The organism is Branchiibius sp. NY16-3462-2, from assembly GCF_001594145.1.
Taxonomy (GTDB): Bacteria; Actinomycetota; Actinomycetes; order Actinomycetales; family Dermatophilaceae; genus Branchiibius.
On sequence record NZ_LVCF01000025.1, the window covers coordinates 169,956 to 226,091 of the forward strand.

Annotated in this window: 57 protein-coding genes and 1 pseudogene (2 of these 58 running past the window's edge); 33 read left to right on the forward strand and 25 right to left on the reverse strand. The window is 67.4% G+C overall.

What is annotated here, in order from left to right; genetic code table 11:
- The 10 genes from cydD to AZH51_RS06875 form a co-directional block, all read left to right on the forward strand.
- Positions 1-536, forward strand: partial view of a thiol reductant ABC exporter subunit CydD gene (gene cydD / locus AZH51_RS06830; protein ID WP_291522606.1) — the end only. Its footprint begins 2,749 nt before the window's first position; the window shows 536 of its 3,285 coding nt (coding positions 2,750-3,285); the start codon falls outside the window, past its left edge; it ends in the stop codon at positions 534-536.
- Positions 533-925: a BlaI/MecI/CopY family transcriptional regulator gene (locus tag AZH51_RS06835; RefSeq protein WP_291522609.1), complete on the forward strand. Its 393-nt coding sequence runs from the start codon at positions 533-535 to the stop codon at positions 923-925. The genes cydD and AZH51_RS06835 overlap by 4 nt, the downstream gene beginning before the upstream one ends.
- A gap of 23 nt (positions 926-948) precedes the next feature.
- Positions 949-2,034, forward strand: coding sequence for a hypothetical protein (locus AZH51_RS06840; RefSeq protein ID WP_291522611.1), 1,086 nt, complete (start codon positions 949-951; stop codon positions 2,032-2,034).
- A gap of 136 nt (positions 2,035-2,170) precedes the next feature.
- Positions 2,171-3,289: an ROK family transcriptional regulator gene (locus AZH51_RS06845; protein ID WP_291522614.1), complete on the forward strand. Its 1,119-nt coding sequence runs from the start codon at positions 2,171-2,173 to the stop codon at positions 3,287-3,289.
- 90 nt (positions 3,290-3,379) lie between these two features.
- Complete coding sequence (locus tag AZH51_RS06850) at positions 3,380-4,669, forward strand: extracellular solute-binding protein (protein ID WP_291522616.1); 1,290 nt, start codon at positions 3,380-3,382, stop codon at positions 4,667-4,669.
- A 119-nt stretch (positions 4,670-4,788) separates the two neighbouring features.
- Positions 4,789-5,745 carry a carbohydrate ABC transporter permease gene (locus AZH51_RS06855; RefSeq protein WP_291522617.1) on the forward strand — a complete coding sequence of 319 codons (957 nt, stop codon included), beginning with the start codon at positions 4,789-4,791 and terminating at the stop codon, positions 5,743-5,745.
- The gene (locus tag AZH51_RS06860; protein WP_291522619.1) at positions 5,742-6,578 is read left to right on the forward strand and encodes a carbohydrate ABC transporter permease; all 837 of its coding nucleotides are present in this window, start codon (positions 5,742-5,744) and stop codon (positions 6,576-6,578) included. Before AZH51_RS06855 ends, AZH51_RS06860 begins: the two co-directional genes overlap by 4 nt.
- The gene (locus AZH51_RS06865; protein WP_291522621.1) at positions 6,575-8,023 is read left to right on the forward strand and encodes a glycoside hydrolase family 3 N-terminal domain-containing protein; all 1,449 of its coding nucleotides are present in this window, start codon (positions 6,575-6,577) and stop codon (positions 8,021-8,023) included. Before AZH51_RS06860 ends, AZH51_RS06865 begins: the two co-directional genes overlap by 4 nt.
- A complete protein-coding gene (locus AZH51_RS06870) occupies positions 8,024-8,809 on the forward strand; it encodes a hypothetical protein (protein ID WP_291522624.1) in 786 nt (261 codons plus the stop codon).
- A gap of 26 nt (positions 8,810-8,835) precedes the next feature.
- Positions 8,836-9,618, forward strand: coding sequence for a hypothetical protein (locus tag AZH51_RS06875; protein ID WP_291522626.1), 783 nt, complete (start codon positions 8,836-8,838; stop codon positions 9,616-9,618).
- Positions 9,619-9,622: 4 nt separating this feature from the next.
- Here the strand turns inward: AZH51_RS06875 and AZH51_RS06880 are convergent, their stop codons facing one another.
- From AZH51_RS06880 to AZH51_RS06895, 4 genes are read right to left on the reverse strand one after another with little or no spacing between them, the layout of a single operon-like run.
- Positions 9,623-10,537, reverse strand: coding sequence for a M56 family metallopeptidase (locus tag AZH51_RS06880; protein ID WP_291522628.1), 915 nt, complete (start codon positions 10,535-10,537; stop codon positions 9,623-9,625).
- A 50-nt stretch (positions 10,538-10,587) separates the two neighbouring features.
- Positions 10,588-12,918 carry an MMPL family transporter gene (locus tag AZH51_RS06885; RefSeq protein WP_291522630.1) on the reverse strand — a complete coding sequence of 777 codons (2,331 nt, stop codon included), beginning with the start codon at positions 12,916-12,918 and terminating at the stop codon, positions 10,588-10,590.
- A 24-nt stretch (positions 12,919-12,942) separates the two neighbouring features.
- Positions 12,943-13,254: a hypothetical protein gene (locus AZH51_RS06890; RefSeq protein WP_291522631.1), complete on the reverse strand. Its 312-nt coding sequence runs from the start codon at positions 13,252-13,254 to the stop codon at positions 12,943-12,945.
- A complete protein-coding gene (locus AZH51_RS06895) occupies positions 13,242-13,520 on the reverse strand; it encodes a TetR/AcrR family transcriptional regulator (protein ID WP_291522633.1) in 279 nt (92 codons plus the stop codon). Before AZH51_RS06895 ends, AZH51_RS06890 begins: the two co-directional genes overlap by 13 nt.
- A gap of 181 nt (positions 13,521-13,701) precedes the next feature.
- Here AZH51_RS06895 and AZH51_RS06900 point away from each other — a divergent pair, with 181 nt between their 5' ends.
- From AZH51_RS06900 to AZH51_RS06915, 4 genes are read left to right on the forward strand one after another with little or no spacing between them, the layout of a single operon-like run.
- Positions 13,702-14,472 carry a DUF4282 domain-containing protein gene (locus AZH51_RS06900; RefSeq protein WP_291522635.1) on the forward strand — a complete coding sequence of 257 codons (771 nt, stop codon included), beginning with the start codon at positions 13,702-13,704 and terminating at the stop codon, positions 14,470-14,472.
- A 19-nt stretch (positions 14,473-14,491) separates the two neighbouring features.
- Complete coding sequence (gene galT, locus AZH51_RS06905) at positions 14,492-15,589, forward strand: galactose-1-phosphate uridylyltransferase (protein WP_291522636.1); 1,098 nt, start codon at positions 14,492-14,494, stop codon at positions 15,587-15,589.
- Positions 15,586-16,758: a galactokinase gene (gene galK / locus AZH51_RS06910; protein ID WP_291522637.1), complete on the forward strand. Its 1,173-nt coding sequence runs from the start codon at positions 15,586-15,588 to the stop codon at positions 16,756-16,758. Before galT ends, galK begins: the two co-directional genes overlap by 4 nt.
- A 4-nt stretch (positions 16,759-16,762) precedes the next feature.
- Positions 16,763-17,515: a class I SAM-dependent methyltransferase gene (locus AZH51_RS06915; RefSeq protein WP_291522639.1), complete on the forward strand. Its 753-nt coding sequence runs from the start codon at positions 16,763-16,765 to the stop codon at positions 17,513-17,515.
- Between the two features lie 50 nt (positions 17,516-17,565).
- On the opposite strand, the pseudogene AZH51_RS06920 reads toward AZH51_RS06915, so the two are convergent.
- Positions 17,566-17,646: pseudogene (locus AZH51_RS06920) on the reverse strand (alcohol dehydrogenase); the annotation flags it as partial.
- A 79-nt stretch (positions 17,647-17,725) separates the two neighbouring features.
- Here AZH51_RS06920 and AZH51_RS06925 point away from each other — a divergent pair.
- Genes AZH51_RS06925 through AZH51_RS06940 form a run of 4 tightly spaced genes read left to right on the forward strand, consistent with a single transcriptional unit; the run spans position 17,726 to position 20,500 of the window.
- Positions 17,726-18,499, forward strand: a complete 774-nt coding sequence (locus AZH51_RS06925; RefSeq protein WP_291522641.1) for a VOC family protein — start codon at positions 17,726-17,728, stop codon at positions 18,497-18,499.
- 43 nt (positions 18,500-18,542) lie between these two features.
- A complete protein-coding gene (gene purB / locus AZH51_RS06930) occupies positions 18,543-19,958 on the forward strand; it encodes an adenylosuccinate lyase (protein WP_291522643.1) in 1,416 nt (471 codons plus the stop codon).
- A 29-nt stretch (positions 19,959-19,987) separates the two neighbouring features.
- Entirely contained in the window at positions 19,988-20,269 is a 282-nt protein-coding gene (locus AZH51_RS06935; RefSeq protein WP_291522645.1) for a metal-sensitive transcriptional regulator, read from the forward strand.
- Positions 20,270-20,281: 12 nt separating this feature from the next.
- Positions 20,282-20,500 carry a heavy-metal-associated domain-containing protein gene (locus AZH51_RS06940; protein ID WP_291522647.1) on the forward strand — a complete coding sequence of 73 codons (219 nt, stop codon included), beginning with the start codon at positions 20,282-20,284 and terminating at the stop codon, positions 20,498-20,500.
- Position 20,501: 1 nt separating this feature from the next.
- Here AZH51_RS06940 and AZH51_RS06945 read toward each other — a convergent pair whose 3' ends face one another.
- The 7 genes from AZH51_RS06945 to AZH51_RS06975 form a co-directional block, all read right to left on the reverse strand.
- Entirely contained in the window at positions 20,502-21,155 is a 654-nt protein-coding gene (locus AZH51_RS06945; RefSeq protein WP_291522649.1) for a VOC family protein, read from the reverse strand.
- A 43-nt stretch (positions 21,156-21,198) separates the two neighbouring features.
- On the reverse strand, positions 21,199-22,002 hold the full coding sequence (locus AZH51_RS06950; RefSeq protein WP_291523015.1) for an RNA methyltransferase: 804 nt from the start codon (positions 22,000-22,002) through the stop codon (positions 21,199-21,201).
- 2 nt (positions 22,003-22,004) lie between these two features.
- The gene (locus AZH51_RS06955) at positions 22,005-22,787 is read right to left on the reverse strand and encodes an HAD family hydrolase (RefSeq protein ID WP_291523017.1); all 783 of its coding nucleotides are present in this window, start codon (positions 22,785-22,787) and stop codon (positions 22,005-22,007) included.
- A gap of 51 nt (positions 22,788-22,838) precedes the next feature.
- On the reverse strand, positions 22,839-23,891 hold the full coding sequence (locus AZH51_RS06960) for a hypothetical protein (RefSeq protein WP_291522651.1): 1,053 nt from the start codon (positions 23,889-23,891) through the stop codon (positions 22,839-22,841).
- Between the two features lie 91 nt (positions 23,892-23,982).
- Positions 23,983-25,164 carry an ABC transporter permease gene (locus AZH51_RS06965; protein ID WP_291522653.1) on the reverse strand — a complete coding sequence of 394 codons (1,182 nt, stop codon included), beginning with the start codon at positions 25,162-25,164 and terminating at the stop codon, positions 23,983-23,985.
- On the reverse strand, positions 25,161-26,075 hold the full coding sequence (locus AZH51_RS06970; protein ID WP_291522655.1) for an ABC transporter ATP-binding protein: 915 nt from the start codon (positions 26,073-26,075) through the stop codon (positions 25,161-25,163). Before AZH51_RS06970 ends, AZH51_RS06965 begins: the two co-directional genes overlap by 4 nt.
- Before the next feature lie 65 nt (positions 26,076-26,140).
- Positions 26,141-26,800 (reverse strand): response regulator transcription factor, encoded by a 660-nt coding sequence (locus AZH51_RS06975; RefSeq protein WP_291522657.1) that lies wholly within the window; start codon positions 26,798-26,800, stop codon positions 26,141-26,143.
- A 60-nt stretch (positions 26,801-26,860) separates the two neighbouring features.
- On the opposite strand from AZH51_RS06975, the gene AZH51_RS06980 reads away from it, so the two are divergent.
- The 3 genes from AZH51_RS06980 (at position 26,861) to AZH51_RS06990 (ending at position 30,049) form a co-directional block, all read left to right on the forward strand.
- Positions 26,861-28,603 carry a pyruvate dehydrogenase gene (locus AZH51_RS06980; RefSeq protein WP_291522658.1) on the forward strand — a complete coding sequence of 581 codons (1,743 nt, stop codon included), beginning with the start codon at positions 26,861-26,863 and terminating at the stop codon, positions 28,601-28,603.
- Positions 28,604-28,835: 232 nt separating this feature from the next.
- Entirely contained in the window at positions 28,836-29,435 is a 600-nt protein-coding gene (locus tag AZH51_RS06985) for a hypothetical protein (protein WP_291522660.1), read from the forward strand.
- A complete protein-coding gene (locus AZH51_RS06990) occupies positions 29,432-30,049 on the forward strand; it encodes a hypothetical protein (protein WP_291522663.1) in 618 nt (205 codons plus the stop codon). The genes AZH51_RS06985 and AZH51_RS06990 overlap by 4 nt, the downstream gene beginning before the upstream one ends.
- 8 nt (positions 30,050-30,057) lie before the next feature.
- Here the strand turns inward: AZH51_RS06990 and AZH51_RS06995 are convergent, their stop codons facing one another.
- Together AZH51_RS06995 and serS are read right to left on the reverse strand one after the other, a co-directional pair.
- Positions 30,058-31,335, reverse strand: coding sequence for a histidine kinase (locus AZH51_RS06995; protein WP_291522665.1), 1,278 nt, complete (start codon positions 31,333-31,335; stop codon positions 30,058-30,060).
- 5 nt (positions 31,336-31,340) lie between these two features.
- The gene (gene serS / locus AZH51_RS07000) at positions 31,341-32,651 is read right to left on the reverse strand and encodes a serine--tRNA ligase (protein ID WP_291522666.1); all 1,311 of its coding nucleotides are present in this window, start codon (positions 32,649-32,651) and stop codon (positions 31,341-31,343) included.
- A gap of 39 nt (positions 32,652-32,690) precedes the next feature.
- On the opposite strand from serS, the gene AZH51_RS07005 reads away from it, so the two are divergent.
- Complete coding sequence (locus AZH51_RS07005; RefSeq protein ID WP_291522667.1) at positions 32,691-33,602, forward strand: diacylglycerol kinase family protein; 912 nt, start codon at positions 32,691-32,693, stop codon at positions 33,600-33,602.
- 44 nt (positions 33,603-33,646) lie between these two features.
- On the opposite strand, the gene AZH51_RS07010 is transcribed toward AZH51_RS07005, so the two are convergent.
- Positions 33,647-33,955 carry a hypothetical protein gene (locus AZH51_RS07010; RefSeq protein WP_291522668.1) on the reverse strand — a complete coding sequence of 103 codons (309 nt, stop codon included), beginning with the start codon at positions 33,953-33,955 and terminating at the stop codon, positions 33,647-33,649.
- A 19-nt stretch (positions 33,956-33,974) separates the two neighbouring features.
- Here AZH51_RS07010 and AZH51_RS07015 point away from each other — a divergent pair, with 19 nt between their 5' ends.
- Positions 33,975-34,421, forward strand: coding sequence for a class F sortase (locus tag AZH51_RS07015; protein WP_291522669.1), 447 nt, complete (start codon positions 33,975-33,977; stop codon positions 34,419-34,421).
- Here AZH51_RS07015 and pheA read toward each other — a convergent pair.
- Both pheA and AZH51_RS07025 read right to left on the reverse strand, forming a co-directional pair.
- Complete coding sequence (gene pheA / locus AZH51_RS07020; protein ID WP_291522671.1) at positions 34,418-35,335, reverse strand: prephenate dehydratase; 918 nt, start codon at positions 35,333-35,335, stop codon at positions 34,418-34,420. The genes AZH51_RS07015 and pheA overlap by 4 nt on opposite strands.
- Positions 35,335-35,814 (reverse strand): DUF4446 family protein, encoded by a 480-nt coding sequence (locus AZH51_RS07025; RefSeq protein ID WP_291522673.1) that lies wholly within the window; start codon positions 35,812-35,814, stop codon positions 35,335-35,337. Before AZH51_RS07025 ends, pheA begins: the two co-directional genes overlap by 1 nt.
- 37 nt (positions 35,815-35,851) lie before the next feature.
- Here AZH51_RS07025 and AZH51_RS07030 point away from each other — a divergent pair, with 37 nt between their 5' ends.
- Both AZH51_RS07030 and AZH51_RS07035 read left to right on the forward strand, forming a co-directional pair.
- Complete coding sequence (locus tag AZH51_RS07030) at positions 35,852-36,493, forward strand: TMEM165/GDT1 family protein (protein WP_291522675.1); 642 nt, start codon at positions 35,852-35,854, stop codon at positions 36,491-36,493.
- Positions 36,494-36,511: 18 nt separating this feature from the next.
- Positions 36,512-38,620: a hypothetical protein gene (locus tag AZH51_RS07035; RefSeq protein WP_291522676.1), complete on the forward strand. Its 2,109-nt coding sequence runs from the start codon at positions 36,512-36,514 to the stop codon at positions 38,618-38,620.
- On the opposite strand, the gene AZH51_RS07040 is transcribed toward AZH51_RS07035, so the two are convergent.
- Both AZH51_RS07040 and AZH51_RS07045 read right to left on the reverse strand, forming a co-directional pair.
- Entirely contained in the window at positions 38,511-39,737 is a 1,227-nt protein-coding gene (locus tag AZH51_RS07040; protein WP_291522677.1) for a glycosyltransferase 87 family protein, read from the reverse strand. The genes AZH51_RS07035 and AZH51_RS07040 overlap by 110 nt on opposite strands.
- 14 nt (positions 39,738-39,751) lie before the next feature.
- Positions 39,752-40,375: a hypothetical protein gene (locus AZH51_RS07045; RefSeq protein ID WP_291522678.1), complete on the reverse strand. Its 624-nt coding sequence runs from the start codon at positions 40,373-40,375 to the stop codon at positions 39,752-39,754.
- A 74-nt stretch (positions 40,376-40,449) separates the two neighbouring features.
- On the opposite strand from AZH51_RS07045, the gene AZH51_RS07050 reads away from it, so the two are divergent.
- From AZH51_RS07050 to AZH51_RS07075, 6 genes are all read left to right on the forward strand, one after another.
- Entirely contained in the window at positions 40,450-42,468 is a 2,019-nt protein-coding gene (locus AZH51_RS07050) for a hypothetical protein (RefSeq protein WP_291522679.1), read from the forward strand.
- 99 nt (positions 42,469-42,567) lie between these two features.
- Positions 42,568-43,080 carry a hypothetical protein gene (locus AZH51_RS07055; protein WP_291522680.1) on the forward strand — a complete coding sequence of 171 codons (513 nt, stop codon included), beginning with the start codon at positions 42,568-42,570 and terminating at the stop codon, positions 43,078-43,080.
- A 26-nt stretch (positions 43,081-43,106) separates the two neighbouring features.
- Entirely contained in the window at positions 43,107-43,892 is a 786-nt protein-coding gene (locus AZH51_RS07060; protein ID WP_291522681.1) for a GNAT family N-acetyltransferase, read from the forward strand.
- A 113-nt stretch (positions 43,893-44,005) separates the two neighbouring features.
- Positions 44,006-45,694: an aspartate-alanine antiporter gene (gene aspT / locus AZH51_RS07065; protein ID WP_291522682.1), complete on the forward strand. Its 1,689-nt coding sequence runs from the start codon at positions 44,006-44,008 to the stop codon at positions 45,692-45,694.
- A gap of 21 nt (positions 45,695-45,715) precedes the next feature.
- Entirely contained in the window at positions 45,716-47,419 is a 1,704-nt protein-coding gene (gene aspT, locus AZH51_RS07070) for an aspartate-alanine antiporter (RefSeq protein WP_291522684.1), read from the forward strand.
- A 50-nt stretch (positions 47,420-47,469) separates the two neighbouring features.
- A complete protein-coding gene (locus tag AZH51_RS07075; protein WP_291522686.1) occupies positions 47,470-49,140 on the forward strand; it encodes a bifunctional aspartate transaminase/aspartate 4-decarboxylase in 1,671 nt (556 codons plus the stop codon).
- On the opposite strand, the gene AZH51_RS07080 is transcribed toward AZH51_RS07075, so the two are convergent.
- The 5 genes from AZH51_RS07080 to AZH51_RS07100 are packed head-to-tail and all read right to left on the reverse strand — an operon-like array spanning position 49,076 to position 53,377.
- On the reverse strand, positions 49,076-50,569 hold the full coding sequence (locus AZH51_RS07080; protein WP_291522687.1) for a hypothetical protein: 1,494 nt from the start codon (positions 50,567-50,569) through the stop codon (positions 49,076-49,078). The two genes, AZH51_RS07075 and AZH51_RS07080, sit on opposite strands and share 65 nt — an antisense overlap.
- A complete protein-coding gene (locus tag AZH51_RS07085) occupies positions 50,566-51,240 on the reverse strand; it encodes a glycosyltransferase family 2 protein (RefSeq protein WP_291522688.1) in 675 nt (224 codons plus the stop codon). Before AZH51_RS07085 ends, AZH51_RS07080 begins: the two co-directional genes overlap by 4 nt.
- Complete coding sequence (locus tag AZH51_RS07090; RefSeq protein ID WP_291522689.1) at positions 51,237-52,106, reverse strand: DUF5926 family protein; 870 nt, start codon at positions 52,104-52,106, stop codon at positions 51,237-51,239. The genes AZH51_RS07085 and AZH51_RS07090 overlap by 4 nt, the downstream gene beginning before the upstream one ends.
- A gap of 21 nt (positions 52,107-52,127) precedes the next feature.
- Positions 52,128-52,565 (reverse strand): ATP-binding protein, encoded by a 438-nt coding sequence (locus AZH51_RS07095; RefSeq protein WP_291522691.1) that lies wholly within the window; start codon positions 52,563-52,565, stop codon positions 52,128-52,130.
- Positions 52,562-53,377 (reverse strand): glycerophosphodiester phosphodiesterase family protein, encoded by an 816-nt coding sequence (locus AZH51_RS07100; RefSeq protein WP_291522693.1) that lies wholly within the window; start codon positions 53,375-53,377, stop codon positions 52,562-52,564. Before AZH51_RS07100 ends, AZH51_RS07095 begins: the two co-directional genes overlap by 4 nt.
- Before the next feature lie 46 nt (positions 53,378-53,423).
- Between AZH51_RS07100 and AZH51_RS07105 the strand changes: the two genes are divergently transcribed.
- Both AZH51_RS07105 and AZH51_RS07110 read left to right on the forward strand, forming a co-directional pair.
- Positions 53,424-53,891: a MerR family transcriptional regulator gene (locus AZH51_RS07105; protein WP_291522695.1), complete on the forward strand. Its 468-nt coding sequence runs from the start codon at positions 53,424-53,426 to the stop codon at positions 53,889-53,891.
- Entirely contained in the window at positions 53,888-54,874 is a 987-nt protein-coding gene (locus AZH51_RS07110; protein WP_291522697.1) for an aldo/keto reductase, read from the forward strand. The genes AZH51_RS07105 and AZH51_RS07110 overlap by 4 nt, the downstream gene beginning before the upstream one ends.
- Here the strand turns inward: AZH51_RS07110 and AZH51_RS07115 are convergent.
- Positions 54,854-56,136: the 3' portion of a UDP-N-acetylmuramoyl-L-alanyl-D-glutamate--2,6-diaminopimelate ligase gene (locus AZH51_RS07115; RefSeq protein WP_291522699.1), read on the reverse strand. Its footprint extends 145 nt past the window's final position; only the last 1,283 of its 1,428 coding nucleotides appear in the window; its start codon lies off the right edge, out of view; its stop codon occupies positions 54,854-54,856. The two genes, AZH51_RS07110 and AZH51_RS07115, sit on opposite strands and share 21 nt — an antisense overlap.

Below are 56,136 nucleotides of genomic sequence, written 5' to 3' on the forward strand. Positions count from 1 at the left end.
AGTCGACCGCGTTGGCCGTGCTCGCGCGGCAACTGGAACCCACGGCCGGTCGCTACACCATCGACGGGGTGGAGGTGGGCACCTGGGCCCCGGACGACGTACGTCGATTGGTCGCCCTCGTGGACGACGAGCCGCACGTCTTCGCCGGCTCGGTGCGCGCCAACCTGTTGTTGGCCCGGCCGCACGCGACCGACCACGAAGTCACCAGCGCCCTCATCGACGCGGGTCTGGGTCATTGGCTGGGCGGTCTGCCGCACGGCCTGGACACCATGCTCGGCACCGGACAGCGAGGCGTTTCCGGCGGTGAACGGACCCGGTTGGCGATCGCACGAGCGGTGCTGTCCGGGCGGCCCGTGGTGCTGCTGGACGAGCCCGTTGCGCACCTGGACGTGCCCACCGCACGGTCCGTGCTCAGTGACGTCCAGGTGGCTTTGCGAGAATCCTCTCTCGTGATCGTCTCCCACCAGCAGATCGGCCTCGAGGGCTGCGACCGGGTCGTCGCCCTCCGGGATACCGCAGAGGCGACCCACTCATGAGCCGTCGATCCACCCTCGGTGATCTCGAACGCCAACTCATGGATGTCCTGTGGGAGGCCGAGCCGGGCGCTCGTCTGTCGTCGCGTCAGGTCCAGGAACTCATGGATCCTACGCAGGAGCGGGCCTACACGACGATCAAGACGGTGCTGGATCGGCTGGTCGAGAAGGGTGTCGTGCAACGGCACCGCGACGGGCGGATCTGGCGCTACCGGGCCAGGGCCAGCCGGCAGTCCCTCACCGCCGAATCGCTGCGCTCCGTCCTCGGTGACATCGAGAGCAGTGACCGCAGTACGACGCTGCTGCGTTTCCTCGAAGGCGTCGAGCAGGCCGACCGGGCCGAGTTGCGACGGCTGCTGGATCAGGTGGAAGCAACTGACCGTCCGGCGTGACTGTGCGGGGCTATGGTTCGGCTATGAATCTGCGCCGTTGCACGGGTGCCGTCGCTGTCGCCTTCGCCCTGGTCGGATCCCTTGCGGGATGCGGCAGCCAACACCTCACCGGCGCAGGCACCGCCGCTGCCACCGCGACCTCCACTTCGGTCGTGCCGCCAACCGCGCAGCGCAGCGCCACCGAGTTGGTCAAGGCGATGCGGGCCTCGACCGCAACGGCGACGTCGTTCCAAGCGACCGGGACGATCAAACTCGACTTCAGCAGTGTCCAGGCCGAATCGACCGACGCCGCAGCGGATCCCACGAGTTCGGACGACCCCTACGCCAGCTATCTGCCCTCGGATGCGTCGCCTGCAACTACCCAACCCCCCGACGTCATGAAAGTCGACGTCGCGGGGCAGACGAACGGCACCGGGTTGCGGCTGACCACGTCGCACGACGGCGGCACCAGCACCATGATGGTCGTCGCCGACACCGTGTACTTCCGGGGTGACAAGACGTTTTTCGACGACAACGGCACCGTCAGTTACGACGACAATTCCGGACAGACCAGTAGTTCGCCCTCACGCCTGGCCGAGTACGCCGATCAGTGGATCTCCACCCCGGTCGCTCTGGCCACGAACCCACATTTCAAGGGGACGCTGAAGCAACTGCTGGACGAGACCATCTCCACCAAGGCGTGGCCTGACGCCAAGGTCGCTGCTGCAACGGTCACCCCGATCGTCGACGAGGGCGTCCCGGCCTACCGGATCACCGCAAGCAAGAACTCGTTAGTCATCGCCGCGGATGATGCCGCGACGCTGCGTTCGGTCGTGACCGGAAATCCCTACGAGGTCCAGACGCTGCGCTTCTCGAACTGGAACTCCGTGCCCGCGCTGACCGCACCGGCCGACGCCATCCCCAGTTCGAAACTCCCCGGATGGGCACAGTCGTCGATGAGCGACTACCTCTCGGAGGGCTCCGGCTCCGAAACCAACTCGGGATCGGGCTCCTCGGATGGGTCGACCTCCTCCGGCTACTACACCTCCGCGGATGCCAGTGGATCTACCGGCGAAGCCTCGGCGACTGCGGACCTACCCAGCGCCGCGTGGGCAACGTCCACCGGCTGACCCGCAACAGCGGAACACTCGACCCACGCATGACCTGCGTCGATGTCCGTCTGTGATCTGCGTTACCCAACTGTGACCCACCAATTTCACGGAAACCTCTTGCCAGGAGTTTGTTAGTAGCGTTTCCTAACTATCTATGAGCACCCAGGGCGCCTCTCCCCGCCGCGAAGTCCGCGGCCGTCGCGACGCTGCCAAAGTGCTGCCCGGCGACGCCCGTGCCCATAACCGGTCGCTGGTCCTGCAGGGTCTCTTCGACGAGGGGCCGATGAGCCGAGCGGACCTGGCCCGGCATACCGGCCTGACCCGGGTCACCATCTCCGAGCTGGTTGCCAGCCTGATCGACGACGGCCTGGTCGCCGAGGTCGGCACCCGCACCGAGTCCCGCCAGGGCAAACCGGCCACGCTGGTCGACCTCGCCCCGGACGGGCCGGTGGTCATCGCGATCGACCTGTCCGGCGACCACCTGGTCACCGGCGCGCTGGTCGACCTGGGCGGTGCCATCCTCGCGCGGCAGAGCAAGCCGATCGTCGATCTGCAGTACGCCGTGGCGGATGTGATCGAGGTAGCCACCGCTCTCGTGGGGCTCAGCACCCGCCCCGTGCTCGGCATCGGGATCGGCACCCCCGGCATCGTGGATGCCGCTGGCGCGGTCGTCGTCGCGCCCAACCTCGGCTGGGAGAACGTCGAGCTGGCCAAGCGGGTCAGCTCGTGGACGGGTCTGCCGACGTACGTCCAGAACGACGCCAACGCGGCCACACTCGCGGAGGGCACGTTCGGCGAGGGCGACAACAACGGACTGTTCCTCGTGACCATCGGTGCCGGTGTCGGTGGCGGGGTCCTGATCGACGGCCGACCCCTGGTCGGCCCGCTGCAGTCCTCCGGCGAGATCGGCCACGTCGTGGTCGAACCCGATGGCCCGGAGTGCGCCTGCGGCAACCATGGCTGCCTCGAGACCTACCTGTCCGCGAACGCGTTGCGGCAGGCGGACGAGGAGGGCCGGCGGCGGGCCGGTCAGTTGCTGGGCACCGTGATCACTCCAGTGGTCACGACGCTCGGAATCGCGGACGTCGTCTTCTATGGAGACGCCGACGTGTTGGACGGGCCGGTCATCGAGGCGACGCGACAGGCGTTGGCCTTCCAGACCCTGCCCTTCGTGGCCCAACGGATCCAGGTCCGTCAGGTCGCTCGCAGCGCCGAGCACGTGCTGACCGGTGCTGCCGCCCATGTCCGTTACCAAGAGCTCGGTGTCGTATGACATCGCTGACCGTCAGAGAACCCGCCTGAGAGCACCTCTCCTACCACGCAGTTCACGACTAACCGCACCCTCCACCACCTAAGGGGAATCATGAAGATCAAGTCCACGGTGAGCTTCACCCTCGCCTCCGTCCTCACCGCAGGTGCGCTCGCAGCGTGCAGCAGCGGCAGCACCACCACCGGCGGCGGCAACACCTCCGGTGCCACCAGTGGTGGCGGCGCCAAGACCATCAACCTCTGGCTGGCCGGCAAGGAGGACACGCCCAAGGAGCTGACCGACTGGCTGGCCAAGACGTGGACGACCAAGTACCCGGGCAGCACGTTGAAGATCACCCACATCGACTGGCCGGAACTGACCACGCGCCTGAACACCGCGTTGCAGAGCGACACTCCGCCGGACGTCGTCGAGGTCGGCAACACCCAGGCCGCGGCGTACACCAGCGTCGGCGCTTTCAGCGACCTGACCAGCAAGATGAGCGAACTGGGCAGCGACATCGGACCCAAGAGCTTCATCGAGTCGGGCGAGTGGGACGGCAAGAACTATGCCGTGCCGTACTACTGGGGTTCGCGCTACATCTTCTACAGCAAGAAGGCGTTCAAGGATGCCGGTATCGCGGTGCCGACGACGCTCGCCGACTTCGACAAGGCTGCGGTGACCCTGAAGCAGAAGCAGGCCGGCAACACCAAGTACTCCGGCTTCTGGCTGCCGGGTCAGGACTGGCGCAACGGCATCAGCTGGGTCTTCGCCAACGGTGGCAACATCGCCACCCAGGAGAACGGCAAGTGGGTCGGGCAGTTGGCTTCCCCCAACAGCGTCAAGGGCCTCACCGAATGGCAGACCCTGGCGCAGAAGGCGACCACCGCGCCGAAGGATGGCAAGGACGCCGAACCGTGGACGGCCTTCAACAACGGGCAGAGCGCGATGTTCATGGCACCGAGCTGGGCACGTTGGAGCGTGGACAAGGCCAAGACCGCTGACCTGGGCGCGTTCGCCCTGCCCGGTGTCGACGGTGGTGCGGCCCCGGTCTTCGCCGGTGGCTCGGACCTGGGCATCGCGGCCAAGTCCAAGAACCAGGACCAGGCGTTCGACGTGTTGAAGCTGATCTACAGCGACGACTACCAGAAGCTGCTGGCCAAGAACGGGCTCGGTCCGGCGCGGTCCAACTTCACCGACCTGATGGGGAGCGATGAGTTCGCCAAGGCGGCCATCTCGGCGGCCAGCAACTCCAAGCTGACCCCGACCTCCCCCAACTGGGCGGGTGTCGAGACCTCCAACGTCATGGAAGCCTTCTTCGGCAAGATCGCCAGCGGCGCTGACGTGACCACCACTGCCAAGGAGACGGATGCCACTCTGGAGAAGGCGCTGAACGCCAGCTCCTGAGCCACCTGGGCCCGACAAGGCCCTCACCTGCTACGCCGGGAGTCTGGGTACCCCGCCTACCCGGGCTCCCGGCGTACACCAATCACTTTGTCCGACAACCGAACCGACCAGGCCAGGACATGACAATTCTCATCAACGAACCCGTCACCGTCACGGGTGCACCGGCCAAGAAGGTACGGCGCCAGCGGGTCAGTCGGTCGCTGGGCCCCTGGCTGTTGCTCCTTCCCGCCATCGCTGTCCTGGTCATCGGACTGGGAATCCCGTTGGTGCGTCAGTGCATCATGGCTTTCCAGCACTACGGACGAGCGCAACAGTTCGGCCAGCCGGCGACCTTCAACGGGTTGGAGAACTTCCGGGCGGTCTTCACCGACCCCGACGTGTGGGCCGTGGTCATCCGGTCCCTTGCCTTCTGCGCCGTCAACGTCATCGTCACCATGCTGATCGCCACCGCGATCGCATTGTTGATGACCCGCATCTCGACGGCCCCTCGGATCATTTTGCAGGTCTGCCTGCTGCTGGCCTGGGCAATGCCTGTCATCGCCGCAATGACCGTGTGGCAGTGGCTGTTCGACACCTCCTACGGCGTCATCAACTGGACGCTGGTGCACTTGGGTCTCAGCGGATTCGACCAACACAACTGGCTGATCAACCCGTTGTCCTTCTTCTTCGTCGCGACCGTCATCGTGGTCTGGATGAGTGTGCCCTTCGTGGTCTTCACCCTTTACGCGGCGCTCACCCAGGTCTCGGACGAGATGCTCGAAGCATCTGCTCTGGACGGCGCCAGCGGCCTGCAGCGGTTGCGCTATATCATCTACCCCACGATCCGCCCGGTCATCTCGATCGTCGTCCTGCTCCAGATCGTCTGGGACCTGAGGGTTTTCGCGCAGATCAACTATCTGCAGGGCGTCGGCGGCACGGTCAGTGAGACCAACCTGCTCGGCACCTTCATCTATCAACTCGGCGTGGGCAACAGTAACTACGGTGTCGCCTCTGCTCTGGCCCTGCTGGTGCTGTTGATGACGCTGATCATCAGCTCGGGCTATATCCGCTCACTGCTCAAGGAGGCGAAGGCATGACCGCCGTGACCGCACGCAAGGGGCGCACCCGGGGCTGGAACGCGGTCGCGATCCTGCTCGCCGTCGTCTGGGTCTTCCCGGTGTACTGGATCGTCAACAGCTCCCTGCAGCCGACCGAGAAGCTGCGCGGCACCACGCCCGCCTTCTTCCCGAGCTTCGATTTCTCCGCCTACGGACGCGTCTTCGGGCCGGACTTCCTTGCCTCGCTTCGCCTTTCGCTGACCGTGACGCTGATGGCGATCATCGCTTCAGTCATCTGCGCGTTCATCGCCGCCGTTGCCATCTCCCGGTTCCGCTTCCGCGGCCGGATCTCCTTCATCCTGGTCGTGCTGGCCGTGCAGATGATCCCGCCGGAAGCGCTGTTCATCTCCCAGTACAAGATGCTGGCCGACTGGAACCTCTACAACACCGCGTTCGGTCTGGCCCTGCTCTACACCGCGATGATCCTGCCCTTCACCATCTGGATGCTGCGCGGCTTCGTCGACGGTGTCCCGTTGGAACTCGAGGAAGCCGCGATGGTCGACGGCTGCAGCCGCATCGGCGCGTTCTTCCGGGTCACCTTCCCACTGCTCGCACCGGGCCTGGTCGCCTGCAGCGTCTACGGATTCCTGCAGGCGTGGAACGAATACACCCTCGCCGTCGTGGTGATGGACCCGAACAACCGCACGCTGCCGCTGTGGCTGCGCGGGCTGTCCAGTGTGTCCAACCAGGCGGTCGACTGGCCGGCAGTCATGGCTGGCGCCACGCTGGTCGCGGTGCCGGTGATCGTGTTCTTCATGATCGTTCAGAACAAGATGGCGTCGGGTCTGGTGTCGGGCGCGGTCAAGGGATGAGCGATCAGATCACCCGGGCGGCGTACGGCGTCCTACTAGCCGCGTTCGACGGCACCTCGATCCCGGATTGGTTGCCGGCCGCCTACGACGCAGGCCTCGGCGGAATCTGCCTCTACGGCAACAACATCGCTGAAGGATCATCACTGGCGGCGCTGGGCCGTGAGGTGCGCGCCCTGGCGCCGGACGCCGTACTCACACTGGATGAGGAAGGCGGCGACGTCACCCGGCTGCACACCCTCGACGGCAGTCCCTACCCGGGTAACGCCGCCCTCGGCCGGGTCGACGACATCGACGCCACGCGGGTCGTCGCCGCAGCGATCGGGGCCGAACTGCGTGACGCGGGAGTGTGGTTCAACCTCGCCCCGGTCGCGGACGTGAACAGCAACTGGCGCAACCCGGTCATCGGCACCCGCAGCTTCGGTGCCGATGCGAACCTGGTCGGACGGCACACCGTGGCCTACCTCATGGGCCTGGCCGACTCAGGCGTCGCCGGCTGCCTCAAGCACTTCCCGGGCCACGGCGACACCGCGACCGACTCCCACGTGTCGCTCCCCACGGTCACCGCCGATGAGGCCACCCTGCGCGAGCGGGAACTGCTGCCGTTCCGGATGGCCATCGCGTACCAGGCACCGGCGATCATGACCTCGCATGTCGTCCTGCAGGCCCTTGATCCGAGCCGTCCTGCAACCCTGAGCCGCCCGGTACTCACCGGCCTGCTGCGCGAGGAACTGGGCTATGACGGGGTCATCGTCACCGACGCGCTCGACATGGCCGGTGCCAGCCAGGGGCGCGGCATTCCCGCCGCGGCGGTCGAGTCCCTTATCGCCGGAGCCGATCTGCTGTGCCTCGGCCCGCAACACGGACCGACACCGACCGTGCTGTACGACTGCGCCCGGGCCATTGCCGCCGCCGTCGATGACGGGATCCTTCCTGCAGCCCGGTTGCTCGACGCTGCCGAACGCGTGGGCGCCCTCCGACAGCGCTGGACCACCGCTGCCGAACCCAACCCGTCCGCGATCGACACCGGTCGCGCTCGAGCGCGGGCCGTCGCCGACCGTATCGTCGCTGGCTCCCCACGACTCGACCCTGGCCCGGTCACCGTCCTGCGGATCACCAGTGGCACGAATCCCGCTGTCGGCGAGACGGTGTGGGGTCAGCTGCCCCTCGGGTCGTGCACTGACGTAGCCGTCGCCGAACTGGAGCAGACACCCCCGCCGACCGGACCGGCCGTGATCGTCGGCCGCCGCGCCAGCAGCGACCCGCAGGTGTGGGCGTGGCTGGCGCATTGCCTCGAGCAGAACCCGCAGGCGATCGCCGTGGAACTGGGTTGGCCGACACCGGCCGCCAAGCAGCACCCCGCCGTGGTCTGCACCTGGGGACAGGCCAAAGTGCTCACCGACGCCCTTGCGGACGCAGTGACCCCACGGACGCCTACGATCGGCTAGGTGAACAGCTCCCGGTCACGTCTGGTCACTTTCGCTGCCACCTGCGGCCTCGTCCTGAGCCTCGCCGCCTGCGCGTCATCGATCGAGGTCGCCCTGCCGTCGAACGCGGCCACGACCAGCGGCACCGCGTCCAGCGCCCCGACTCCCCCCGCCTCAAACAGCAGCGCCAGCAGCACGTCGAGCGACAGCACGACACCGACGGTCGATGCCCTGACCCAGCAGATCACGGCGAACTTCAACAGGGCCAAGAGCGCGCACCTGGTGGGTACGTACACCAAGGACGGCGAGACCCGGAAGTTGGACATTTCCGGCGCGGTCGATGGCAGCAACCAACGCACCGTTCTCACGATCGACAAGGACAACGTCAAGGCCGAGATCCGCACGGTGGGCGACCGGGTCTACGTCAACGGCAACGAGGGGTACTACCGCACTTCCGGGGTGCCCAGCAGCAGGGCAAAACAGGTCGCCGGTCGGTGGCTGTCGGTCCCGGCGATCACGGCCGGCTCCCTCACCAAGGAATTCTCGCTGCGCACCATCTTCACCGACCTGGCGTCCAACATCGCCAAGAGCCGCAACGCTGGTCTGACCGTCACCGGTTCCACCCGTAACGGGCAGAAGGTCTGGCAGGCAGCCAACGCACAGACGACCATCGTGGTGGCCGCCGACGGCAGCGGCCGACTGGTCAGCGCCTCCAACAACGGCCTGCTCAACACCCAGGCCTACACCTTCGACCAGTGGGACTCCGCGCCCACCGTCGAGGTCCCGGCCGATGCGATCACGACCTGAGCGCACCTGACCCTTAGCATGACCGGATGACCCGTCACGTCACCCGATCCACCCTGTCCGTCGCCGTCGCTGGACTGGCCCTCTCCCTGGCTGCCTGCAGCAGCACCACGACCGTCACCGCAACGGGCAGCGGGACCGCCGGCCGCAGCACGACCACCAGCGCCAGCCCCAGTCCGACCGCCAGCACCACATCCAGCACCACGAGCAGTAGCGCTGCCACCCCCACCGTGGAGGGCGCCGTACAGCAGATGAACGCCGGCTTCGCCAAGACTAAGACCGCCCACGTGGTCGCCGAGTCCGTGGACGGTAGCGAGACGATCAAGATCGAACTGGCCGGCACCATCGACGGCAAGAACCAGCAGGGCATGCTGTCCAACAACTCCGCCGCGGAAGGCGGCACCGTGCAGTTCGTCGTGGTCGGTGGCAAGCAGTACCTCAAGGGCGACGCGGACTACTACAAGCACTCCGGAAACTCCAACGGCGCCAAATACGCAGGCAAGTGGGTCATTGCGCCGGCATCCGCGAGCGCAGGGTTCAGCCAACTGACGCTGAAGAGCCTCTTCGATGAGATGGAGAGCAACTTCGATGCTGCCAAGACCGGGAAGATGAAGCTGACCAACGTCACCGAGAACGGCGCGCCGGCCTGGCAGATCGCCGACAGTTCGACGACGGGCGTGATCGCCGCTGACGGATCGGGTCACCTGCTGCGTGCTGAGCACAAGGAGGCGGGCAAGACCGAGAAGTACGTCTTCGACCAGTACAACGCCGTTCCCCCGGTCACCGCACCGGCAGGGGCGATCCAGGGCTGAGGGGTCAGCGGCCGGCCAGGGCCCAGGCGGTGACGGCCAGCGGAAGCGCGACCAGCACGGCGCTGACCGCGGTGACGATCACCGTCTGGGCGGTGTAGGAGCGGGTGTCGGCCAACCGTTCAAGGCGCGCCACGGCTGGTGCTCCCCCGCCACCCATCGCCCCCGAAGGGTGCGGCGCATCCGCCAACAGCACGATCGCGCGGGCCACCGGAGCCCGCCCGACGACCTGTTCGGCCCCCCGGTCAGCCAGGATCTCCACCAGTAACCGGCCACGGCCCAGGCCGCGATCGCTGCGCAATGCGGTGGGTACGGCGGTGTGCAGCACCGTGAAGAACTCCAGGATCAGGTCGTGCCGCTGCCGTAGATGGGTCACCTCGTGGGCCAGGACCGCCTGCAAACCGACCGGCCCCAGTTGCTCGCCGATGGCGTCGCTCACCACCACGCGGCTGCGCAGGCCGGGAACGCAGTACGCCGTGGGAGTCGGGTGAGCCAGCACCGTCAGGGAGTGCGGTGGGCTGCCCAGGGCGCGCCATCGACGTACGCCGAGTGGCGGCTCCACGCCGGGGTCAACGGCCAGGAGGTCGATGAGTTCGCGATGCTGGCGCCGGGAGGTTCGCAGCGCGGTTCCCACGCGGTGTCCCCGCACAGCCAGGCGCCCGAGCAGGACGCCGGACACGACGATCCCGACCAGCAGCATCGGCAGGTGCGCGGCCGGATCGGGCAGCTCCCGTCCCTCGCGGACGAAGCCGAGCACAGCGACCGGCGCGAGCAGGACACCGGCGAGGATCGCGGCGACGGAAACCGCTTGCCATAGCAGCAGACTGGCTCCGGGCGAGCGCACCTGACCGCGCCATCGCGGCAGCAGGTGCGTGGTGAGCAGGCAGGCCGCTGCGATGAGGAGAAGAAGCAGCGCCGGCACCCCTTTATTGTCTCGCAGTTCGAGGGGTGCCGGCGCCAGTTCGCGCGCGATCAGGCCGGGTCGGGCGCCTCTTCGTGCGCCGCATGCTTGGGAGCGTGCTGTTGGCCGTCGCTGCTGATGCCCTGTAGCTTCTCGCCCTCGACGTCCACCGAGGGCAGGATCTTGTCCAGCCACTTTGGCAGCCACCAGGCCTTCTCACCCATCAGGAACATCGCGGCCGGGATGATCATCATCCGCACCAGGAAGGCGTCGAAGAAGACCGCCGCCGCGAGCGCGAAGCCCATCGAGACGATGAACTGCTGGCCCTGCAACATGAAGGCTGCGAAGACCGAGATCATGATGCAGGCCGCGGCCGTCACAACCCGGGCGCCGTGCCGGAAACCGTCCACCACCGACTCGTGGGCGTCCGCGCCGTGCACGTGCGCTTCTCGCATCCGGCTGACCAGGAAGACCTGGTAGTCCATCGCCAACCCGAAGACGATGCCGATCAGGATGATCGGCAGGAAGCTGACGATGGGTTCGCCGGAGAAGATCCCGAAGGCGCCCTTCTGGAAGATCATGACGGTCGCACCGAAGGTCGCCAGGACCGACAGCAGGAAGCCCAGCGTCGCCGTCAACGGGACGAGGATCGAGCGGAAGACCATCATCAACAGGATGAAGGCCAGGCCGACCACGATCGCCAGATACTTCGGCAGGGCCGAGGTCAGCGCGTCGGAGACGTCGGTCTGGATCGCGGTGACGCCCGTGACGCCGACCGTGGTCTTGGTCTTCGCCTCGATGGCCGACTGACCGTCGCGCAGGTTGTTCAGCAACGTGGTCGTTGCCTCATCGTCCGGGCCGGACTTGGGCGTGATCAGGATCTGCGCACCCGTGGAGTCCTTGTTGACTGCGATGACCTGTGCGTTGGCGACGTCCCCCTGCGTGGCGGCCCACTCGGTCACTGCACCGAACGCGGCCAGGCGTGCCCTCGGCTCCTGGATCCCGGTGGCGTCCACCACGGTGATCAGCGGCGCCGCCCGGCCGGGGCCGAAGCCCTCCGAGATCAGGTCAGCGGCCTTGCGCTGGGTGGTGTTGGTCGCGGCCGTCGAGTCGGTCGGCAGGGCCAGGTGCAGGTCCTTGGCCGGGACGGCCAGCACAATGAGGACCAGCGTGACGATGCCGCCGATGACCGCCGGTCGTTTGCCGATGAAGCGGGCCCACCGGACGCCGTTGTTGATGACCTTGCCGTCGGAGTCGAAGTCGCGGTGCGGGGTCCGGAACGAACCGCCGAAGGCGTGCGACTTCAACATGCCGAGGACCGCGGGCAGCAGGGTGAGCGCGACCAGGACCGCGAAAAACACCGTGCCGGCGGCGGCCATACCCATGGTGGTCAGGAACGGGATACCGACCACGGACAGCGCGGCGAGCGCGATGAGCACGGTCAGACCCGCGAAAACGACTGCGGAACCTGCCTTTCCGACGGCCAGCCCCGCAGCGTGCGCCCGGTCGTCGGTGTTGCGCAGCTCCGAGCGGTAGCGCGACAGGATGAACAGCGTGTAGTCGATCCCGACGGCCAGACCGATCATCGTGGCGAGGATCGGGGTGGTGGTGCTGATCGTCGTGAACTTGCTGGCGATCATCACCCCGATCGTCCCGGCGCCGACACCCACGAACGCGGACAGGATCGGCAGACCGGCAGCGACCAACGAGCCGAAGGTGATCAACAGGACGATGGCCGCCACGGCGACACCGAGCAGCTCACCGGAGCCGCCCTCGACGTCGAACTTCTGCATGCCGCTGCCGTTGACCTCGGCCTGCAGGCCGGTCTTGCGGGCATCCGCCAACGCCGACAGGACGGCATCCTGACTCGCGGGTTTGACGTCGGTCACCTTGGCAACATCGAAGTCGAAGCTCATCGTGCCGATCCGGCCATCGGCGGACAGCGGCAACAACGCCTTGGCGTTGGCTTCGGCCTGGGCGACCGGCTGGCCCTGCTTCACGGCGGCCTGCACCGCCATCTCGAACTGCGCCTGCGAACCCTGCACCGGGTTGACCAGCGTCTTGGCGTCGGCCGGCATCTGCGGGCCCTTCTTCAACTGCGCGATCAGGTCGTTCACCGCGTTGGAGTACTTCTCCTCCTTCAGCGTGTGACCCTTCGGCGCGGCGACCACGACCGTCACAGCGGCCTGGTCTTCAGCGTTCCCCGTGCCGGGGAACAGCTTCTGCTGCATCGTCTGGGCCTGCAGCGACGGGATGCCCGGGATCGAGAAGCTGTCCTGGTAGGGCTGCTTCACCGCGCCCGCGAGGGCGCCGAAGCCGACCAGGGCAACGATCCACGCGATCAGGAAGAAGTACCACTTGCGGTACGCCGCGTGGCCGAGTTTGTAGAGCAGGGTCGCCATGGTTCCTCGTCTGGTGAGTGCGATCTAGCGGATGGAAATCAGGGACCGGGCCACCTGCAGGTGGTCCCGGACGATGGTGTCGAGCGTGCGGTCGTCGGGATGCCCGACGAATTGGTCCAGAGCGCTACCGAAGACGCCCTTGATGACACCGAGGGCCACGCACGCCTCGTCGCGCGGCAACCCGGAGCGTTGCTCGACAAGGCCGGTCATGGTCTTGGCAACCTCATCGAATCGTGCGACGGCGGCGTTGAACACCCTCGGATTGGTGATCAAGCAGTCGCGCATCGTGGTCCATTGCTCACGGGTCAGTGGGCCCCACACCGTCACACTGCGCACACGAGTTCTCCCAGGTCGCCCATGAGGTCGCCCTGCGGACCGCCGGCCAGGAACGTGTCGACCGCATCCTGCGGCAGGCCGGGCGGTGCACCCAGCACAGCATCAAGTTTGCCCGGGAAGTAGTTGAAGAGCGTGCGACGGGAGACTCCGGCCTGCTCGGCCAACTCCTCGAGGGTGAAGTGCTCGTAGCCCTGCTCGACCGCCAGACGCTGCGCGCAGAACGTGATGCGCAGAGCCGTCTTCTCGCGACGGGTCAGGGTGGACATGAGGGAAACATTTGCATTCTGGGGGCAGATAGTGCAATTCGAGAGGGTGTGATCCGCGCCTCATTGCGTTCGCTGGGCCTAGTCCGCCGCCGCGTCGGCGCGTAACCCGAGGGTGTAGGTGACCTCGGCTAGGTTGGAAAACAATCAGTCACTCACCACGCGATCCATGAGGGAGACGATCATGACCGACTCCGATACGCCGAGCACCCCCGACCCCCAGCAGCCGGCACGACCCGGCAGCCTCGGGCAGTCCTACCCGGGGCCGGAGCACACCCAGCCGACCCCCACGCACGGTGCACCCGCCGGCGGTCAGCCGCAGGCGCCGTACCAGGCCCCCGGTCAGCAGCCCCCCGCCCAGCAGCCCGCGGCTCCGCAGCAGGCACCCGGCCAGCCGGCGCCGGGGCAGGGCCGCCCCTCGCAGTACCAGCAGCCCCCGCAGGGCTACCCGCAGCAGGGCGCCCCCCAGCCCGGCGCACCGCGCCAGGGCTACCCCCAGCAGCCGGGCTACCCACAGGGCCAACCGCAGGGCTTCGGGCAGGCGCCCGGCCAGGGCCAACCGCAGCAGGGTGGACCCGGTTTCGGGCAGCAGGCGGCGGCCGTCGGCGGCCAGTTCGCCAACGACGCCGGCAAGGTTGCCAAGGGCGCTGGCGACGGGCTGGGCGCGCTGTTCTCCGACCTGCAGTTCAAGAAGTCCCTGACCGGGAAGCTGGCCAGCATCGTCTTCCTGGGCGCCATCGTGTGGGCGATCCTGAACTTCATCAGCAACCTCACCTACTACTGGGGCACCGGCTACGGCGGCTACAGCAACATGAGCGGCGGGTCGGCGTTCTTCCACACCATCGCCGACATCATCTGGCTGTTGTTCTTCATCATCGCCGTCCGGATCACGCTGGAGGTAGCGCTCAACATCGCCAAGATCGCTGGGCGCGAAAAGGATTCGAGCGCCAAGTAGCACTCGGGCACATCGCGCAATGGAGCGCACTCCCAGCACGCTGGCCGACGGCCGGCAGATCATCTGGTACGACGCCGACGGCACCCACCGGGTGCCGTCGGTTGATCGTCGGCCGCTCGAGCCGTCGATCGTCATGTCACAGATGCGGAACGACCCGCTGACCGGTGAATGGATCGCGGTGTCGTCGGCCCGGCAGAACCGCACCTACATGCCGCCGGCCGACGAGTGCCCGCTGTGCCCATCACGCGATGGCCGGATGTCCGAAATCCCTTCTGCTGACTATCAAGTCGTCGCCTTTGAGAACCGCTTCCCCTCTTTCGCGACCCACATTCAAGGTGTCGAGATCCAGGACGACGGCTTCGACCAGGTGCGCCCGGCCACCGGCCGCTGCGAGGTGCTCTGTTTCACCAGCGACCACGACTCCACCTTCGCGTCACTGACGCCAGCCCAGGCGCGACTGGTCGTCGACGCCTGGGCCGACCGCACGGCGTACCTGAACTCATTGGACGTCGTGAAGCACGTTTTCCCGTTCGAGAACAGGGGCATCGAGATCGGGGTGACGCTGCAGCACCCGCACGGGCAGATCTACGGCTACCCGTTCATCCCGCCCCGTGCGAAAACCGAGCTCCGCCACGCCGCCGACTATCGAGCGGGCTACGGGCACAACATGTTCGGGCACATCATCGCCTTCGAGCAGGATGGTCCACGGGTGGTGGCCAGCAACGAGGAGTGGATCGCCTTCGTGCCGTTCGCCGCCCGCTGGCCGGTCGAGGTGCACCTGTATCCGCTGCGCCGGGTGCTGGACCTCAGTGAGTTGGACGAGGCGCAACGAGATGCCTTCGCGGTGATCTATCTGGACCTCCTGCGCCGCTTCGACCGCATGTATGACTCCCGGTTGCCGTATATCGCCGGATGGCAGCAGGCACCGGCTCCCGATCCGGGCAACGAGCAGACCACTGCGTTGCGTGCTGAGGCCTGGCTGCACCTGGAACTGACCTCGATCCGACGCGGCCCGGACAAGCTGAAATATCTCGCTGGCTCCGAGTCCGGTCAGGGCGCCTTCATCGCCGACATCCTGGCCGAGCCGCTGGCCGAGCGACTGAGGGAGCTCGCATGACCGACGTCCAGACCCCTGCGCCGCGCTCGGTCGATGAGTTGACGGCGACCTTCGTCGAGCAGTTCGAGGCAGAGCCGGACGGCGTGTGGTTCGCACCCGGCCGGGTCAACATTATTGGCGAACACACCGACTACAACGACGGATTCGTCCTGCCGATCGCGCTGGCCGAGGGCACCTGGGTCGCCGCGCGGCGCCGCGACGACGACACGGTGCGACTGCACACCGATTCCTCCGACGTCTCCGATCAGAGCGTCACGCTCCGGCTCGGGGACCTGCACGAGGGGCAGTCGGTCGGCTGGGCGTCCTATGCCGCGGGAGTGGGTTGGGCCGCCGCGCAGCGCGGGTTGGAGGTGCCCGGTCTGGACATCGCCGTAGCCTCCAATGTGCCCACCGGAGCAGGGCTTTCGTCCTCGGCCGCATTGTCCTGCGGTACGGCGCGTGCCTGGGTCGATCTGGCCGGCTGGAGTCTGTCGGACACCCAGGTCGCCGACCTCGGCCGGGACGCGGAGAACCACATCGCCGGTGCGCCGACCGGTCTGATGGACCAACTGGCCTCTGTCTGTGGGCAATCCGGTCACGCGATGCAGATCGACACGCGCTCGGTGAAGATCACGCAGATCCCGTTCGACCTCCCGTCGCACGACCTGGCGCTGCTGGTCATCGACAGTCGCGCCCCGCACGCCCTGGTCAGTGGTGAGTACGCCGAGCGGCGCCAATCGTGCCAGGAGGCCGCGGCCGCGTTGGGAGTCAGAGCACTGCGCGACGCATCGGTCGACGACCTCGACGGGCTGCCTGACCTGCTGCAGCGTCGTGCTCGGCACGTGATCACCGACAGTGAGCGCGTCGAGCAGGTCGCTGACTTGCTGACCAACGGGTCCGATCCGCGCACCATCGGCCCGTTGCTCACGCAGTCACACATCTCGATGCGGGACGACTTCGAGATCACCGTGCCGGTCACCGACCTGATCGCTGAAACCGCTTGTGCTGCAGGTGCTTATGGCGCCCGTCAGACCGGCGGCGGTTTCGGTGGTTGCGTGATCGCTCTGGTCGATGCCGACGCTGTCGAGACCGTCGCCGCGGCCTGCGCCGACGCCGCGGTCAGCGCCGGCTTCACCCGACCGGTCGCCTTCGTCGCCGTCCCATCTGATGGCGCTCGCCGCATCAGCTGACGTCGTGCGAACCTTCGACGACCTCCTTGCCGAGGCCGACGCCGCGGACGTCACCGGGTGGGGTTTCGGCTGGCTCGATGGCCGGGCCACCGAGGAGCGCCCGCCATGGGGATACGCCCGGCAACTCGCAGCCCGACTCGCGACGGTCGGCCGGGCGCTCGACATCGACACCGGGGGCGGCGAGGTAATCGCGGAAGCTTCGGTCCTGCCCGATGACATGGTGGTCACGGAGTCGTGGCCACCCAATGCCGAGCGCGCTCGCACCCTGCTCGGGCCCCGTGGTGTCCGGGTGGTCCAGACCGACGCGTACGGCCCACTCCCCTTTCACGACGGCTCGTTCGAACTGGTCACATCGCGGCACCCCGTGCAACCGGACTGGCCCGAAATCCACCGGGTCCTGCAGCCTGGCGGACGCTACTTCGCCCAACACGTCGGACCCGCTTCGGCTTTCGAGCTCATCGAATACTTTCTGGGACCGCTGCCCCGGCAACGGCGGGCTCGCGATCCGCAGGTGGAGAGCAGCGACGCCGAACGCAGCGGCCTGATCGTTGACGCGGTGCAACGGGCACGCTGTCGGATGGAATTCTTCGACATCGGCGCGGTCGTCTGGATCCTGCGCAAGTGCCCCTGGTGGGTGCCCGACTTCACTGTCGATACCTATCGCGACCGACTGCTGGACTTGGACCGACAGCTGCGAAAGGGCGAGCCGTTCGTGGCGCACTCGACCAGGCAGCTCATCCAAGCCTGGCGACCCTGAGGTACCCCGATCGGATTGACGAATCAGTACCGGATCACGACGCGACCGTCGATCGCGTACTGCGCCGCGACGTGTCCGAGACCACCGATCCCGGAGATCGCGACCCATTGCCCGGCTCGGACCTCGGTCTGCCCCGTTGCGAAGTCCTAGCTACCACGCTACGGACTGGAGGGTTGCAACGAGGTTCCGCGAGCGCCGTACGCTCAGGGCATGACCACGCGTGACACCAACTGGCCCGCCGGCTACCCCTGCTGGATCGACATCAGCTTCGAGACCGAACACCGCCGCCTGCACCACGCGGCCACGTTCTACGGGGAGTTGTTCGGCTGGCGCGTCGCGGAGGGCGACGATCAGTACGGCGGCTACCGGATGTGCTTCAAGAACGACGCCGCCGTGGCCGGGCTGATGCCGAAGGCGGACCCGGGCCAGCCCACGCAGTGGCTGCTCTACCTGGCCGCCGACGACGCGCAGGCGAGCGCCGCAGCCGTCCGGCAGTACGGCGGTCAGGTCGTCGTCGAGCCCATGGACGTCGGCACGCTGGGGACCATGGCAGTGTGCGTCGACCCGCAGGGCGGCTACTTCGGGCTGTGGCAGGGCAAGGAGCACCACGGCTTCGAACTCATCGACGAGCCGGGTTCGGTGGGCTGGTCGGATCTGCTGACCCACGACGGCCGCGCGGCCCAGGAGTTCTACGCCGCGGTCTTCGGCTACACCTACCGCGAGGCCGATGCTGACGGCTACTTCTTCATCGAGAGGGACGGCCAGGTCATCGGCGGCCTGCACCAGGCTCCCCAGGACGTCCCGGTCAGCTGGCTGGTGCACTTCAACGTGGCCTCCCGCGACGCCTCTGCCCAGATCGCCCAGGAACTCGACGGCGAGATCGTCATGACGCTGGACACCATCGCCGGCCCCGAGGCCACCATCCAGGGGCTGGGCGGCGAGTACTTCAACCTCGTCGAGCCGACGAACAACTTCACCCTCTGACCGCGTTTTGCCCAGCGATGGGCGGGCACGGGAGAATCGGGTCATGCGTTCGCTGGCCGACATCACCCCGCCCATCGCCCTCGGTGCCCTCGACGGCCGCTACCGCGCCGTTGTCGCGCCGCTGGTGGACCACCTGTCGGAGGCGGCGCTCAACCGGCAGCGGGTGCACGTCGAGATCGAGTGGCTGATCCACCTGACCAGCGAGCACGTGGTCCCCGGGGTACGCGAGCTCACCGGCGCCGAGCAGGACCACCTGCGCGCCATCGTCGATGAGTTCGGCGCCGAGGACATCGCCGAACTGGCCGAGATCGAGCGGGAGACCGTCCACGACGTCAAGGCGGTCGAGTACTACCTCAAGCGGCGACTGCCGGCAATCGTGGGTGACGCCGACGCGGCCGGGCTCTCGGAGCTGATCCACTTCTGTTGCACCAGCGAGGACATCAACAACCTGTCCTACGCACTGATGGTCCAGGGCGCGACCCAACAGGTCTGGCTACCCAAGGCGACCGCCCTGACCGATCAGGTCCGCACCATGGCGCGCGACCTGGCCGAGACCCCGCTCCTGGCGCACACCCACGGCCAACCGGCGACGCCGACGACCATGGGCAAGGAACTGGCCGTGCTCGCGCACCGGCTGCGCCGCCAACTGCGTCGGGTCAAGGACGCGGAGTACCTGGGCAAGCTGAACGGTGCCACCGGCACGTACGGCGCGCACATCGAAGCCGTGCCCGGCGCCGACTGGGTGGGCATCTCCAAGTCCTTCGTCGACGGCCTCGGGCTGACCTGGAACCCGCTGACCACCCAGATCGAGAGCCACGACTGGCAGGCCGAGCTCTACTCCGACATCGCCCGCTTCAACCGGATCCTGCACAACCTGTGCACCGACACCTGGACCTACATCTCGATGGGCTACTTCGCGCAGGTCCGCGGACAGGGCACGGTCGGGTCCTCCACGATGCCGCACAAGGTCAATCCGATCCGCTTCGAGAACGCCGAGGCGAACCTCGAGGTCAGCAACGCGCTGCTCGACGTGCTGTCGGCGACGCTGGTGCAGAGCCGTCTGCAGCGTGACCTCACGGACTCCTCGATGCAGCGCAACGTCGGCACGGCGTACGGACACTCAGTCCTGGCGATGGACAACGTGAGCCGCGGGCTGGCCGGGCTGGACGCCGTACCCGAAGCGATGCTGGCCGACCTCGACGCGAACTGGGAGGTGCTCGCCGAGCCGATCCAGTCGGCGATGCGGGCGCTGGGCGCCCAGGGTGTGCCGGGGATGGAGCAGCCCTACGAACGGCTCAAGGAGCTCACCCGTGGCCGCCGTATCAACGGCGATGACCTGCGCGAGTTCGTGAAGGGTCTCGGTCTGCCGGGTGAGGTGGAGGAGCGCTTCCTGACCATGACCCCCGCGACGTACGTCGGTCTGGCGCCTAATCTGGTCGCCTACCTCGACATCGACTGAGATATACCCCAAGGGGGTATCCTGTAGTCATGGCTGGCTACACCGGAAGCAAGGACGACTACCTCAAGCGGCTGCGTCGCATCGAGGGGCAGGTCCGTGGCGTGCAACGCATGGTCGACGAAGACACCTATTGCATCGATGTGCTCACGCAGATCAGCGCCATCACCAAGGCGCTGCAGTCGGTGAGTCTCGGCCTGCTGGAGGACCACATCGGGCACTGCGTCGTGGACGCGGCCCGGGAGTCCGACGAGGCCGCCCAGGCGAAGGTCGAGGAAGCCGCGGCCGCGATCGCGCGTCTCGTGCGCAGCTAGAAGGAGACGGATATGGAACAGCAAGTCATCGTCAACGGAATGACCTGCGAGCACTGCGTGCGCGCGGTGACCGAGGAGCTGACCGCGATCGACGGGGTCAGTGACGTGCACATCGAACTGGTCAGCGGTGGCAACTCACCGGTGACGATCCTGAGTGAGGATCTGGTCGACCCGGAGTTGATCGCCGCGGCCGTCGACGAGGCTGGCTACCAGGTTGTGACCGGCGACTAGCTCAGATCGTGACGTCGCCGTCCGGCGTGGTGAAGGTAACCGACAGCAGACCCGGAGTGCCCTTCGGCGCGGCGAAGTCGAACGCGATCTCCGGCTCCCACTCTTCGCGGTCAACACCGGGCTCACCGGTCAGGCCGAGCCATTCGCGGACCCGGTCCGGGGAACCGGCGATGGCCATCGCCTTCAGCGAGGCGTGGGCCGGACCGTCCGTGGACGGATGCGGGACGTTCTGACCCCACTCGATGAAGTACGGCACCTGCGCGTCGTTGGTCAGACCCTTCAGACCCAGCTGCTTCCAGGTGAGTTCGGTGCCATCCGGGCGATGCCGCAGACCCGGTGCCGAGGCGCGGCCCACCAGACCCTCCGCGATCGCGATGTCCTCGACGCCGACGACCCAGCCCAGCCAACCGCCACCACCGACGGAGCGGGCGCGGACCGCCTGCCCGAAGGGCGCCTTGTCCGAGGCGGGGTGATCCAGGACCTCCACGACCTCCAGGAAGCGGCCATCGAGCAGCGGAATGATCGAGTTACGCGTGCCGAACCGTGGGTGCACGCCACCATCGACCGGCTCCGTGCCGAGCTCATCGCCGAGGCGCTTGGCCGTCGCGATCAAACCATCGGGCTCTGCTGCGTAGACAACGTGATCGACTCGCATGTTCAGATGGTGCCACCTGACTTCCCGCACAACGAATCGGGGGTCAACCTCCGCTTTGTCGCTGCCGAACGGCTTCGTAGAGAACGATGGCCGCTGACGTGGCCACGTTCAGCGAATTGACCTTGCCGGACATGGGGATTCGCACCTTGACGTCCGCCGCGTCCAGCACCTGGTCGGTCAGTCCGGTCTTCTCCGTACCGACCGCGATGGCGACCGGTCCGGTCAGGTCCACCTCGGTGTGCAGCGTGTCCGTGTCAGGCGTGGTTGCCACCAGACGTACGCCGCGTGCGGACAACCATTCCAGCGTCGCCGTGGTGGGGGCGGCGGCGACCGGCACTGCGAACACAGTCCCCTTCGAGGCGCGCACGACGTTCGGGTTGCCCCAGTCGGTGACCGGATCGGCCGCCACGAAGGCATCGACGCCGGCCGCGTCCGCGGTGCGCAGCATGGCGCCGAGGTTGCCGGGCTTCTCGACCGCTTCCGCAACGAGCAGCAACGGCTGCGTCGGCAGTTCTAGCTCGTCGGGGAGTGCGGACACGGCCGGGACGACTGCGAGGAAACCGTCCGCACCCTCGCGATACGCGACCTTCTCGAAGGCGCCGCGGCTGAGGGTGATGATCTCCGCACCGGCGGCTGCTGCGGCATCGACCACGTCCTGCTGGCGCGTGGGATCAGCCATCAGCTCCTCGGCGAGGAAGAGCGTCTCCGGGCGTACGCCGGCGGACAGCGCCAGCCCCAACTCGTCGTACCCCTCGACCAGGGTCTGCCCGGTCTGCTCCCGACCGCGGCGACGACGCAGGGTCGCCAATGCCTTCAGCCGCGGGTTCGCCGCGGAGGTGATGTGCAGGGTCACAGCAGCGAGCGCAGGACGGTCGCCGCGCCGTCTTCATCGATGGTGCCGGTGACCTCATCGGCGACAGCCTTCACCTCGTCGGGGGCCTGACCCATCGCCACCCCGCGTGCCGCCCACTCCAGCATCTCCAGGTCGTTGCGGTGGTCACCCACCGCAACGGTGTCGCCCGGCTCGACAGCCAGGAATCGGCGTACCTGCTCCAGAGCGGAGGCCTTGGAGACGCCCTCGGGGTTGATGTCCAGCCAGGCCGAGAACCCGACCGCGTAGTTGACCTCGTGCAGACCCAGGCGCTCGGCCAGTTCCAGGAAGTCCTCGGCGGTCCCGCTGGAGGAGCGGAAGGTCAGACGGGTCGTGGGGTGCTCGGCGAGCTCCTCCCACGAGACGACCTTCTGCACCCCGTTGAGCTCACCCTCGGGGAACGGTGCGCTGAGCAGGAAGCCTTCACCCAGGACCTCGACCGCGACGGTCGCGTCGGGCCAGGCGTCGCGCAGCTTGCTCAGCACGGGGCCGGGGTCGAAGGTGACGGTCTCGACCAGGTGATAACCCGCGGGCGCGGTCGGATCCAGCATGATCGTCACCGCGCCGTTGGAACACACCAGATAACCGTGGGTCAGGCCGATGTGCTCAGCGACCGGGGTGGCCGCGATGACCGAGCGGCCGGTGGCGATGACCACGTGGTGGCCCGCGTCGGCGACCGCTCGGACGGCGTCGCGCACCTCATCGGACATAGTCCCGTCGAAATGCAGCAGCGTGCCGTCGATGTCCAGGGCCACGAGCATCCGGGTCACGCGATCACTGTACGGGGCGCCGACCCCGCCGCGACGGAGGTATCAGCTACGGCGCAGCAGACCGAGCACCCCGGCCGCTGCCATCAGGATTCCGCCGACCAACGTCACCCACAGGCCGACTCCCGGCTTGTAGGTCGCAGTCAGCGCCACACCGGCACTCTTCAGCTCGTCCGTGTCGAGGAAGGTCGAGATCTGGGTGATCTTGTAGATCGCGAGCCCGAGAACGATCAGGCCCCCCACGATGGCGGTGATCGCTCCTGGCAGCGGGAGCTTCCCCAGCAGCGTCAGGACGGCGAGAACGAGGACCACCACCGCAAGGACGATGACGATCCACCCGGTAGTGATGCCGCCCTCGGAGGTCACGTTGTCCGCGAACTGCCGGAGGACTTCCGAGTTGTTGGGCAACGTGACGCCCACGCCACCAACGCCGTTGGCGGTGACGCCGATGTCGCCCTGGGCCAGCAACGGGATGTTGAGCGTCGCGGTGAACCAGTTCAGCAACGAGCCCACGATGGCCACGAGCGAACCCAGGATGGCGCCGAGGGCGCCCAGCCGCGCCAGCGGACTGACCGGGGTCGTGGTGGCAGCGGGCTGGCCGTAGCCGGGAGCGCCGTAGGCCGGTGCGGCGTACTGCTGGCCGTACTGCTGGGGCTGGCCATACTGCGGCGGCTGGCCGTACTGCTGCGGCTGGTTGTACTGCTGTGGCTGGCCGTACTGCTGTGGCTGGTTGTAATCCGGCTGGTACTCGGGCGCCGGGTTGTATCCCGACTGCTGGGCCGGGTAGGCCTGGGGTGCGTACTGTGCCGGGGCGGTCGGCTGGGGCGGATACTGCTGAGGCGCCTGCGGATACGACTGGCTCTGTGGCCGGTAGGAGGGCGCGCCGTACGGGCTGCTGATCGGCGTCTCCTGCGTCGGCGGGGTGACCGGTGTCGCCTGGGTGACGTCGCTGGAGCCGACCGCGGGGCTCGCGTCGGGAGCCGGATTGGCGTACGGCGAGGCGGGCGGCGTCTGCGGCTCCGGCTGCTGAGGGTCGGCTTGCTGGGGGTCGGGTTGCTGGGGGTCGAGTTGTTGAGCATCGGGCTGCTGATCGGTCATGACGGTCTCCGCGCTTGTGTGACGGCGCCGTGCGGCGCACTCCTTCCCTCAATCTAGGAGGAAAGGAGGCGCCGCACCATGTCGGGAATACTCAGTCGTCCCTCAGCGCAAGGGCTTCCCGGTAGCTGAGCCGGTGTCCGGTCTGCAGCAACGAGCGCCGGTAGAGCCGCTCCGCCACGCGAACGATGACGTGCGCCGCGGCCAGACCGATCAGCAACGCCACCACCGGCTCCCACCAGGCGGCGTCCCCCGACACCACCCGCACCGGCATCGCGATCGTCGACAACAGCGGGATGTAGGAGGCGACCGTCAGGAACAACCCGCTGCCGGAGATGCCCACGATGAAGACGATCACCACCAGCATGGTCAGCGGTGTCGACGTGGACTGCAGGTCCTCGTTGCGGGTCGCGAGCGCACCGGCGACCGCCCACACCGCGGCGAAGGTCACGAAGCCGACGATGAAGAACAGAATGAACCAGAAGATCCCGCCGGACACCTGCGACAGCAATTCGCTGCGACCGGTCGCGATCAGCCCGATGATGCCGGCGAGCGCGAAGATCGCGACCTGTGCCAGGGCAAGGATGGTGTTGCCGACCACCTTGCCGATCAGCAACTGCCGCAACGGGATTGCACTGGCGAGAATCTCGACGATGCGGTTCTGCTTCTCCTCGATGACACTGCTGGCGATGGACATTCCGAAGAGCAGCGCCGCGATGTAGAACAGGAAACCGAAGACCAGACCGATGATCTTGCCGGTGCTCTGTTGGTCATCTCCGGACTGCAGCAGGTCGTAACTGACGGTGCTGCCCCTGGCCAACTGGTCCATCGACACCCCTGCTGCGGCTGCGTTGCGTTGCAGCGCCTGTTGCTGCACGGCCTGCGGGATCCAGGTCTGGGCCGCGCTGTCCTTGCTGGACTTGCTCACCAGTCGCCAGCCGCCGTCGCTGGTGGGAAGGAGCGCAACGTCCGCCTTGCCGTCGGTGACGGCGCCCTCGGCAGCCCGTCGATCGGCGTACGTCGAGGTCTTGAAGGTGACCTTGTCCGATCCGGCCGCGTGCGCGGTCTTCTCGGCCTGTTGAGTGACTGCTACCGCCGCCGGGTCGATGACCGCGACCTTGGTGGTCTGGGGCCGGCTGGCGAGATAGCCCTGGACGGCGAGGGATCCGACGATCAGGAGCAGGACGACGACCGTGGAGACGATGAAGTTGCGGTCCTTGAGCTTGACCGACATCTCGCGGGCGGCGACGATCCGCCATAACTGATTGGTTTTCATGCCAGCACCTCCTGCTTCGCCCGGGCGCTGCCGGTGGTCACGTCCCGGTAGATGTCGGCCAGGCTGGGACGGATCGGTCCGAACTCCAGCACCGACCCGCGGGCCATTGCCGCACGCAGGACCGCATCGGCCTGATCGGGCGAATCAAGCTGCAGCACAGCTGAATTACCGTCGATATCGATAACGCGGACATCGCTCTGATCGCGCAACCAGCCGGCGTCGCCACTCAGCACCAGACGGTGCCGGACGGTCTCGGTGGCCCGCAGGTCATCGGCCGTTCCTTCGGCCAGAACCTGACCGTGGGAGAGGATCACCAGCCGGTCGCACAACCGCTCCACCAGATCCAGTTGGTGGGAGGAGAAAAGCACGGGTACGCCGCGGCCGGTGAATTCGCGCAGTAGCGCGGCCATCGAATCGACCGCTGCCGGGTCCAGCCCAGAGAACGGCTCGTCCAGGACGAGCATCGTCGGATCGGCCACCAGCGCAGCGATGATCTGCACCCGCTGCTGATTACCCAGGGAGAGCGACTCCAGTTTGTCGCCGGTGCGATCAGCCAGGTCGAAGCGCTCCAACAGTCCGGTCGACCGACTCGTGGCCTCCTGCGCGCTCAGGCCGCGCAGCCGGGCCAGGTACACCAATTGATCGAGGATCGGTTGCTTGGGGTAGAGCCCGCGTTCTTCAGGCATGTACCCGAAACCGCGGCGGTCGGTGATGGTGATCGCGCGACCCTGCCAGTCGATCTGGCCGCCGTGCTGGGCGAGAACGCCCATGATCATCCGCATCGTGGTGGTCTTGCCGGCCCCGTTGCCGCCGACGAACCCGGTCATGGCGCCGTCCGGCACGCTGAAACTGACCCGGTCGACGGCGACGTGGTCGCCGAACCTTCGGCTGACGTCTCGTAGCTCCAACATGCCTTCGACGCTACGGCGGGTGCCCGGTCGGGCGGATCCGCCCGCGGGCGGAGATTGTCTGTTCGCTACTCCCCCGGCAGGACGAGACCGCTCTCATAAGCACGTACGACGGCCTGCACCCGATCGCGTAGCTGCAACTTGGCCAGGACGCTGGATAGGTGGGTTTTGACGGTGCTTTCGCCCAGGACCAACTGCTGCGCGATCTCTGCGTTGGACAGGCCTTTTCCGACCAGCGTCAGGACTTCCAACTCGCGCGGGGTGAGTTGCTCCAGAGTGCGGTCCGGCGCGGGGGTAGGGGTCGCCGTACTGCGCTCGATCACCCGACGAGTGACCTCGGGGGCCAGTAGCGCGTAGCCCCGGCCCACGGTGCGGATGGCGTCGGCCAACTCTTCGGGGCTGGTGTTCTTCAGCAGGAAGCCGCTGGCTCCGGCGGCCAGGCCTTCGAAGAGGTAGTCGTCACGGTCGAAGGTCGTCAGCAACAGCACCTTGGCCGTCCCGGCCGCCACGATGCTGCGGCAGGCGTCGATGCCGTTCAAACGAGGCATCTCGACATCCATCAGAACCACGTCCGGCGCCAATCGGTTTGCAGCTTCGACGGATTCGGCGCCATCGGCAGCCTCCCCAACCACGTTGATGTCGGGTTCGACCGAGAGCATCATCACGAACCCGCTGCGGACGAGAGCCTGGTCATCGACCACCAGGATGCGCAAGGGTGCCTCAGCCATGGCTCGACGATATCGAGCGGCTAGCGTGGGAGACCCAGCCGACCGAGAGGACACCCGCTCGTGAAACTCGCCCAGCAACTTGTCGGACAACTGCAGGACGCCGGTGTGCGCCGGATCTACGGAATCGTGGGTGACAGCCTCAACCCGATCGTGGACGCCGTGCGGGAGACGGGTGGCAGCGCCAAGGGCGGGATCGACTGGATCCACGTGCGGCATGAGGAGGCGGCGGCGTTCGCGGCTTCGGCGGATGCCCAGTTGACCGGTGAGCTGGCGGTGTGTGCGGGTTCGTGCGGGCCAGGCAACCTGCACCTGATCAACGGTCTGTACGACGCCAATCGCACAGGAGCACCGGTGCTGGCGATCGCCAGTCACATCCCCAGCACCCAGATCGGGCAGTCCTACTTCCAGGAGACCCACCCCGACCGGCTGTTCAACGAGTGCAGCGTCTACAGCGAGCTGGTCAGCACCCCGCAGCAGTCTCCGCGCGTCGTCCACGCAGCGATCTCGCACGCGTTGGGCGATGGCGGTGTGGCGGTCGTGACGCTGCCCGGCGATCTGGCGTCGTTGGACTCGGAAGGCGAGCCCCCGGCGTACGTGCCGATCGAGCACGGGCACCTGATGCCCGCGCCGTCCGTCGTGCAGCAACTCGCCGAGGCGATCAACTCGGCGTCCCGGGTGGCCATCTTCGCCGGCTACGGCACCGGTGAGGCGCACGACCAGGTGATCGCACTCGCGGAGAAGATCGGTGCTCCCATCGGGCACAGTCTGCGCGGCAAGGACCAGATCCAGTGGGAGAACCCCTACGACGTAGGGATGACCGGGCTGCTCGGGTACGGCGCGGCGGCGGCCGGGATCGAAGACGCTGAGCTGTTGTTGATGCTCGGGACCGACTTCCCGTACAACCAGTTCCTACCCGATGTGCGCACCGCGCAGGTCGACCGGCGGGCGGCCATCATCGGGCGCCGGACCGGGGTCGACATCCCGGTGCACGGTGACGTCCTGCCGACGTTGCTGGCGTTGGAGGAGTTCGTCGAGCCGAAGAAGGACCAGAAGTTCCTGGCCAAGACTCTCAAGAAGCACGAGCGGTTGATGAGCAAAGCCGTTGGTGCGTATACGAAGAACGTCGAGACGCGGGTTCCGATCCATCCCGAGTACGCCGCGTCGATCCTGGACAAGGTGGCCGCACCCGACGCGATCTTCACGGCGGACACCGGCATGTGCAATGTGTGGACGGCGCGCTACATCGAGCCGTTGGGAACCCGCCGGTTGATCGGATCCTTCCTGCATGGGTCGATGGCCAACGCGCTGCCGCAGGCGCTGGGGGCGCAGTTTGCCTTCCCCAACCGTCAGGTGGTGGCGGTGTGTGGCGACGGCGGCCTGTCGATGCTGCTGGGGGACATGCTGACCGCGAAGATGTACGACCTCCCGATCAAGGTCATGGTGTTCAACAACGCCACACTCGGGATGGTCAAACTGGAGATGCTGGTCGACTCCATGCCGGACTTCGGAACCGACACTCCCTCAGTCAATTTCGCGGATATCGCTGCCGCGATGGGGTGGCATTCCATCCGGGTGACCGATCCGCGCCAGTTGGAAGGGGCCTTCGGTGAGTCGTTGGCCTCCGACGGGCCGTCGCTGGTGGACATCGTGACCGACCCACGGGCGCTGTCGATCCCGCCCAAGATCACCTCCGAACAGCTCTTCGGTTTCGCGACGGCAATGAGCAAGATTGTGCTGAACGGTGGCGCCGGTGAGGCGGTCGCGATGGCCCGCTCCAACCTGCGCAACATCCCGCGCGGCTGAGAGCGACTCGGCGTGCTGGGCTGGCGGCATTACCCGCGTCACCAACCTCCCCACCTGCCGGAGCGACCCTGCAATTAGTCGCCTTCATAAGGCCGCCTTATGAAGCAAACCAACGACACCATCGCCCCGACGCTCGCCGACAGCCACGGACAGCGTCGGTCTGCTGGCCCGTTGTCCACACTGTCGACCCTGAGCTGAAGCGGCCCACGGCTCACCGTGCTGGGCTGGCGGCATGACACCCGTCGCCACCCTCGCCCCGCCTCTCACCGACAGCTACGAACAATGCCGGTATGCCGAACAGGTAGCCCGGTGGGCGCGGCTGCTCCTGGTGCGAGCTGCCACCTTCCTTCTCGTGACACAGGACGCCGTGGCCACGGAACTCGGGATCAGCCAACCGGCGGTCAGCCAACAACTCGCCGCGACGAAGATCGCGCACGTCCAGCGACTCGACCGCGGTCTGCTGCTCGATGCAGCACCTCCGGCGCTCGAATGGCTCGCTGCACGAATGGGATTCGATGCCATCGAGGCGCGCGACTGCTGCTGGCACCCACAACCAGAACCTGCCGCACCGGCCACCGCACCGGACGATCCCGACGCCTCCGACCGAGCCTGGATCGAACAGGCCACCGCGTGGCTGTTCGGCGAATCGCTGGTCGCCTCCGTCGATGAACCACCGATCGACGTCTTCGTCCGGGTGCCTGTGGGGCTCGCCCGCAACGAGGTCGAGCAGTTGCGCGGCATGGCGGGGCGGCTCCTGCGTCGCGAGGTCGTGATGCATTCGCAGGTAAACACTGCTCCCGCGGCAGTCCCCGGTGGTTCAATCCCTTCATGAGTCCCGAGCCGGCCAGCCCCTTGCGTCGTCATGGCGCAGCGTGGGCGGCGGCCGCCCTGGCCGTCGCGGCCGTGCTGCTCTTCGTCGCTGCGCGATGGGTGCTTACGCCGCATGCGTTCGCTGACACCGGGGCCACCATCGGCGCTCATCCGGGGATCGGTCACACGGAGTACTTCGGGATGGCGGTCGAACCCGATCCTGGGAACCTGCCTGGCTTCGCAATGAGTTCGTCAGCCGGCGGACCACCGGTCCAGGTCGGCGGCCCGACCCAATTACCCCAGCGATCCGTCACCGTGAACGTCGTCGATGCGCGTCCCAACGTGACCGAAAATTCCAGCAACGCGCACCTTTCGCTCCTCTACTGCGTTCGTCGCACGAAGAATCTGGGTATGGGTTCAGGATTCGCCGACACGCTCCACGAGGTGTGCCGCAGCGTCGAGCCGTTGGGCACCGGGACGCGCACCCTCGACGACGACTCCGACGTGGTACTGGCGGTCACACCTACGCGCGTCGGCACGGTAGAGGTCGACGGAGTGACCCTCGACTATCAGGACGGTCTACGTCGCGGAACCCAGAGTGTCGGCGTAACCATCGTCGCCGATACCACCAACTAGCGAAACATTCACAGCAAGAAGGGGATCCGGGCTCGCACCCGGAAGCCACCCGTAGCCCGCGGCCCGATCTCCGCCTCACCCCCGAGCGCCGCGACCCGTTCCCGAATCCCCTGCAGCCCGAGGCCCGTTCCTCTCGTGCCCGGCAACGGCGAGCCGGTGTCGAGGACTTCCGCCTCGACGTACGCTCCATCACCGGCGCGCGTCACGCGCACCGTCACCGACGCGGTCGCCGCTGACGAGTGGGCGCGCACGTTGGACAGCGCCTCCTGCACCACCCGGTAGACCCCGAAGCCGGTCGCGGCCGGCACCCGGTCCGCCAGCCCGTCCTCGTCCACCAGAACGTACGTCGCGCCAAGACCCAACGTTGAGAACTGGGCTGCCAGCGCTGGGACGTCCGCAAGGGTCGGCGCCGGTGTCCGCGACTCGGCGTCATCGCCACGCAACGTGCCCACGAGGGAGCGCATCTCGGTCACGGCCGAACGCGCCGAGGACTCAACGGTTTCCAACGCGCCAGCCGCTGCCGGCGGGTCGACCGTGAGCACGCGACGCGCAGCAGCGGCCTGCACCCCCATCAACGCAACGTGATGCGCCACCACATCGTGCAGTTCGCGAGCGATGCGCAACCGCTCGTCGACCACGGAACGGTCGCGCAGTTGTGCGGCCTGCACCTCGATCAGACCCGCCTGGTCGGCCAGCGCCGCCCGCTGGCGGGCATTACGCCAGTCAAGCGCCCCACCCAGGATCGCGCCGCCGAAATAGATGGCGTTGATCAAGTAGATGTACCCGGTGAGGGCGGCGGGATAGGGCAACGGGCCCGGTGAGGGCTGCCCCTGCAACTTGGTCCGGTTGACCAGGTCGATGGTCACCCACACCATCAGCGCCGCGACACACAACCCCACGACGGTCATCGTCCGACCCCGCGGTGCACCCCACGCCACCGCCGCGTAAAAGGCTGCGAGATAGAGGAATTGCAACACGATGCTGGTCGCCAGCGGTGGCCACAGGATTCCCGAAACGATCCACAGCACGGTGACCGCCAGCACCGTCGCGATCGGCAGACGTCGCCGCCACACGATGACCACACCCGCAAGCACCAACGGCACATGCTGCACCACCACCGGCGCGGTGATCGTGCTCAGGGAGCCGAGGCTGCGCTCCAGCTCCAGGCCGAGCGCACCAACCACGACAAAGGCAATCGCGATCGCGATGTCCCGACGCCACCACGCCTGCGGCAACGGTCGTCGCCACGGGTCTCCGACGCCGAAAAACGCTCCCACCGTGGCCACGGCCGTCAGCTGACCGGCTTCAGCACGTCCTCGCCGACGAACGGGGCCAGCGCCGCGGGGACGCGCACCGAACCGTCCGCCTGCTGGTGGTTCTCCAGGATCGCCACCAACCAACGAGTCGTCGCCAGCGTGCCGTTCAGCGTCGCCACGATCTCGGACTTGCCCTCCTGCGTGCGGAACCGGGTGTTCAGGCGGCGGGCTTGGTACGTCGTACAGTTCGACGTCGACGTGAGCTCGCGGTAACGGCCCTGGGTGGGCACCCACGCCTCGCAGTCGAACTTGCGCGCGGCCGGGTTGCCCAGGTCGCCCGCGGCGGTGTCGATGATCCGGTAGGGCACCTCGATCTTGGCGAGCATCTCCCGCTCCCAACCCAGCAGCCGCTCGTGCTCGGCCTCCGCCTGCGCCGGGTCGCAGTAGACGAACATCTCCAGCTTCTGGAACTGGTGCACCCGGATGATTCCGCGGGTGTCCTTGCCGTGCGAGCCAGCCTCGCGGCGGTAACACGTCGACCAGCCGGCGTAGCGCTGCGGACCCTGCGACAGGTCGATGATCTCGTCGGCGTGATAGCCCGCGAGCGCCACCTCAGAGGTACCGGTGAGGAACAGGTCGTCGGCCTCCAGGCGATAGACCTCGTCGGCGTGCTCGTCGAGGAAGCCGGCCCCGGTCATGATGTCCGGGCGCACCAGCGTGGGCGTGATCATCGGGGTGAAGCCGTGCTCGACCGCGAAGGCCAGACCCATCTGCAGGAGCCCGAGTTCGAGGCGCGCGCCGACACCGGTCAGGAAGTAGAACCGCGAGCCGCCGACCTTGGCGCCGCGCTCCATGTCGATCGCCGCGAGTCGCTCACCGAGGGCCAGGTGGTCCATCGGCTCGAAATCGAACTCGGTGGGCGAGCCCACGACGTCACGGACCGTGTAATCGTCCTCACCGCCGCTGGGAACGCCCTCGATGATGAGGTTGCCGACCTTCTTCAGCAGCGACTCGAAGGTCGCCGACTGTTCGTCGGCCTGTGCCTCCAGCGACTTCACCTGGGCCGCCAGCGCCGCGGCGTCCGTGCGTGCTTGCTCGGCCTGCTGCTCCAGGGCGGTCACGTCCTCGCCGCGTTTGCGGGCGGCGTTCAGCTGGCCCATGGCGGCGCCGACCTGCTTGCTGACCGACTTCTGCTGCGAGCGCAGTTCCTCGAAATGCGACAGCGCCGATCGCCGAGCGGAGTCCGCCGCCAGGATCTGGTCCACCAGGGACTCGTCGGCTCCCCGCGCCCGTTGACTGGCTCTGACCCGCTCGGGGTTCTCTCGCAAGACCTTGATGTCGATCACGATCGTTAGGCTAGCCCGGCCCTGGGATAGGTTGCGGTCATGCCCATGGCCGCGGTGATCGTCAACCCGACCAAGGTTTCCGACGCCGCGAAGATGCGCGCCCAGGCCCACTCCGTCTTCCAGCACCACGGTTGGGAGGAACCGTTGTGGTTCGAGACCACCGTGGAGGACACCGGTCGTGGTCAGGCGCTGGAGGCCATCGCGCTGGGTGCCGACCTGCTGTGCCCGTACGGCGGTGACGGGACCGTCCGTTCAGTGGCCAGTGGCGCACTGGGCAGCGGGATCCCGTTGGGACTGCTCAGCGCGGGCACGGGAAACCTGTTGGCCCGCAACATGAAACTGCCCCATCGCCGGTTCGAGGACGGTCTGGCGGCCGCGCTGAGCGGGCAGGCCCGGCCGATCGACGTCATGCGCATCACCATGGACCGGGAGGGTGATGGTCAGTGGAGCGAACCCGAATACGGCCTGGTGATGACCGGGTTCGGGCTCGACGCGGACATTCTGGGTGGGACCCCCGAAACGTTGAAGGCCCGGTTGAGCTGGCTGGCCTACCCGGTCAACGGGCTGCGTCACGTGCGGCACGACCTGGTGCCGATGAGCATCACCTTCGATGCGGACGAACCCGTCCAGACCGAGGTCACGACGGCGATCGTCGGCTCCTGCGGCCTGCTCACCGGTGGTGTGCAGCTGATGCCGGGTGCCCGCTTCGACGATGGGGACCTCGATGCCGTCCTCATCCGGGCCGGTGGCCTCCTGGGCTGGCCGAAGGTCGTCGCCGGTATCTTGAGCCGCTCGAAGAGATCCACGCACGCCGTGGAGCGCCGCGTCGCCCGCCGGGTCGAACTGCGGGCCGGCCGGCCCACACCGATCGAGATCGACGGCGACCACCTGGGCAGCGCGATCGGCGTACGCCTCGAGGTGCTACCCAGCGCCCTCACCGTGCGCGGCTGACCCATGCGGGGCGACGTCCGAACAGCCAGGAACACCAGGCACACTCAGAGCATGACTCGCCGCCTGCTGGCTCCCGCGATCCTGACCGCGGCCGCGCTGACCCTCGCCGCGTGCGGCGGCGGCACCTCGAGCGCCCCATCAGGTACGACGATCGGCAGCTCCGCGGCCAGCGCCACCTCCACGACGGGCAGCACCGCATCGGCCACCAGCAGGTCGGCGACCAGTACCTCAACGACCGCCACAGACCCGTCGCCGCGGTCGTCCAGCACGCTCGCGAGCAGCACACCGAGCACCAGCGGGTCCACCGGGGGCGGGGGGAACAACGTCCTGCCCGACCCGACCGGGTACTCCACGCCGACCACGGTGACGCCGGTGGGAAACGGTTGTGTGCCGGCGCGCCTGTCGGTCAGCAGTGTCGGCATCGACGGCGAGCAGGTCGTGGCGATGGGCACCAACGCCCAGGGCCAGATCTATCCACCGCCGAGAACGACCATGTGGTACGACAAATCGGCCCAGCTCGGCACCGACGGCCGCACCGTGATCGCTGGTCACGTGACCTACGACGGTCCCGATGAGTTCTACGACCTCGACCAGGTCGGCGTGGGCGCACCCATCAACATCACCTGCACCGATGGCCGCCGCCTCACCTACACGGTCACGAACAAACGCTCCGAGTTGAAGACGAAGGTCACCACGGACCAGCAGGTGTGGGGCGGCAGTTCGTCACCGGTGCTGGTGCTGATCACCTGCGACAAGAACAGCCCGGTCGTCGGTCAGCACCATCTGAACAACTACCTGGTGTGGGCCACGCCCGCCTAACCCAACGACTGCAGCCACTGCCGTGCATCGGCGAACGCTGCGTCACTGGCCGCTGACTCTACGGTCGCGGCTCGCAGATCGGCCCGCGGGTAGGAGCCCAGGAAGCGCACATCCGCCGCCGTCCGCCGCAACCCCAGCAGCGCATCGGCGACCCGTTCGTCACGCAGGTGACCCTCCAGGTCGATCGAGAAGCAGTAGCTGCCCATCGCCGCACCCGTCGGACGCGACTCCAACCGGGTCAGGTTGATCCCGCGGGTCGCGAACTGCTCCAACAACTCCAGCAGCCCACCGGCCCGGTCGGAGTGCTGGTAGAGCACCAGCGTGGTCTTGTCGAAACCAGTCGGCTTCGGAAGCCAGCCGGGCCGCGCCACCAGGACGAACCGGGTGACCGCCGTCTTGTTGTCCCCGATGTCCTCGGCCAGCACCTCGAGCCCTCCGGCGGCGACCCGTGCGCAGACCGCTGCGTCGTACGGCGCTGGCTCACCGGCCGCGAGCGCCGCCTCCAGCGCCTGGGGTCCGGCCGCGGTCGACAGCGCGGGCACGTACGTCGCGCCGGGGATGTGCTCGGCGGCCCAGCCGCGGACCTGGGCCCAGGCGTGCGAATGGGTGCCGACCGTGCGGACGTCCGCGAGCGCCGTACCGGACGGGGCGACCAACACGAAGGTGATCGGCACGAGCACTTCGCCGACGATGACCAGTTGGAGTGCGTTCAGGGCATCGATGGTGGCCGGTACGCCGCCCTCGATCGAGTTCTCGATCGGCACCATGGCCGAGTCCACGTCGCCGGACTGCACCGCCCGCAACGCGGCGTCGACGGTGGGGAAGGGCACGTGCTCGGCACCCTTCGCGGGCCGCCAGGCGAGCAGCGCGGCCTGGGTGAAGGTGCCTTCGGGACCGAAGTATCCGTAGCGCATCAGGCGTCCTTCCGGTTGGTGCGGGCGGCGGCGATGGCCTGCTGCTCCTCCGGGGTGAGCTTCACCTCGGAACGACCGGCCAGCACACCCTTGGCGTAGGTGCGTGACTCGTCGCGGGCGTGGATCGAGGTGATGACCAGTCCGTCGCCGGAGTCGTCCAGCAGCGCCGCCGAGAACGATAGCCGCCCCCCGGAGTCGCCGAACGCGTCGTACCGCACGACCGCTACATGCCGCAGGGCTGCCGCGACATGGGGCGTCAGCCCGTCGACGCGGGAGGTGAGGGCCCCCAGGTGCCGCTCGATCGACGTACTGCGATCGGCCTGGCGGGTGAGCACCGCGAGCGCGTCGCGGCGCTGCTCCGGCGGCCACAGGGTGATGAACTGCCGCTGGATCGCGCGCAACCGCAGCAGCGCGGCGACCGCCACCAACAGCGCCAGCACGGCGAGGGTGAGGGCGAGCACAACCAGGGCGGTGGACACGGGATCGAGGGTACGGCGTGCGTAGACTTGCGCCGTCATGGATCTGGGATTGATGGTCACCGTCTTCGTCACCATCTTCCTGGTCGAACTTCCCGACAAAACCTTCATCGCGACGCTGGTCCTGGCGACCCGGTACCGCCCGATCCTGGTGTGGATCGGGGTGTGTGCGGCGTTCCTGGTGCAGACGGTGGTCGCGGTTGCCTTCGGTGGTCTGATCGGGCGGTTGCCCGAGAAACCGGTGCACGCGGTCGTCATGGTGCTGTTCGCGATCGCGGCGGTCCTGCTGATCCGCGGCGCCAAGGATGCCGCGGCCGAGGAGGCCGAGACCGAGGAGGAGTTCGCCGAGAAGGCGACCGCGCCGGCTTCGGGTTTCCACGCGATCACCGCGTCGTTCCTGATCCTCTTCCTGGCCGAATGGGGCGACCTGTCCCAGTTGGCGACGGCCGGGTTCGTGGCCAAGAGCGGTGGCGGACTGGGCAACGCGCTCAGCGTGGGCATCGGCGCGTTCCTGGCGTTGGCCGTCGTGTCCGGGCTGGCGGTGCTGCTCGGCCGCAAACTGCTCGACTACGTACCCCTGTCGATCATCCGGTTCGTCGGCGGACTGGTCTGCGCGCTGTTCGCAGTCCTGCTCGCGCTACAACTCCTCGGGGTCTCTCTACCGTCCTGGCTGCCCTTCTGACCCACGTAATCTTGCTGGGTGATCCGGCGCTGGCTCCTTGCGGTGGCCGTCGTCGTGCTCGGGATCGGTGCCGCGTCGGCCACCATCACCTGGCTGTCGGCTCGTCCTGCGGTGCAACGGATCAGTCAACCCGGCCCGCTCGTCATTGTGTCGATGCCCACCCTCACCTTCGAGGGCGCTAGCTCGCACACCACCCCGGCGCTGTGGGCGATGGCCCGCACTGGTGCCGTCGCCGTCATGACGACCCGCAACCTGTCCGCGCACAGTTGCAGCAACCAGTCCTGGCTGACGTTCGGCGCCGGATCTCGCACAACCATCGGTCGGCCCGTCGGCGAGACACCCACCAACGGCCGGCCCGGGACGTGTAGTGCCGAACTCCAACCGGTGCAGGACGGGGACGGCGCCTACTTCCCGGACTGGGCCACGTGGCGCGCGGCCGTGCCCGGCTCGGGCAACAAGCCCGACCTCGGCCTCGTCGCCTCCTCGCTGGCAGCTCACGGGCAGTGTGTGATGGCAGCCGGCAAGTACGTCGCTCTCGGGGCTGCCGACCGGACCGGCCGGATCGCGCATTACCAGCGCAGCATCGACGACGTCCCGCTCACGACCTGCCCGGTGACGCTGATCGGCCTGGACGGCCCGGACGACCACTACCTGTCCCAGTTGCTGGCCCGGTTGCCGGCCAAAACGACGCTCGTCGTGACCGGCGCGGCCGACGACACGACACCGGAGTCGCTGCGCGCGGTGACCATCATCGGCCCGGGGGTGCGGCACGGTCTGGCGACCTCCGCCTCCACGCGCCAGATCGGACTGCTGCAGACCACCGACCTGTCGGCACTGACGCTGTCCCGGATCGGCACGGCGGCCCCGGTGCTGCCCGAAGGTCGTGCCCCGCTGGTGCAGCCGACGTCCAGCCCCACCGCCCCTGTCGTCCGCGTCGCGCAGTTCACCAAGGCACTCGAGATCGAGCACGGGTTCGTGCTGCCGTTCTTCCTGAGCTTTCTGGGTGGCACCGCGCTCGCGTGTGCGGTGGGTGGCGTGTGGTGGTGGCTGCGCCGACCCGGGTTCAGCCGGGGCCTGCGGCGGTATTTCGCCGGCGTCGCCGCCCTGGTCGCAGCGACCCCGGTGGCCACTCTCCTGGTCGGGTTCCTGCCCTGGTGGCGGGCCGACCAGCCGCGGGTGGTCCTGGGCATGTTCACCTTCGTGGGAGCCGTCTTCATCGCCGCGGCCGCCGTGCTCGGACCCTGGGGCCGGCACCGACGGGGGCCGGTGGTCTTCCTCGCGGGCTTCACCCTCGTCGTACTCGGATTGGACGTCGTGCATGGCTCGGCGCTGCAACTGACCTCGATCACCGGATTGCAACCGGTGTACGGCGGCCGGTTCTACGGGATGGGCAACGTCGCCTATGCGTTCTACGCGACGTGTGCGCTGCTCCTGGCCGCGGCGCTCGCAGGTGCCCTGCTGGACCGGCAGGCCCGCACGCTGGCGGTGCTCACCGTGCTGCTGATCGGCGCCGCCGTCGTCATCGTCGACGGTTATCCGAGGTGGGGCGCTGACGGGGGCGGGACGGCGGCCCTGATCCCGGCGTTCGCCTATCTGGCGATCAACGCCGCCGGCCGACGGGTCACCTGGCGCCGGATCCTGCTCATCCTCGTTGCGAGCGCGGTGTTCGTGCTGGGCCTGGCCTTCCTGGACTACCTACGGCCCGCTGAGGATCGCAGCCACCTGGGCGACTTCATGGCCGGGGTGATCGATGACGGTTCCACCGGGCCGCTTGCTCGGATCTGGCAGGCGAACTGGACGATGCTGATCTCCTCGCCGATCAACCTGCTGGTCCCGGTCCTGCTGGTGCTGGTGATCGTCGCGCTAGGCTTCCCGGACTCGCGTCTCGGCCGGCCGCTGCGGCCGTTGTTCGACCAGGTCCCGTTCTACGAGCGCGGTCTGGCGGCGGCCGCGGTCTGTTGGTTGATCGGCTTCCTCAGCAACGACTCCGGCACCGCGATACCACCGGCCGGGTTGCTCATGGCGATACCGCTGACCGTTCTGCTGGCCGCGAGTCCGGCGTGGCGACTCGACGACGTACCGCCGGTAGCGACCACGCCAGAACGCCGAGCAACAGCACTGCGATGAGGCCGTAGCTGTCGTTGAGCAGTTGCCAGCCGGGGTTGCCACTGGAGGACGCCGGGAAGTCCAGACCCTGTTGCAGTCGCCACTGCCCCCACCAGGGCAGCGGCATGGTGAAGAGCAACCAGAAGATCGCGGCGGCCAGCAGTTTGCGGACCTGCAGGAGCGCGGCCAGCGCCACCATCACCCAGACGAAGTGGTGGATCCAGGACACCGGTGAGACCAGGACACCGACCAGACCGACGGCAGCGGCTTCGTGCCACAGCCAACCGCGCTGGTAGGCCAGCCGGGCGGTACCCAGACCGAGGACCATGACGACCAGGACCAGGAACAGCCACAGCGCTGTCGAGTCCCAGTGCGCGCGCAGCAGCATGCCGCGAAGGGCCTGGTTGGACGTTCCGTCGTTCAGGCCCAGCCGACCCGGGTCCTGCAGGGCACCTCCCCAGAACGCGAAACTGGCGTTCGGCAGCAACACGAACGACACCAGCGAGAAGCCGGCCGCACTGCCGGCGGCGGTGGCCGCGGCACGCCACTGGCGGGTCACCAGCAGATGCACGATGAAGATCCCGGGCGTGAGCTTGATCGAGGTGGCCAGCCCGATCAGCACCCCGCGCGGGATCCGGCCGCTGCGCCCGGCCAGATCCAACAGCACCAGGGCCATCAGGAAGATGTTCACCTGGCCGAACTTGATCCCGTCGCCGACCGGCTGCAGGCAGCCCACCGCAGTCCAGATACCGGCGAGCACCAGCGGCCACCACTGCCCGCAGCGCTGGGCTGGTTCGCGGAACAGCCACCACACCAGGGCCCCGAGCACCGCGAACTGGGCAAACGTCCACAACCAGCCGGCCAGCGCGAACGGGATCAGCGCCAACAGGATGGCGATGATCGATGCGATCGGCGGGTAGGTGAACGGCAATAACTGCGGGGGCGCGGTCACGGCCTCGTAGACCGGCCGACCGATCAGGTTGGAGATGCCGGCGTTGCGGTAGACCTCGAGGTCCACCAGCCACCGGGTCGGCGGGGTCTGGACCAGGAAATGGTTGATCAGCATGTAGGGCCGGATCAACGCGACCACGATCGCGGCCGCCCAGATCCAACGGGTCGGGCGGGCAGCAGCGGTCACCCCGGCATTCTGCCTCAGTGCGGCGGTGATGCCGTAGCCGCCAGCGATCGCCGCGCCGCGTCGATCTGCGTGGTGTGCGCATCCCAGTAGTCCGGCGTCGCGGTGATGACGAAGCGATGTTGCACGCCCGCCGGGTCGAACGCGATGATCGCCCAGCCTTTAACCGGCACCTGGGCGACGCAGGTCCACTCCAGAGCCAGGCCGATCAAGCCCTGTTGTTCCCAGCGCACCGGTTGCTTCGCGTGGAACCCGGTGAAGCAGCTGTGTCCGTTGCTCTGCGCGAAGTCACCGATCGCCTCGGGCTGGGCGAGGTAGGTCTGTCGTCCGTCCTCGATCAGCGCTCGTTCCCGCTGGATCGAGACGTCTGTGCCGGGGCGCGGGGCGGTGTCCACCTCATGGATCGCGATCAGATCCGCGGGCTGCTCCCCCGAGCCACCGACCAGCCACACCGTGCGATGGGCCAGATACTCCTGGACCCGGACGGCCTGGTGACCGGTCGTCAGTTTCCAGTCGGGTGGTAGTGCCACCCGCAGCGTGTCGTCCTCGGTCGTCCGCACGGAGATCGATGTGCCGCAACCGGCGACGACCAACCCGGCGAGGACGATCCCGGCGCAGCAGCGCACTGTTCGGGTCCACATGCGGCTGAGGCTATGGGGACCGGTTCAGCCGCTGCAGAAGTTATCCACAGGGACGGTCGATTAGTCTCGGGCCCGTGGTGCGGCGTTGGGTGATCGCGGTCGTGTCGATCGCCGCGTTGTTCACCGTCGCCTACGTTGCGACCGGTCTCATCACCGCCCGACCCGCGCCCAAGCCGGTGGTGACGGCCGGCCCGGTGGTGGTGGTCGCCGTACCCGGATTGTCCTGGACACAGGTCTCCGCCTCCCGGACCCCCGCGCTGTGGCAGGTGCTCGACTACGGCGCGACGGCCAACCAGGTCGTACACACCGTGGGATCGACCGCGTGTACGCCGAGTGCCTGGCTCACGCTGGGCGCCGGACACGGCGTTGACGCGGCCGGGTGCACCGCACCGGCACCGGTCGTGACGGGCGGCACGGCGACGTGGCCGGCCTGGTCACAGTGGCATTCCTCAGATGCGGGCATCGGCCTGCTGGGTTCGACCGCTGCACAACACGGCAAATGTGTGGAAGCGGTCGGACCGACAGCCGCGCTCGCCGCGGCCGACTCCACCGGGCACGTCACGCACTACGCGTCCTCGATCGCGTCGGCTTCCTTCGCGACCTGCGCGGTCACCCTGGTCACGGCAACCGCCTCGGATCTGAACACGATCGTCGGCAAACTGCCCGCAACGGCGACGCTCATCGTGACCGGGTTGTCCGACGGCTCGACCGGTGACGCGGGTCTGCGGCTGGCCTACGCGCTGGGCACGGGAGTGCCTGCGGGAGTGCTGCGTTCGGCCTCGACGAAACAGCCGGCCCTCATCCAGACGGCCGACATCACGGCCACGTTGCTGACCGCGCTGGGTGAGCCCTCGTTGCCGGCAGCCGTGCACGGCCGGCCGTTGCAAGTGGTTCCGACCCCGCAGAGTGCCGCTGCAGCGGCTGCTTCGAACGCTGCACTGGCACGGGCTGTATTGGTGAATCATGTTGTGCTGGTGTGGTTCTGGCTGGCGTGGGCGGTCGCGTTCGTGGTGCTGCTCGGCTTCGTCATCCGGGCCCGTCCGCTGTGGACGCGACCGGCGTTGGCCTATCTGGCGGCCGTCCCCATCGGCACCTTCCTGGCCGGGCTGCTGCCGTGGTCGCGGTGGCCGGCGCCGGGGGTGTGGCTGGTGGTGCTGTCGCTGGCGTGGGCCGGTCTCGTGGTGGCTGTCGCCTACGCCGGTCCGTGGCGGCGCTGGATCGGCTCTGCGTGGGTGACGGTGTGCGCGGTGTCCTCCGTGGTGTTGGCGCTGGACGTGATGCACGGCTCGTCGCTGCAACTGCCCGCGATGCTGGGACTGCAGCCGGAGTACGGCGGGCGGTATTACGGGATGGGCAACGCGGGGTATGCCATCTTTGCGACCGCTGTGTTGATCCTGGCCGGGCTGCTCGGTGGCCGGTTGATCGCCGTCGACGAACGCCGGCTTGGCGCGTGGACCATCGGATTGCTCTGTGGTGCAGCGGTTCTCATGCTCGCTGCGCCGATGTGGGGAGCGGATTTCGGCGGGCCGCCGCCCTTGCTGATCGCCGGTGGGATCATGGTCGTCCTCGCACTGGGGCGGTCGCTGTCCTGGCGTCGCCTCGCGTTGATCGTGTCCTTGGCCGTCGCGCTGGCGGTAGTTGCTGGAGTGCTCGATGCGCTGCGACCGGCGTCGTCGCGTAGTTACCTCGGCCGGTTCTTCGCCGGGTTGTTCGACGGCTCCGGCGGCATCGTCGGGGAGAAACTGGGCGCCAATCTGAAACTCCTGGTCGCCACGCCCGCGAGTCCGCTGATCCCGCTCGGTCTGATCTTCTGCGCGTACGTCGTGTGGCTGGCCGGCCGCCCCTCCCAGCCGGGGTGGTCCTGGGCCAGGCGCCTTGGCGACGCGGTGGGTCTGTCCGAACCACTGGTGGTCGAGGCTGACACCCGGGTGGGCGCGCAGGAGGTGCCGTTCCTGCGGGAGACCGCGATCGGCGTACTGGTGATGGTGGCCATCGCGATGGTGATCAACGATTCCGGTGTCGCCATCCCGGCCATCGCGGCCCTGATTGCTTTCCCGTTCGCCACGGCACTGGCAACGCGGGAGCCGCTGTAGCGCCGCGCTCGCAATTCGCGCGGGTTATCGACAGATGCGCGGGTTATAAACCGCGCGGATGTCGATAACCCGCGCGGATCCGTAGATAGGCTTCCCGTCGTGACCTGGGTCAGCGAGCACCGACGAGCTTTCGTTGCGCTGGTCGCGGCAATCATCATCGCCCTCGCGTCCGCCGTGGTCGCACATGCCAATGACCGCGGCAATCCCGACCCGGGTGGTTCGCGGATGGCCGCTATCGAGACCGCCGCCGCACAGTTTCTCCCGACGACAGTGTCGAAGGTCAAGACCACAACCCAGGGCTTCCGTTGGGGAACCGGGGGCTGCGACGGCGGTCCCGCGGGCTGGACGAGGGGTCAGGTTGACGTGACCTTCGACGGACCGGCGGATCTGCCAGCCCTCGTGAATTCTCGTGTCGCCTCCGTGAAGTGGCAGGCCGCCGCAGAATCCTCATCCCAGCCCGCGGCCGTGCAGGACCCCAACGCAGTGGCGACCTATATGCCGACCGGGTCGAATCCGTACGGCGAGCAGGCCCTCCTCAGCCGTGGGCAGCACGGCGGGTGGGATCTGTGGGTCACGACTGATCCAGCGGTGAACCCCGACCACAGCTGCTAGGCAGTCCCCTGTGGCAGGGTGACCGCGTGCATCCGTTGCTGCAGCAGTTCCATGAGCAGATCCGCCTCGCGAACCGTGAGTCCGAAGGCGGGCCCGGGATCGTTCACGACACCGATGGCCCGGTCCGGCGCCGCTACGCGGTCACCCCCGGGTCGTCGTACGCCATGGTGGAGTCACCCGAAGGGCTCGGCGACGATCCCGACCACTGGATCACCCGGACTGCAGCCTTCTTCAGCGACCGCGACGAGCGGGTGGAGTGGAAGACCTACTCCTACGACCCGCCCGCCGACCTCGGAGAACGACTGTCCCGCAACGGTTTTCAGGCCGAAGATCCTGAGGCCCTGCTGCTGGGGGAAGCCAAGGCACTCATCCATGAGGCTCCGTTACCCGATGGATTGACCATGCGTGAGGCGGATTCGGCGGAGGACTACACGCGCATCCACGACCTGATGCAGATGATCTGGGGTCCGCGCGACGGTGACATGACCGCGGAGCTACGCCGCGAAAAGGCCGCGGATCCGACCTCGCTCGACATCGTCCTCGTCGAGGAGGACCGAGATGGGCCAGTGCTGTGCGCAGCGTGGTGCCGCTACACACCGGGCACCGATTTCGCGTCCATGTGGGGCGGGTCAACGCTGCCGCAGTGGCGCCGGCGCGGTATCTACCGAGCCACCGTCACCTGGCGGGCGCAGCGGGCCGTCGATCGTGGATATCGCTACATGCGCCTGGACACCTCACCGGACTCCAGGCCGATCCTCACCCGCCTGGGCTTGCAGCACGTCGCCGACACCACGCCGTACGTCCACCCGTAGGAATCTATCCGTAGGGGTGTAGGAGGGGTTGACCGCCCATTCACAGGTGCGAGTAGCTTCCGACAGGTAGCGCAGGTCCACCCAACGACGGGCATACACCGGGGGTTGGCAGGATGTCACTTCTTCGCGATCACGCCGAGCTAGCCATCTTCTTGTGCATTGCCGGTGGCTACCTCGTCGGTAAACTTCATCTCGGCCCGATCAAACTGGGCGGTATCTGCGGCACGCTGATCGTGGCACTGCTCATCGGCACTCAGCACGTCAAGGTCGATAACGACGTCAAAGTCGTCTTCTTCGCCCTCTTCATCTTCTCGCTGGGCTACATGGCCGGTCCGCAGTTCTTCGCCAACCTGAACAAACGCAGTCTGCGCTTCATGGTTCTGTGTTTGATCGAGCTCGTCAGCGTCCTGAGCATCGCCTTCCTCCTGGCCAAGGCCTTCAAACTTGACCTCGGCACGGCCTCCGGAATCCTCGCAGGAGCGGCGACTGAGTCGGCCGTCGTCGGGACGGCCACAGAAGCCATCGGCAACGTGCCGGGCCTGACCGCGAAGCAGATCACCCAGTACCAGAACAACGTCGCGACCGGCTACACCGTCTGCTACTTCTTCGGGCTGATTACGATCGTCCTGCTGACCAGCCAGATCTACCCGCTGTTACTGCGGATCAACCTGCGAGATGAGTGCCGCAAGATCGCGGAGTCCATGCGCGGTTCGAGTGATGCGATCGCCTCCGACGAAGAGCTCGCGCTCCCCTACCTCGTCGGGCGCACCTTCCAGGTCTCCGAAGCCGCGGGCAAGACCGTGGGCGCCGTGGAGTCCGCGCTCAACAAGGATGTGTCGGTCGAGTCGGTACGCCGCGTGGGCGCCCCCCAGCTGAGCGTCGACTCGGACCTGGTGCTCCAGTCGGGTGACACCGTGCTACTGGTCGGAGGACGCTCGGCGGCCATCCAAGCCGACTCGGTGATCGGCCCGGAGGTCGCCGGCGACGCCGAGGCGCAGAGCCGAGTGACCACCAAACAGGTGACCCTGACGGAGAAGGAGGTGGATGGCAAGACGCTCGAGCAGCTGCAGGACGAACACGGTGAACTGCGGGGTTCCGGCGTCTTCGTCACCGATCTGATCCGCTCGACCGACCAACACCTCCCGATGACGCCCGCGACGGTGCTGCGGCGCGGTGACATCGTCACGCTCGTCGGAGCGCGAGCCGCGATCGACCGGTTCGTGAAGAAGGTAGGTGTCACGGTCACCAGTAACGCCACCGACTACATCTACCTGGGTCTGGGTATCGTCATCGGCTCGCTGATCGGTCAGCTCTCGATCAAGCTCGGCGATGTTCCGCTGTCGCTGGGGACCGGCGGCGGTTGCCTGGTGTCTGGTCTGATCTTCGGTTGGTTCCGCTCTCGCACCCAGGTGATCGGTGCCTACCCGCCGCAAGCAGCAACCACGCTGAAAGACCTCGGCCTGTCCATCTTCATCGCCTGCACCGGACTTGCCGCCGGACCGGAGGCGCTTCCGATGCTCAAACAACACGGGCTGCTGCTGCCGCTGGCCGGCATCGGCATGGTCCTCGTCCCGGCGACGATCTCGTTGATCGTGGGCCGCAAGCTGCTGAGCATCCAGGACCCCATCTTGCTGGGCGCCATTGCCGGTCAACAGTGTTCGACGCCGGCCATCACCTCACTGACCCAGACCGCGGACAGCTCGGTGCCGATGCTGGGCTACACGATCACCTACGCGTTGTCCAACTTCCTACTCCCCCTGACCGGACCCATCCTGGTCGCCCTACTCGTCGCATCGAAGTGAGCCCAGGGGGCGGTGAACGAGATGTGGACGTTTCTGACCGACCATGTTTTCAAGCCTCACCCCGAGCTGCTGGTCTTCATCACCATCGCCATCGGCTTCCTGGCCGGGAAGCTGCACTACCGGACCATCGCGTTGGGCGCCGTCACAGGCTGCCTCGTCGCCGGCTTGGTCATCGGCGCGCAGGTCAAGGTGCAGATCGACGGCACGGTCAAGAACCTGTTCTTCACCCTCTTCCTGTTCGCGCTCGGCTATAAGGTCGGACCGCAGTTCTTCCGGGGCCTGAAGAAGGACGGTCTGCCGCAGGTCCTCAACGCGGTCATCGTGGCAGTGACCGGCCTGCTGGTCTGCTGGCTGTTCGCGTCCCTCCTCGGCTACGGCCCGGGTCTCAGCGCCGGCTTGTTGTCCGGTGCGCTCACCCAATCAGCCGCGATCGGGACAGCCAGTGACGCAATCGCCAGCCTCCCCGGCCTCAGCGCCGCGCAGGTCCAGCAGCAACAGAATCTGGTCGCCGTCGGGTACGCCGTGTGCTACCCCCTGGGCACCGTTCTGTGTGCGGTGCTCCTGGCCAACGTGTTGCCCAGGCTCTACCACTGCGATCTCGCGGCCGAATCGGCCGATCTGGCAAAGGAACTCGACACACCCAACAACGACCCCGACACGCGCAACTCCTACGAGGAGTCGGTGCTGCGGGCCTACACCGTCACGCACAACGACCTGGTCGGGCAGACGATCGAACAGTTCGAGCAGGACCAGCACCGCCAGGGGCGGCGGATCTACATCACCCGAGTCCGCCGCGACGGCACGATCATTCACCACACCCAGGACACCGCGATCGAGCAGGGCGACGTCGTGGCTGTCAGCGCGCTACGGCACGACCTGGTCGAGTTCGACGCCCGCAGCCACATCGGACCCGAAACCGATGACGTGACGTTGCTGGGCTATCTCAGCGAGACCATGCACGTCGTCGCGTCCAACGACAAAGAGTTGGGGCGCACGATTTCCGAGCTGCGCCAGCAACCGTTCATGGTCGGGGTCTACATCGACAAGCTCTACCGGGCCGGTGCTGAGTATCCCTACGTGCTGACCACGAAGGTCGAACGCGGAGACACGCTGACCCTCACCGGCCCCAAACGCCTGGTCGACCCGGCGGCCCGGGCGATCGGCGTACCCGTCCCGACCAGCTTTGCCACCGACATGGTCTGGGTGGGGCTCGGAACGTTCCTCGGCGGTTGCCTCGGCCTGCTGTCGGTGACGATCGGTGGCATCCCGATCTCCCTGTCCACCTCCGGTGGCGCGCTGATCATGGGTCTGGTCTTCGGATGGCTGCGCGGCAAGTACCCGACGTTCGGGCACGTCCCGCCCGGTGCCCAATGGATGATGGACACCCTCGGGCTGTGCGTCTTCGTCGCGATCGTGGGCCTGAACGCCGGGCCATCCTTCGTGTCCGGTCTCAAACAGGCCGGCTGGGGCCTTCTGGTCTTCGGGGCGATCGCCACCCTCATCCCACTGATCGTCGGATTCCTCTTCGGGCACTACGTGCAGAAGATCCGCTTCCCGATCCTGATGGGGGTCCTGGCGGGTGGGCAGACCACCACCGCGGCGATCGGCGCGGTCAACGAGACCTCGAGATCGCAGATCCCGACCCTGGGCTACACCATCCCCTACGCCATCAGCAATGTCCTGCTGACCATCTGGGGGGCGGTCATCGTCATCCTCAACCACTGATCCGACATCGCTGACCTGACCTCACGACCCCTTCTGATAGGAGAACCCCCATGGCCACCCAGACATTCACCCGGGCCGAGATCCACGCCCTGTCCCAGCTGAGCCCGTTCGAACTCAAGAACAAGTTCATCGAGTTGGCACAAGAAGCCCAGGAGGACCAACCCGGGCAGAAGGGCAAGTCGAGCGTGCAGATGCTCAACGCCGGCCGGGGTAACCCCAACTGGGTCGCCACCGGACCACGCGAAGCGTTCTACGCCCTGGGCTACTTCTCGGTGTCAGAGTCCCGCCGGGTCTGGACCGCGGACAACCTGGGCGGGATGCCCGACGCTGCAGGCGCCCACCAGCGGTTCGAGTCCTTCGTGCGCACCCACCCCGAGTTGCCGGGCGTCGAACTGCTCAAGGAGTGCGTCGACTACGCCTTGGCCCAGTTCGGGTTCGACGCCGATGCCTTCATCCACGAACTCGCCGACAGCTCGATCGCCGACAACTACCCCGTGCCGGGCCGGGTGCTGAAGTACACCGAGACCGTCCTGCGCGCCTACCTGGCCAAGGAGATGTACGCCGACAAGAACCGCGGCGAGTCCCTCAAGTTGTTCCCGACCGAGGGTGGCACGGCCGCGATGTGCTACATCTTCGACTCGCTGATGAAGAACGGCCTGCTGCACCACGGCGACAAGATCGCTCTGCTGGTACCGGTTTTCACGCCGTACATCGAGATCCCCGAGCTCGAGACCTACGGGTTCGACGTCACCCGGGTCGAAGCGTCGCTCTTCGCCGAAACCGGGGTCCGCGAATGGCGCTACCCGGAGGAGGAGATCGCCAAACTTGCCGACCCGGACATCAAGATGGTCTGCCTGGTCAACCCGTCCAACCCGCCATCGCTGGAGTTGGGCGACCGGGCCCGTCGCCAGATCATCGAAATCGTCGGGACCAGCAACCCCAACCTGATCATCGTCACCGACGACGTCTACGGAACCTTCGTGGAGGGCTTCCACTCGATTGCCGCCGACCTGCCCCGCAACACCCTGCTGGTCTACTCCTACTCCAAGCACTACGGCGCGACAGGTTGGCGACTGGGTGTTATCGGGCTCGACGACGACAACGTGATCGACGAACTCATCGCGGCCCAGTCGCAGGAGGACAAGGACCGGCTCAACAAGCGCTATGGCTCGCTGTCGTTGGAGCCGGAGAAGATCAAGTTCATCGACCGCCTGGTCGCCGACTCCCGGCAGGTGGCTCTCAACCACACCGCGGGTCTATCGCTGCCGCAGCAGATGATGATGGTGCTGTTCTCGCTGTTCGATCTGCTGGACCAGGGGCAGGACTACAAGTACCGGGTCCGCGACATCGTGCGACGCCGGCTCGATCTCCTGCTGGAGGGCGTCCAGCTCACCGTCAACGACGACCCGCACCGCGCCGGTTACTACATCGAACTCGACCTCCTCGCCGAAGCCCAGTTGGCGTTCGGTCAGGAGTTCGTGGACTTCCTGCAGGCGAACTACGAGCCGGTCGACCCGCTGTTCCGGCTCTCGGCGAAGACCGGTGTGGTGCTGCTCAACGGCGGTGGTTTCGATGGTCCGGAGTGGTCGGTGCGTGTGTCCCTGGCCAACCTGGACGACCTCGACTACCTGAAGATCGGCCACCATCTGCAGACGATCATGGACGACTACGCGCAGGACTGGCAGGACTCGAAGACGAAGACTGCGGAGGCGAAGAAGTAGCAGCTCGCCAACCCAACAGTGCGAACGCGGCGACGATGATCCAGCCGAGGTAGGGCGCGACGTTCTCCCGGAAGCCGAGGGTCCAGTCCGCGGTGCTCTGATCCAGTCCGCTGGCGCGGCCGGGTACGTAGGCCAGAGCCATGACCACCGAACGTACGACGAGCAGCGCGTCCCAGACGAACGCGGCCAGCAGGGGCAGCAGCAGCCAGGTCGTCGCGTCGTACCAGGGCAACGTGTAGGGCGCGAGGACGGCGAACGCCGTCGACAGCACGAACGTCGCGACTACAGCGTGCCGGGTCAGTGGATCCGTGATGCGATCGGCCAATCCGTAGCGTCGGATCACCGCCCACAACCCATAGGCAAAGAGCACCATCGCTGCGGTCGCTAGTAGGAAAACGACCGTGGTGACCAGCCACTCGGGCAGACCCAGCACCCGCAGCAACCGGATCGGCAGAGACCACGGGGACGCGTAGGAGAACGAACCGCCGGCCGCACCCAGCTGATGCAGCACGTGCGGACCGGCCACGACGTAACAGGGCACGATCACCAACATCGCGCCACCGAGCAGCGACCACAGCCGGCCCGGCAGCACCCAGGTCCCGCGAGCACCGATCCGGCGCCGGTCCACCTGCCACCAGGCCCAGGCCAGCGCGAGGCCGACCACGCCGTACGTCACCTTGGTGCTGAACGCGGCTCCGGTCAGCGCGCCCGCGAGCCACGGTGATCGTCGGGCCGCGAGCAGGGCTGCCACCACGAAGAATCCGGCGATCAGGTCCACGTGCGCCCCCAGGACCAGGATGCCGAACACCACCGGGTTGAAGGTCCACAGCAGGTCGATCCGACCGCGTCGGCCGGGTGCCAGTTGGAGCAACACCCAACGGCAGCCGAGCCAGGCGAGCACGATGAAGATCTGCCAGATCCACACCGTGACGCGCAGGTTCTGGCCGCCGATGAAGGACGAAATGGCTTGCAGCATCGTCGCGAACGGTCCGTAGATGCTGGGCGTGTGCTGCCACGGCGGCTGCACCGCGGCGGTCACGGGATCCAGCCCACCGTGCCAGCCGATCGGCGATTCGAGGTACGGGTCGCCGCCCTGCGCCGCGATCCGACCGTAGGCCGCATAGTTGACGTGGTCGGCCGAGCCGAACGGACCGGTCAGGAGCGCAAGTACGCCGAGCCCGACCGGCAGTGCCCATCCCCAGACCCGGGTCGGCGGGCGCAGAAGCGCGAGGATCACCCCGATCCCACCGGCGATGAAGGCGATGTAGAGCAGCACGCTGACGCTGGTCGGCGACAGCTGCCAGTCCAAGGTGCCGGGCGCCCAACCACGCGGCCCCAGGGGAGGTTTGGCGGCTGACGGTCCAGCCATGCCGACCGCGATGAGAATCGCGAACGACAGGACGAGAAGCCCCGTGCGCACCCTGCTCATCGGCGCATCGCCCGCCATCGACGTACGCCGAGTGCCCGGGCCACGTCGCGATATTGAGCCGCGCGGTGCACCTGCCCGCGCCAATCCGACCCGGTGACGCGATGACGCAGTTCGCAGGGCACCTCACGGACCCGCAGACCGGCCTGCAGCACGTCAACGGTCAGACCCACCTCGACACCCCAGCCCGCCGCCAGGGGCGAACCGGCGTGCAATGCAGCTTGATTCAGGCATCGCATTCCTGACAACGGCTGAGTGGCCTCCCAACCGGTGAGACGACGGATCCCGCCACGTGCCAGCCGCACCACGAAACCGTGTCCCCCACCGGGGCCCTGCGGCGGCAGGATCGCGATGGTCATGTCGGCTTCATCGTCGGCCACAGGAGGCACCAGAACCCCCACAGCAGAGGCTGATTCACCCAGATCGGCATCGACGAAGAGCACTTGGTCGACGTCTCCGATCTCGGCCAGTCCCGTCGTGAGGGCGGCCGCCTTGCCCTGGTTGCGGCGATGCTGCACCACCGTCGCACCCGCGGCACGGGCCAGCTCGGCCGTGTCATCAGACGAACCGTCGTCGACGACCACCACCTCGGCACCGAGGTCGCGGACAGCCTGGACGGTAGCGGCGATGCGCTCCGCTTCGTCCTTGGCAGGAATGATGGCGGCGAGGCTCACCGGATCGTCAGCTGCCTACTCACCAGGCGATCGCGGGCGCGGCGCTGCTCGGCGTCGAGCGGTGCGTCGACCGCGAGGTGGGTCTCGAATCGCTTTGTCAATGCTGCGAAGTCGTCGACGATGGCGTCGGGCTCCAACGCCGTGTCGACCTCCCACACCGGCACGAGCAGGCCACTGGCGCGGAAAGCGCCCAGCAGCCGGCCCTCGCCCAGACCGGCCTCGTCAGCGGCGACCAGCCGCGCGAGAGCATTCGTGGCGGTGTCCTCGTCGGTGCCCAGCACCCAGCGCACGAAGCTGCGGTCACCGACCCGGCACCAATAAGCGGACTGGTCCGGTAGCAGCCGCTGGGTCGGAGCGACCGCTTCGTTGGCGCGCTCGAGGGAGGCTTTCCCGTCCTCGTCCAGGTCGCCGTCCTCGACCCAGAAGTCGAAACCGTCGTAGAGCGTGGGCTCGAAGGTCGTGCTGGTGATCAGGTCCTGCAGGCGCGGGGTGTCGAAGGTCGGTCGAGGCACAGCGGTCAATGGCTGGCCGGGCTCCAAGTCCAGCGCGGCGATGAGTGCAGCGGCCAGGTCGCGGCTGGCGTCGCCGGAGCCACCGCCGCTCTGCATCGCGATCAACACGTGGCCACCGTCATCGGTGGCGCGGTGCAGAGCCGGCCAGGCCATCGGCAGGACGGTGGCGATCGTCGCCTGACCGGACCGATCGGCGTACGTGAAATCAACCGAAGCGGTCGCGGCGGGCACGAACTCGCGCAGGGCCACCCAGTCGGTCTCCCCGGCCAGGCCCTCGAAGGGGCGCGCGACGAACGGCGCCGGCACCACCTTTGGCTGCTTGTCCTTACGTTCCCGCCGAGAAGCTTTGCCCATAGGGCTCAACTCTAGGTGGATTCACATCCGGCGCCGCGACGGGCCGCCGAGGGCTGCCCAGACGGTGGTGCGGCCGTCTTCATCGCTGACCCCCCACTCGTGGGCCAGCGAGCGCACGATCCGCAGGCCCCGCCCGCTGCGCGCCCACTCCGAGGACGGTTTGGGCGCGGGTGTCTTGCCGCTGCCGCCGTCGGAGACCTCGATCTCCACCCGCGGCGGACGCACCTTCCAGTGCACGCGGATCGAGCCGTCGGGAAGTGGCTTGCCGTGCAGGATGGCGTTCGCGACCAGTTCGGAGGCAACCTGTTCGGTCTCCTGGACCACCTGCTCCGGCACCGTCGTACCCGCCAGATCCTCCAGTACCGCCTTGCGGATCCGCGGTACGGATTGCAGATCCCACGCCAGGCGCACGGTGCGCACGTGCGCGTCGGTGCCGTCGGCGCCGTCGTTGTCAGTCATGAAACCCCCTGCTGGCTTACCGCGAAGCGTACGTCGGCCGGCCGGTTGGTGATGATGGCGTCCACCCCCAGCTCGAGACACAGGGCGACGTCCTCGGGTTGATCGACGGTCCAGACGTGCACTTCGCGTCCGGCGGCGTGCTGCCGCGCCACGAACTCGGGGAAGCGTTTGATGATGCCCAGCCGCGGTCCGACGATGGGCAGGTCGGCCGGGAAGAAATCGATGACCCGCAGGCCGGCACCGACCTCGATCAGTTGCACCCGCTGCAGGCTGGGGGCCAACCGGCCGAAGCGGGCAACAGCACGGGTCGAGAACGACATCATCCGCACGCGCGGTTTGTCGGGTGCGGGAGTCAGCAGGTCGTATTCGCGCAGGACGGAGACGAGTTTGCGCTCGACGTCGCCGGCCCAGCGGGTCGGGTGTTTGGTCTCGATGACCAGTTCGAGGGGGCGGTCGGCGGCCAGGACCGAGCGGATCAGCTGACGCAGCGTGAGGATCTGGGCGTGGTGCCGGTCCGGCTCTTCCGACTCATCGGGGTGTTCGCGCTTCCAGCTGCCCCAGTCCATACCTTCCAGTTGGGCCAGCTCCAACTCGGAGACGACCCCCTCGCCGTCCGAGGTGCGGTTGACCCGGCGGTCGTGCACACAGACCAGGTGTTGGTCGGCGGTGAGCCGCACGTCGCATTCGAGACCGTCCGCGCCTTCATCGATAGCGCGCAGGTAGGCCCCGAGGGTGTGTTCGGGTTCGGCGTGGCTGGAGCCGCGGTGCGCGATCACCCGCGGCGGTTTCCCGGACAGCGTCACGCGGGACATTCTGGCACTTGCGTTCGAGCGCGCTCAAAGCCCTAGCGTCGTGTTTATGACATCCAGCGAACACCTGATGCGCCGGGCCCTGGCCGCTCTCGATGAGCTCGACGGCCCGATGTCGGTGGAGGTGATTCATCGGCTGACCGAGTTGCCGGTCCTGGACTCGCCGCTCACTGTGGCGCAGGTCGCAGACCTGCTCGACGTCAGCCCGCATTCGCTGCGTTACTACGAGCGCATCGGTCTGGTGTCGGTGGCCCGCGACGGGGCGGGGCAACGCGCCTACTCCGCGGACGCCGTACGCCGATTGGTCTTCATCACGCGAATGCGGCTGTCGGGTATGCCGATCCACGACCTGCAGCACTACGTCTCGCTCGTCGACCTGGGTGAGGAGACCGTGCCAGAGCGCCTCGACATGTTGCTGGAGCACCGGGACACCATCCGCCGCCAGATCCGCGAGTTGACGCTGTCGCTCGCGGCGACCGAATACAAGATCGCGACCTACGGAGGCCACACCTCATGAAGTACCGCACCATCGGCGACCTGTCCGTCTCCGCCCTCGGCCTGGGCTGCATGGGCATGAGCTTCGCCTACGGGCCCGCCGACTCTGGCGAAGCGCTGGCCACCCTGTCGCGCGCGCTTGAGTTGGGGGTCAACTTCTTCGACACCGCCGACATGTACGGCGTGGGCGGAGCCAACGAGAAACTCCTGTCCACGTTCCTGGCCGACCATCGTTCCGAGGTGGTGCTGGCGACCAAGTTCGGCATCGTCACGTCTCCGGACACGGGTCTGCCCGCGGGGGTGAACGGTTCGCCGGCCTACGTGCGGCAGGCGGTGGACGCGTCGCTGCAGCGGTTGGGTACCGACGTGATCGACCTGTACTACCTGCACCGCGTCGACCCGGAGGTGCCGATCGAGGAGACCGTGGGGGCGATGGCCTCGCTGGTGGCGGCCGGCAAGGTGCGGCACCTGGGCATCTCCGAGGCGTCGGCTTCGACCCTGCGACGGGCGGCTGCGGTGCATCCAATCGCGGCGCTGCAGTCGGAATGGTCAGTGTTCAGCCGCGACATCGAGGCATCGGACGTGGTCGCCGCGCGGGAGATCGGCGCGGCGATCGTGCCGTACAGCCCGCTGGGCCGGGGGATGCTGACGGGATCTGCTGCGGCCCTCGCACCTTCTGCTGGGGACTTCCGCTCGACGCTGCCGCGTTGGCAATCGGCGAATCTGGAACGCAACCGGGAGCTGGTCGCTTCCGTGCAGTCGATCGCCGCGTCATTGGACGCCACGCCGGGCCAGGTGGCTCTGGCCTGGTTGCTGGCGCAGGGCGAGGACGTGATCCCGATCCCGGGCACCAAGCGGCGGTCCTACCTGGAGGAGAACGTCGGGGCGGTGTCGTTGCCGCTGTCCACCGAGCACCTCTCCACCTTGTCGGCGCTGCAGCCTGCTGGAGAACGCTACCCGGACATGGCCTGGGTTGCGGGCGAATCAGCCTCTCTCGCGGAGTAATTCGGCGGCGACGGTGGCGTCGTGGAAATCGACGTCGCCGTCCGGCAGGTGCTGGACGCGCTCGTGACCTTTGCCGGCGATGAGCACCAGGTCGCCTGGTTGCGCTTCATCAAGGGCCTTGGCGATGGCCTCGCGTCGGTCCAGGATCACCTCGTGGCCGGGAGCGCCCGCCTTCACCTCGTGGGCGATGGCGTCGGGTGACTCGTCGTAGGAGTCGTCGGTGGTGATGATGCCGATGTCGGCCTTCTCGGTGGCGACGGCGCCCATCTTCGGTCGCTTGGCGGGGTCGCGTCGACCCGCTGCTCCGTAGACCACGATGACCCGCCCCTGCGTGACTGAGCGCGCCACGTCGAGGACCGCCGACAGGCCGACGTCGGTGTGTGCGTAGTCGACGATGACTTCGATGCCCTGATCGTTGGAGACGCGCTCGAAACGACCTGGCACCTGTGGGATCTCGGCTACGGCTCGCTGCAACGTGTCGGGATCCATGCCGGTTTCGAGAGCGATCGCTGCAGCACCCGTGACGTTGAGGACGTTGTAGTCACCGAGCAGCGGCATGTGCAGGGGCAGTTCCTGCTGCGGGGTGCGCAGGACGAAATCCGTTCCGGCAGCTGTTTGTTCGATATCAACTGCTCGGTAGTCGGCGTCGCTGGCTGTACCGAAGCGCAAGGTGCCGCTGATCTCGTTAGCCAGGCGGGCGCCGTACGGGTCATCGACGTTCGCCAGCTTTGGCCCGTCGGTCCACTCGAACAGTCGGCGCTTGGTCAGGTAGTAGTCCTCCATCGTGGGGTGGAAGTCCAGATGGTCGCGGGACAGGTTCGTGAAAAGGGCTGCCGCGTAATGGGTTCCGGCGACCCGCTGCAGCGCGATGCCGTGCGAGCTGGTCTCCAGGACGACATACTGGACGCCCTCGTCCCGCATCCGTGCCAAGGTGCCCTGGACCAGGGGGGCCTCACCCGTCGTACGCACGGCCGGTCGGCGGTCGGTGCCCACGATGATCTCGGCGGTGCTCAGCAGACCGGTCCTGGCGGCGCCGTAGGCACCAGAGAGAATGCCATGCAGCACATAGGAACTCGTCGTCTTGCCGTTGGTGCCGGTGATGCCGTAGACGGTCAGGTGCTTGGAGGGGTCACCGTTCACGGCGACGGCCAGCCGCGCCATGGCCGCTCTAGTGTCGGGCACCACGGCGGTGGGGGCGTCGTCGATGGGATGGTCCGCGACGATGAGCGTGGCACCCTGCTCGAGGGCTTGCGGGACGAAGC

Bases quoted from the DNA above. Each gene is read 5' to 3' on its own strand.
- AZH51_RS06850 (WP_291522616.1), top strand. From the start codon at position 3,380: ATGAAGATCAAGTCCACGGTGAGCTTCACCCTCGCCTCCGTCCTCACC.
- AZH51_RS06865 (WP_291522621.1), top strand. From the start codon at position 6,575: ATGAGCGATCAGATCACCCGGGCGGCGTACGGCGTCCTACTAGCCGCG.
- AZH51_RS06900 (WP_291522635.1), top strand. From the start codon at position 13,702: ATGACCGACTCCGATACGCCGAGCACCCCCGACCCCCAGCAGCCGGCA.
- AZH51_RS06840 (WP_291522611.1), top strand. From the start codon at position 949: ATGAATCTGCGCCGTTGCACGGGTGCCGTCGCTGTCGCCTTCGCCCTG.
- AZH51_RS07110 (WP_291522697.1), top strand. From the start codon at position 53,888: ATGAAGTACCGCACCATCGGCGACCTGTCCGTCTCCGCCCTCGGCCTG.
- AZH51_RS06845 (WP_291522614.1), top strand. From the start codon at position 2,171: ATGAGCACCCAGGGCGCCTCTCCCCGCCGCGAAGTCCGCGGCCGTCGC.
- pheA (WP_291522671.1), bottom strand. From the start codon at position 35,335: ATGCGCTACGGATACTTCGGTCCCGAAGGCACCTTCACCCAGGCCGCG.
- AZH51_RS06975 (WP_291522657.1), bottom strand. From the start codon at position 26,800: ATGGCTGAGGCACCCTTGCGCATCCTGGTGGTCGATGACCAGGCTCTC.
- AZH51_RS07030 (WP_291522675.1), top strand. From the start codon at position 35,852: ATGGATCTGGGATTGATGGTCACCGTCTTCGTCACCATCTTCCTGGTC.
- AZH51_RS06855 (WP_291522617.1), top strand. From the start codon at position 4,789: ATGACAATTCTCATCAACGAACCCGTCACCGTCACGGGTGCACCGGCC.
- AZH51_RS06965 (WP_291522653.1), bottom strand. From the start codon at position 25,164: ATGAAAACCAATCAGTTATGGCGGATCGTCGCCGCCCGCGAGATGTCG.
- AZH51_RS06970 (WP_291522655.1), bottom strand. From the start codon at position 26,075: ATGTTGGAGCTACGAGACGTCAGCCGAAGGTTCGGCGACCACGTCGCC.
- aspT (WP_291522682.1), top strand. From the start codon at position 44,006: ATGTCACTTCTTCGCGATCACGCCGAGCTAGCCATCTTCTTGTGCATT.
- AZH51_RS06860 (WP_291522619.1), top strand. From the start codon at position 5,742: ATGACCGCCGTGACCGCACGCAAGGGGCGCACCCGGGGCTGGAACGCG.
- AZH51_RS06960 (WP_291522651.1), bottom strand. From the start codon at position 23,891: ATGACCGATCAGCAGCCCGATGCTCAACAACTCGACCCCCAGCAACCC.
- AZH51_RS07005 (WP_291522667.1), top strand. From the start codon at position 32,691: ATGCCCATGGCCGCGGTGATCGTCAACCCGACCAAGGTTTCCGACGCC.
- AZH51_RS06940 (WP_291522647.1), top strand. From the start codon at position 20,282: ATGGAACAGCAAGTCATCGTCAACGGAATGACCTGCGAGCACTGCGTG.
- AZH51_RS07080 (WP_291522687.1), bottom strand. From the start codon at position 50,569: ATGAGCAGGGTGCGCACGGGGCTTCTCGTCCTGTCGTTCGCGATTCTC.
- AZH51_RS07095 (WP_291522691.1), bottom strand. From the start codon at position 52,565: ATGACTGACAACGACGGCGCCGACGGCACCGACGCGCACGTGCGCACC.
- AZH51_RS06955 (WP_291523017.1), bottom strand. From the start codon at position 22,787: ATGCTCGTGGCCCTGGACATCGACGGCACGCTGCTGCATTTCGACGGG.
- AZH51_RS06990 (WP_291522663.1), top strand. From the start codon at position 29,432: ATGAGTCCCGAGCCGGCCAGCCCCTTGCGTCGTCATGGCGCAGCGTGG.
- AZH51_RS06895 (WP_291522633.1), bottom strand. From the start codon at position 13,520: ATGTCCACCCTGACCCGTCGCGAGAAGACGGCTCTGCGCATCACGTTC.
- AZH51_RS06875 (WP_291522626.1), top strand. From the start codon at position 8,836: ATGACCCGTCACGTCACCCGATCCACCCTGTCCGTCGCCGTCGCTGGA.
- galK (WP_291522637.1), top strand. From the start codon at position 15,586: ATGACCGACGTCCAGACCCCTGCGCCGCGCTCGGTCGATGAGTTGACG.
- AZH51_RS07090 (WP_291522689.1), bottom strand. From the start codon at position 52,106: ATGGGCAAAGCTTCTCGGCGGGAACGTAAGGACAAGCAGCCAAAGGTG.
- AZH51_RS06945 (WP_291522649.1), bottom strand. From the start codon at position 21,155: ATGCGAGTCGATCACGTTGTCTACGCAGCAGAGCCCGATGGTTTGATC.
- aspT (WP_291522684.1), top strand. From the start codon at position 45,716: ATGTGGACGTTTCTGACCGACCATGTTTTCAAGCCTCACCCCGAGCTG.
- AZH51_RS06835 (WP_291522609.1), top strand. From the start codon at position 533: ATGAGCCGTCGATCCACCCTCGGTGATCTCGAACGCCAACTCATGGAT.
- AZH51_RS07105 (WP_291522695.1), top strand. From the start codon at position 53,424: ATGACATCCAGCGAACACCTGATGCGCCGGGCCCTGGCCGCTCTCGAT.
- AZH51_RS07100 (WP_291522693.1), bottom strand. From the start codon at position 53,377: ATGTCCCGCGTGACGCTGTCCGGGAAACCGCCGCGGGTGATCGCGCAC.
- AZH51_RS07075 (WP_291522686.1), top strand. From the start codon at position 47,470: ATGGCCACCCAGACATTCACCCGGGCCGAGATCCACGCCCTGTCCCAG.
- AZH51_RS06935 (WP_291522645.1), top strand. From the start codon at position 19,988: ATGGCTGGCTACACCGGAAGCAAGGACGACTACCTCAAGCGGCTGCGT.
- AZH51_RS06985 (WP_291522660.1), top strand. From the start codon at position 28,836: ATGACACCCGTCGCCACCCTCGCCCCGCCTCTCACCGACAGCTACGAA.
- galT (WP_291522636.1), top strand. From the start codon at position 14,492: ATGGAGCGCACTCCCAGCACGCTGGCCGACGGCCGGCAGATCATCTGG.
- AZH51_RS06885 (WP_291522630.1), bottom strand. From the start codon at position 12,918: ATGGCGACCCTGCTCTACAAACTCGGCCACGCGGCGTACCGCAAGTGG.
- AZH51_RS07045 (WP_291522678.1), bottom strand. From the start codon at position 40,375: ATGTGGACCCGAACAGTGCGCTGCTGCGCCGGGATCGTCCTCGCCGGG.
- AZH51_RS06925 (WP_291522641.1), top strand. From the start codon at position 17,726: ATGACCACGCGTGACACCAACTGGCCCGCCGGCTACCCCTGCTGGATC.
- purB (WP_291522643.1), top strand. From the start codon at position 18,543: ATGCGTTCGCTGGCCGACATCACCCCGCCCATCGCCCTCGGTGCCCTC.